The sequence below is a fragment of the Marisediminitalea lipolytica genome, assembly GCF_001758465.1.
Classification (GTDB): domain Bacteria; phylum Pseudomonadota; class Gammaproteobacteria; order Enterobacterales; family Alteromonadaceae; genus Alteromonas; species Alteromonas lipolytica.
Genome location: NZ_MJIC01000015.1, coordinates 57,672 through 115,342, shown reverse-complemented (window position 1 = coordinate 115,342; position 57,671 = coordinate 57,672). Strand labels below are relative to the sequence as shown.

Below are 57,671 nucleotides of genomic sequence, written 5' to 3'. Positions count from 1 at the left end.
AAGGTAGAAGAAGCCTTTGGGCTTTTCATCACGCACCATAAAGCCGCTGTCAGGGTCAGTACGGCTAACCTTCGTGGGCTTAGTGCAAGGCGTTTCCGCCTTACACTTCAGGGGCTTTTTTCCCTCTATCTCCCTGTCTTTAATAACGGCTTCATTAAGCTGTTCAACGTACGCTGATGGCGTGACCTTCAAGTCCTTTATATCGAAGCGTTTCTTATTGGCGTTAGCTTTCAAGTGCGTGCTATCCGCAAACAAACTCTTTCCCCCAATGAGTCCTTGCTTCATAGCCTGACGAACAATGTTGTCGAAGATAACCTGATAGATATCGCTATCTTTAAAGCGCTTAATCCGGTTTTGGCTCAGCGTAGAATGATGAATAACCTCTTCGGTCAGGCCCATACCTAAGAACCAGCGATATGCAACGTTTACCTGTATCTCTTTGATTAGGCGACGCTCGCTACTAATACCAAAAAGATAACCGAGAAACAGGATTTTAAAGAATCGTACGGGGTCAACGGCTGGTCTTCCATTATTCTGACAATAAAGATGAGCAACTTCATCGCGGATGAACTCGAAATCTATCGCCATATCAATTAAACGAACCAAGTGGTCTTCTGGCACTAGTTCATTGATATAAACGGTTTCAAACTCGTATTGTTGTGGGGACTTTGGGGTAAGCATGGTGAACACTCCGAATTTCACTATGCCTATTAGATCAAAGCCCCAGACTTCCGTCTAGGGCTTTTTCAACAGTCTGTGGCCGCTTTATTAAGCGGCTTTTTTATTGTTAAGCCATTTTACGACATGCTGACCAGTAATTCCCGGTCCCGCCCATGTTAATCCTAAGCTTCCCACACGAGAGGAAAGAACGGCGGACATGAAGTGATTTTTTGCCCCTGGTCCAATTCGGGGTAGGGTAGGTTATCCCGTTTACACATCGCCTTCATAAAGTTGGGTCGACTGACATCCCAACGGGCGTCATCACCAAACCATCGCAACGCAAGGGCTCTGCGACGCTGGTTTGTAGACTGGTTGCCCGGCGCGCCATGTACAATCAGAGGATGGTGCAAAATTACATCACCCGGCTCTACCGACCACGATAAGAATTCATAATGTTCGGGATGGTCACGAACGTCTTTTAGCGTCATCTTGCCAGGCCCGTCCGGTCTGTCGAACGATGAGCCAGGCTGCCAACTCTTAGCCAGGTCATCATCAGGGCCGGCAGTAAATGGCTGGGTAGGGAAAAACTTATTCCAACGGTGAGAGCCCTTTACATAGGTCACCACTCCCGATTCAGGTGTTGCTGGATCCATAGGAACCCAGGTCGAAATAATATTCTCACCCGAAGCCGGCCAGTAAGGCAGATCCTGATGCCAGGGCGTGGCTGCCGGCGTCGAAGGCTCTTTCACTAAGAGCTGATCATAGAAAAAGTGAACTTGCTGTGAGCGCATTACGCTGCCGGCAATTGCCGCCAGTCCTGAGGACGTCACAAAGTGATTAAACTCCGGGCTATAGAGTGTTGTGTAAATATCGCGAAAAAATCTGCCCCCGCTGGAGCGATCATCATTACCTTTTTCACCTTTATTCATCATGGCATCAACCGCACTTCCTAAACGATCCACCTCCGCCAGGGGGATTACCTGCCGTAAAACGGTTGCACCATACTCTGCATATTCCTGAGCTGCCTTTGCCAATATTTCAGTCGTAATGTCAGTCACGAAAAGCTCCTTAATGAATTGTGTTAGTAATATTTTTTATCGGACTAATGTGGTCTCGGACGAACTGCAGGCGTCGTTACCGGGTTGTGATATGTCTTCCGGGAGCGTGGCGATTTCCTGTTGTTCACACCTGACCCGAATTTTGTCCAGCATGGTGGCGAACTGAGTCTGCTCAGCCTGGGTAAAATCCCCAAGAATCTCCCCTGATAGCTCCTGTTCAATCGTCAGTGATCGATTAAAGTTAGTTTCCCCCATCGCGGTGATATACACCGCTTTGCTGCGTTTATCATCGCCTTCAACGCGCTTTACGAACCCCGCCGCCTGCAGTTTATTTATCACTGCCATAACAGATGCCTGATTCACCCCCAGTGCTTCAGCGAGACTTTTCTGAACAAGACCGGGGTTTTCATAGATAATGGATAAAGCCAGCACGCGGCTTGGCGTAAGGTTTATCTGGCGCAGACGCTGCCGGTAAAGATCAACATAGACGCTAGCTGTTGAGGCAAGCTTCACGCCGATATGACTCATCAACCCGGATATAGCGTTATCATCAGGAAAGCCTGACTTTGATTTTGTGGAAAAGGCTTTAGCATTTGATTGCATATGACGTACTCCGTTGTTAACTGTCATCGGAGCTATAACGCTGTTGCTTACTTTTAAGATGCTCCATCATCCGCCTGAACCGGGTTAGTGCCCGGTCGTGGGGGATAAACGATCTGTCCATATCATCCGGAGTGGATTCGATTATCTTCTGCTGAGCTTCAATAATCGTCTTATCCTCAGCAAAGGCATCCATCACAATCTTAAAAATACCCTCGAGTAATTTCTCAGGCATTCTCGAATCAAAACCCGTCGCGTAAAAATAACGAGTTTCGTTCTCGGAGATGGGAGTTACCGCCTGTTGCTCTACCCGGTATGTCTGTGGCTCACCCGTTGGCTCTTTAAAATCACAGGCGGCAGCCGTGCCCTGTTTATAGGATTTGCTTTCCATAACAAATACACCCGGTGCGAGGAAATCATAAGCGTTCCAGGTGTCCACCGGCGTAGGATTGGTAGGACTGGTAGGCTGTGAAACAAACCAGCGCTGAATTCTGATCCCTCTGTCAATCTTGCTGATATCAGGATTGGTCGTTGACCAGCCGCCGCCCGTTGCCCACCCCAACGTTTTGGCATGAACAAAGTCCACATGCGATAAATCACAAAGATTGTCATTGATCAGCATATAGTTGGCTGCGTAATCAAGTTGTGCAGATCGCATGTAAAAAGCCGGGTTATCGAGACCGAAAGCACTGGGTACCAGCGCTTTATCCGCTAATTCAGGCAAGCCCATCCATACCCATATCCAGCCATCCTGTTCTGTTACCGGATACACGCGCGCTGGTTTTATTGCATGTAAGGGGCCACCACCGGGAATTTCCTGACAATTACCCTGACTGTCAAATTTAAGGCCATGGTACATACATCTGATCGACTGGCCTTCCACACACCCCATTGATAAAGGCGCAAAACGGTGTGGGCAGCGGTCTGCAATAGCCCTTAGCGTGCCATCAGCTAACCGATAGAGTGCTACTGGCTGATTTAGGATCTTCACCCCGACAATTTTTTCGTTCTTTACTTCGTGACTCCAGGCTCCAACGTACCAGCAATCTTCCAGAAACATATAACTACCTGCCGAAAACAATTTAATATGGTAACCATACTATACGCCAGGCATATTAACCAACTGAAATTTAGCCTTAGAGTGGACAGTTTAATCGGTGCGGAAAATTAGCAGGGAAGCGATTGCTGATGTGGTGGAACAGAAAAATTAAAAATGCACGGCCTCATTACAAAGTATCCAGTGCATACACAACAAAAAACCCCGGGCATGCCCGGGGTTGTCGCTACTATTAGTTACACACGCAGTGATTTAATAATAGTCATAGGAGAAGCGCAGACCCATGGTACGCGGACGGTTGGTAACAACCTTAGGCGTAAACTGCTGGGTATCCACGTTCAGGATAGCGGATTCGTCGAACAGGTTGTCGATGAACAGCTCTACTTTCCAGCTGTCGTCAGACATACCTACAGACACGTTGCTGATAAAGTAGCTTTCCTGCACGTAACGGCCACCGCGGAAGGCGTTGCCATCGGCGTCGGTGAAGGTTGCGCCTTCGTATACCGCGGCTTCATCTTCAATCTTAAGGCCAGAGCCCATACCGTAGATGTGACGGGTCGCGTCTTCCATTACGTAGGCATCCATGGTCATGCCGGCTAAACGGTCGCCGGTGTACGCCACAGAGGCGTTAACAAAACCTTGTTGGCCGCCTTCCAGCTCGAAGAAGTAACGGGCACTGATGTTACCTGAGAAGGTCGCGGTGTATGGCAGTTCACTGCCTACGCCTGATGCGATGCCTTGCAGCTCAGGGTTGATGCGCGTCAGCTCGGTATCAATCAGACTGAACGCCGCGTTAACCACTAAGTCGTCGGTGGCCAGCCAGGTGATGTCTGCATCCAGACCGGTAATCTCCGCGTCACCTACGTTGTCGGTGAATACCAGGAAGCTGATGTTGGTCGGGTCAAAACGTGAGGTTTGCAGGTCAGTGATTTCTGAGTAGTACGCGGTGGCGTTAATGCGCACGATACCGTCCAGGAAATCCCCTTTCATACCCAGTTCGTAGTTATCCAGGGTATCGGTAGTCGAGTACACCGGAATACGGAAGCCTTCGAAGGCACCAGACTGGTTAGAGGCTAAACCACCGCCAACACGGTTAGTTACCGGCGGACGGAAACCTTCTGAGTAGTTAGCAAATAACAGTACGTCTTCGCTGAGTTTCCAGTCGAGGCCAAATTTAAAGATGGTGTCATCAACGGTCAGTACGCCGTCTGAGCCCAGTTTGTCTACTTCCAGCTGGCCGCTGGCAATGGCCGCATTAATGTCATCGGCGTTCAGGCCAACCGCAGCCAGCGCAGCCGGGTCCATCGAGCCAAAGGCTTTCACACGGGCAGACACATCAACGGTGGTGGTCGCGCCTTTGTAGATATCGTCAATCTGATACCAACGGGCACCAAAGCTGGCGGTTAAGCTGTCGGTGATATCGTATTCTAACTGACCAAATACGGCGATTTGTTCAATCTTGTGCGTGATATCGTTAGCAAAGCTGATTTCTGACGGGAACGGACCGCCGTCGCTGTTGATGCCATCAGTACCGGCCAGACGACGCTGCAGGTTATCAAAACCAAAGGTGGTCATTTCGGTGTTAGCAATCTTAAACTGACCAACGGTTGCCACTTCCTGCTCGTCGTAGAACAAGCCCGCGGTAATACGGAATGGCGCATCAAACTTGGTGTCGATACGGAATTCGTGGGTCATACGGGTACTGGTGGTGTCTTCTTTGTAGTACTTCACCGGGTCCAGACAGCGAATATCCGCAGGATTGTCGGTGGTATCGTAGTGGTTACACAGGTAGTAAGCAGAGAACAAACCACCGTTGGTGTAACCGGTGTAGTCGGTCAGGGTGTCAATTTCACGGTCCAGGTAACCACCGGTGTACACCACGTCCAGTTTGTCTAAACGACCATCTACCGTCCAGGTGGTTAAACCAAACTCATCTGAGTTTTCATCTGGCTGGAAACGAATCGCCTGGTCTTCACCGACAGTTGGGTCATAAGCAAATACGCCCTCGGTGTCCAGCGTTTGCTGAGTGTGTTGAACCAGTAAATCCCAGTCTGAATTGATGTGGTAAGACAAACCAAAACGGGCACCGGCATACACCGCGTCGTTAAAGTCGTCTTCGACCAGCTGGCTGTTGCGCGGTGATACCACGGCAGCCGTCGCTGGCGTAATACCGTTATTTACGATACGACGTGAGTCCATCTCAGCCGGGTCGGCACCGTAACCAGACAGCGCACCACCAGAGATACGGTCTACCACTACGGCACTGCCGATATAGCCGCCCTGACCCGGCACGTTCTCGATGTTATCAATCCAGCCGCCTTGCTTATCGTTGTAAGCCACAACGCGTAACGCTAAATCGTCGGTCGGCGTTAAGTTAATGTACGCCTCTACCGTGTTGCTCATCTCACCGCCTTTGGTGGTGGCAATGGCAGTATCAAACCCCGCAGAGAAGCCCGCGTGGTCTGGCTTTTTGGTAATTAAACGCACGGTACCCGCCTGCGAGCTGGCACCAAACAGGGTGCCTTGTGGCCCCGGTAATACTTCTACACGTTCAACGTCGGTGGCAAAGATATCCAGGTTACGACCAGCCATAGATACCGGCATTTCGTCCTGATAGAAGGCCACTGACGGTTGCAGCGCCTGCACCGATGACAGCGTGATGCTTGACTGCGTCGTCGCCGCACCACGGATGTAAATTTCATTCTGACCAGGGCCGGTGCCCTGGAACACCACGTTAGGTAAAAATTCAACGTAATCCTGGAAGTTGTCGATACCCAGGTTTTCCAGCGCGTCACCACTTAGGGCTGACACGGCAACCGGCACATCCTGAATGGATTCGGTACGTTTGGTGGCGGTAACTTCGATGGTTTCGAACTGCGCCTTACTCTGCGTTTCTTGCGCGTATAGGGGTGATGAAGCCAGTGCCGCTAATATGGCACAGCTTATTCTTGTTTTTTGCATTAATGTGTTCCTCTGTTTACTTTTTTTACGTTGATCAGCACATAGTTTTACCGCCCTATGGACTCATCATTTATTCAGCATCAGCGTACGTACCTGTTAACAACAGACCCATACCAAGGCAAACGTTACCGTTGCCGGGCCAATCACAGCCCCATACGGACTTGCTGGCATGTCCCGATAACCTTATGCCTGCGATCTCGGACTGTGAGCTCCTAAATCGCTTCTACACTAATTAATGTCACGCTATTTCAATCACTTTCTTAGTGATCGGTCGCAGGTTTTCGCTTATGATTTGCGAAATTTATGAGCTGTAGTCCCTGCAGTTGATGGATATATACTCACCATGAAAAAAATCAAAATCAAGGGAAAACAAGGCCAAAAGCGTTGACAAAGCCTAACAGGGCGCAATCGAACATGAATAAGACGCAATTGAATATTTAGCGAGCACATTACCGTCCAATATAAGTTTTCATCACAACGTAATGATTTGAGCTAATAGGAATCGGAAGTGTCAAGAACCCCCAAAACGACGGCGAGCTTAAATAAACCGGTCTTTGTATCGTCATCGTTAGCCATTCTCGTGCTACTCATTTACACCGTATTAAACCCCGAGCGGGCCAGCGTTGTATTTGAGTCATTGCAAAATACCGTGGCCCAAAATGGCGGATGGTTTTATATCCTGACAGTGGCAATTATTCTGATCACGGTGATCGTTCTCGGCTTTTCGCGCTATGGCGATATTCGCCTGGGGCCGGATCACGCCACCCCGGAATTTTCCAAACTCACCTGGTTGTCCATGTTATTTGCTGCAGGGATGGGGATCGGCCTGATGTTCTTTGGCGTCGCCGAGCCAATCATGCACTTTTTGTCGCCGCCCAGTGAGGACCCAAGAACCATTGCGGCCGTGAAAGAGGCCATGAAAACCACGTTTTTCCACTGGGGCGTTCACCCGTGGGCAATCTATGCTGCGGTTGCGCTGGTGCTGGGTTATTTTGCTTATCGTCATCAGTTACCGCTTACTTTACGCTCGGCGCTGTATCCTATGATTGGCGAAAAGATTTACGGTTGGCCGGGCCATCTGGTGGATATTTTTGCGGTGACTTCAACCATTTTTGGAGTGTCGACCTCACTCGGATTTGGCGCTTCACAAATCAACGCTGGTCTGTCTTACGTATTTGGTATTCCTACCAGCACCGGCGTACAAATGGCCCTGATGGCCGGCGTTGTGGCAATTGCCATTGTGTCTGTCACCACCGGTCTGGATAAAGGCATTCGCCGCCTGTCTGAAACCAATATGATTCTGGCTGTGGCGCTCCTGTTATTTATTCTGGTGCTTGGCCCTACGGTATTTTTATTACAGGCATATCTGCAAAATATGGGGGCCTATGTCTCTGATATTGTTCGTAATACATTTAACCTTTATGCCTACGCAAAATCAGACTGGATTGGCGGCTGGACCATTTTTTACTGGGGTTGGTGGTTAGCCTGGGCGCCTTTTGTGGGCCTGTTTATCGCACGTATTTCTTATGGCCGAACGATTCGTGAATTCGTTATTGGCGTACTGCTTATTCCTACCGCGTTTACGTTACTTTGGATGACTGTATTTGGTGATACGGCTATCGATATGGTGCTCACACACGGCAAGGAAGTGCTTGCCGATATGGTACAGAAAGATACTTCAGTAGCGTTATTTGTATTTCTGGAAAACTTCCCGTTTAGCACTGTTCTGACCATGCTGGCGGTACTGATGGTGGTGATTTTCTTTGTGACCTCCTGTGACTCCGGCGCCATGGTCGTGGATATGCTGTGCTCTAACGGTCGCAACGATACGCCTATCTGGCAGCGTATTTACTGGACAGTCAGTGTGGGGGTGGTAGCCGCTATTTTGCTTTATGCAGGAGGCCTGAGTGCGCTACAGACCATGACTATCGTTGCAGCCTTACCGTTTTCCATGATTCTGTTAATCTCGCTCTACGGGCTGTTAAAGGCCTTACGCGTGGAAGATCATAAACGCGAGTGTATGAATGCGGGCGGTTTTCACAGCACCCCGGGCGACAGCGACAAAAACTGGCGCTCAAAGCTCAGCAATATCGTATCGTTCCCTAATAAAAAAGTGGTGCGGGCCTTTATGGAAAACTCGGTAATGGCCGCCTTTGAGGAAGCTAAGGCCGAATTTGAACAGCTCCAGTTTGAAGTTGAAATCACCAAAGCGAAAAGCTTCTTAGTCTTCACGGTAGTGCTCAACGAGCAACCTGACTTTATCTACGCAGTTTATCTGACACCAGCTGTGCAGCCTCATCTGCACGAGACTGTCGATCCAGATTGTGAAGATACCTACTACCGCGCCGAGGTCCACCTCACCGAAGGCGGCCAGGATTATGACATTATGGGTTGGTCCACTCTGGCGGTAATCAACGATGTGATAGACCAATACCACAAGCATCAGCACTTCTTACACCGCTTAGTGTAAAGCGTTTTCCCCTGATGCCATAAAGGCGCATTAGCACCTTTGTGGCATTGTTCAAACTATACCCCGTACGAAAACCTCTCTACATAAACTGTTACAAAACTACCGGCGTACTCCTGCTGATTTTTGATTACTGTTAAGAAGACCTTCAGCCCTATGCATGGCAGCCGTTCGACGCGCATGATTAACGCTAACTTTATGTGTTTCTACAGGGATACCCGATGAATGACATTACGCTATTCAGATTGTATTTAGTACGCGCCACTTACTGCTTCATGGCAATCGGCCTGTTGGCAGCCATATGGCCGGATATTCTTTCGCCACCAAACTAGCTGGCTAATGAGGATTCGGTGATCCGTTCGCTGTTAGGCGCGTTGGCATTATTATTCCTGGCGGGTGTCAGATACCCGTTAAAACTGCTGCCGGTGTGTTTTTTGAGCTGCTGTGGAAAGTATCTGGGTATTAAGTGCAGCGCTTCCTATGTACCAGCAACACGGTCTTGATACCTATGCGGCAGAAACCCTGTTTGCCTGCCTGATAGGAATTGTACTGGTACTGATAGCCATGCCCTGGCGTTATTTCTGGCAACAGTTCGTAATGGCTAAGGGCGAACGCTGGCGCGATGCTAATGACGGATAGTGGATAGGTTTAATAAGTAAATTAAACAGTTATTGAGTTAGTAAAACTGTTCGGGAGGTCCCGGTCTTCGCAAAAGCGAAACCGGGAAGATGAGTAGATGTGGCGAAACCGGGTGGACGAATAGAGAATTCGAAACCGGGCATACGGATAGACAACGCGAAGCCCGGATAACCAGAGGCTGGGTTAACACTCGATAATATTAACGGCCAGACCACCGCGTGCGGTTTCTTTGTATTTGGATTTCATGTCAGCGCCGGTTTCGCGCATGGTCTTAATCACTTTATCCAAAGTCACCTTTTGCTCACCGTCGCCACGCAGCGCTAATCGCGATGCATTAATGGCTTTTACTGCGCCCATGGCATTGCGTTCAATACAGGGCACCTGTACTAAACCGCCAACCGGGTCACAGGTAAGCCCCAGATTGTGCTCCATGCCAATTTCAGCGGCATTTTCCACTTCTTCCACCGTGCCGCCCATAATCGCAGTGAGTGCGCCAGCGGCCATTGAGCACGCTACGCCAACTTCACCCTGACAACCCACTTCGGCACCCGAAATAGAGGCGTTTTCTTTATATAAAATACCGATCGCGCCTGCAGTTAATAAGTAGCGCACCACCACTTCTTTCGTCACCGGGCGGACGAACTTATCATAATAATGCAGTACCGCCGGGATAATACCTGCAGCACCATTTGTAGGGGCTGTTACCACGCGGCCACCAGCGGCGTTTTCTTCATTTACCGCCAGTGCAAATAAGTTTACCCAGTCCATAGCTTGCATGGGGTCAGCACTTTTTTCACACTGCAGGCGATAAAACAGTTTAGGGGCCCGACGCGCAACTTTAAGACCGCCTGGCAAAATGCCTTCGCTGTTCATGCCGTTGGCCACACACTCTTTCATTACCAGCCAGATTTGCCAGAGTTTTTCGGTAATCTCAGCTTCCGATTGAAACACCGCTTCGTTCTTTAAGATCAGTGAGCTAATGCTGATGCCGTTATTTTTACATTGCGCCAACAGCTCCGCGGCCGATGAAAATCGATAGGGGATAGGTTGCTGGGTGCGGGCAAACAGGCGGTCCGACTGATTCTGGAACTGATCTTCCTTAACAATGAAACCACCGCCTACAGAGTAGTAGGTTTCACTGAATACTACTTCGCCGCCAGATAAGGCAAAAAATGTCATGCCATTAGCGTGTAAGGGCAGGGTTTTACGGCGGTGAAACACTATCGCGCCCTGACGTGGGAACGCCACCAACTTTTCACCCGCCAGATTCAGCTGCTGTTGCTGGTCAACGGTAGCTAACATGGCATCAATTCGCGCCACATCAACGTCTTCCGGGCTGTTACCTTCAAGGCCCAGGATCACTGCTTTACCGGTTCCGTGACCTTTGCCTGTCTGGCCTAATGAGCCATACAGTTCTACCTTTACTTCGTCAGTGTTGTCAAAGTAACCGCTCTCTTTCAAAGACTGACAAAATTCAATCCCTGCTCGCATCGGCCCTACCGTATGAGAACTTGAAGGCCCAATGCCAATACTAAACATATCAAATACGCTAATCATCGCTGTCTCTTTAAACGGTTAGGGAAAATCAGTACAGCAGACTGAGTAACCGGTGTTGCCCCGGCTATTCAGCGCTGTGTGGTAATGCTGTTACTTGGTAAAGACGACGGTCTTTTCACCATGTAAGAAAATGCGATTTTCTATATGGTTTTGCACCGCCCGCGCCAGGGTTAAACATTCAATGTCACGCCCTTTTGCCGCCAAATCTTCCGGCAGGTAGCCGTGGTCTACGGTTTCGACGCCCTGGGTAATAATCGGGCCTTCGTCCAGGTCTTCACTCACATAGTGTGCCGTGGCACCCACCAGCTTAATGCCTTTCTGGTACGCCTGATGATAAGGGCGTGCGCCTTTAAAGCCTGGCAGTAAGGAGTGGTGAATGTTAATGGCTTTACCCGACAGCTTTTTACACATGTCGTTAGACAGCACCTGCATATAACGGGCAAGCACCACTAAATCCGCATCCTGTTCCTGCACCACATTCCATACCTGCGCTTCCTGTTGCGGTTTGGTTTCCGCGGTAATCGGGAAGTGGTAGTAAGGGATGTTGTGCCACTTAGCCAGTCCTTCGCAATCAGGGTGATTAGAGATAATCGCCTTGATATCTATGGCCAGGCTGCCAATGCGCCAGCGATACAACAGGTCGTTCAGACAGTGGTCCTGCTTTGACACCATAATCACCACTTTCGGGCGATAGGACTCTGCCACCAGTTGCCAGTCCATCTCAAACTTATCCGCCGCCGGCGTAAAGCTGTCGATAAACTGCTGGCGATCAAACTCGCCAGCTTCATTGGGTCTGAACGCCACACGGATAAAAAAGCGACCACTTTGCGTATCGTCGAATGAGTGAATCTCGGTAATGTAGTACGCGTTGTCGTACAGAAAGCGCGTTAAAACATCTACCGTGCCCAGTCGACTCGGACAACTGGCGGTAATAATTTGTGTTTGCGAATCAGACATAACCAGCTCCCGCTACGCGATGACTTTTAAGCCATACTCTTTGCTGGCTTGTTGTAGCCACAGCCACATGTAATCAGCAAAGCTGCGACGAACCACCATCAAAAACTCAGTTTCGGCGGTACGCAGCATATGACAAGAGGTTTTCGAAAACGCTGTACCGATCACCTTACCTACCGGGAAGTTGTCGATGTGCGTGTCGTAACCCATGGATTTTTTCAGCACATTAATGCTGTCGCTGCCGGCCAGACGCACGATAGTCTGGCCGCCGCTGACATCAGACACGGCAAAGTGGCCGGTCAGATTCGCGCGCAGTGCCGCTTCGGTTTCATGCTCTTTGCCACCATCGACGATGATTAACCATTCGTCTGGCGATAACCATAAAATCGTCACAGCATCACTTTGAGCTGACGTACAAGGCGCTGTTGGCAGTGCTACGCCCAGGGCTTTTTCAACGCCTGAGGTAAAAGCTTCGTCGCTGGCATTACCACGCAGGTTGAGGTGGCCTAAAAAGGCTTTCTCTTCCAGCTCTACCCCTGCATCCAGGCTTTTAGTTACTTCAGCTAACTTAGCAAAGTCAGCATGAAATAAAGGAGATTCCGGCGTAATTACATTAGACATTCTGACGTTCTCCTTTTGGATCATAAAAAACAGAGCTACAAATTTCGGCTTCCAGGGTCGTACCGTCGGCTAATGGCACAAATACGGATTGTCCCATGCGATCAAGGCCGCCCTTCACAAGCGCAAGCGCAAATGAGTAACCCAAACAGGCACTGTAATAACTGGAAGTTACATGACCCACCATGGTCATCGGGATTGGCTGGTCTTTATCAAATACCAACTGCGCCCCTTCCGGTAATACGGCTTTCGGATCCTTGGGTTTTAACCCAACGAATTGTTTACGGTCGTCGCGGACGTTGTCTTCACGGGTCCATGAACGTTTACCCAGGTAACTTTGGGTCTTCTTCTTACCCACAACCCAGTCCATGTTGAGATCCTGTGGCGTAACTGAGCCATCAGTATCCTGACCAACGATAATGAAGCCTTTTTCTGCACGCAGAATGTGCATGGTCTCAGTACCGTACGGCGTGATATCAAATTCTTCACCTGCGGCTACCACTGATTTCCACACGTGCATGCCGTAGTTGGCCTGAACGTTAATCTCGAAAGACAGTTCACCGGTAAATGAAATCCGGAAAATACGCGCTTTCACGCCTGCCACTTCGGCTTCTATCCAGCTCATGTACGGGAACGCTTCATTGCTCACATCAGAATCAGTCAGCTTTTCCAGTACCTTACGGCTGTTAGGCCCGGAAATGGTCATGGTAGACCAGTGATCGGTCACTGAGCTGAAGTACACCTCAAGCTCTGGCCACTCGGTCTGATGATACAGTTCCAACCAGTTCAGTACGCCTGCTGCGCCACCGGTGGTGGTAGTCATAATGAAGCGGTTTTCGTCGATGCACGAGGTAACACCGTCGTCGAACACCATGCCGTCTTCTTTACACATGACGCCGTAGCGACACTTACCAACGGCCAGCTGTGACCACGGGTTAGTGTAAATACGGTTTAAGAATTCGCGGGCATCTTTACCCTGGATATCAATTTTACCCAGCGTTGATGCATCCAGCAGGCCTACACTGTTACGGGTAGCCTTACATTCACGTTGCAGCGCCTGCTCCATGGTTTCGCCCGGCTTAGGGAAATACCAGGGGCGTTTCCACTGACCCACATCCTCAAACTCAGCGCCATTCTCTACGTGCCACTGATGCATAGCAGTAAAGCGGGCAGGGTCGAATAAACCTTTCACATCGCTACCGGCAAAGGTACCAAAGGTAACTGGCGTGTACATCGGGCGGAAAATCGTAGTGCCGGTATCCGGAATCGACTTACCTAATGACTTCGCAGTAATCGCAATACCGTTGATGTTACCCAGCTTGCCCTGGTCGGTACCAAAGCCCATTGCGGTATAACGCTTAACGTGTTCGATTGACTCAAAACCTTCGCGGTTAGCCAGTTCGATACCAGCTGCTGTTACGTCGTTCTGATAGTCAACAAACTGCTTAGGCGCACGAGAAGTTGGCTTAGTGTGAGGCACATGGAACAGCGCCATTGCCGCGCTTTCTGATACCTCAGCAACGTCTGCTTTCGGGATCTCAACACCTTCAATAGATTTTTTCATGCTGCAAACGGCATTTAAGGCTACCGCAGCACCATCACCCAGTACATCAGCCAGTGGGTAAACGCCGTTCACGCCACCACACACATGCTGTGCCTGTACGGTTTTTCCTGGCACAAAGCCAAGAATATCTTCACGCCATACTGGTTTGGCACCGGTGTGCGAAGACAAGTGCAGTACCGGGCTCCAGCCGCCTGAACTGGCTACCGTGTCACAAGACACCTGGTAAACCGAACCGGTCACACTTGAACCGTCAGCTGAGATGCTGGCCACTTCCACGCCTTTTACGCGCTTGCTGCCTTTAACGTTGATGATCGCCTGACCAAATTTAACGTTAATGCCCAGCGACAGGGCTTCTTTAACCAGATCGCCATTAGCAGTCTGGCGGGTATCAGCAATCAGTGCCACGCGCTTACCGGCTTTATGCCAGTCGATCGCCGCACGATAGCCGTTATCATTGGTGGTCATCAGCGCCAGAGAATTACCCGGCACTACGGCATAACGGTTAATGTAGGTAGAAACTGCTGATGCCAGCATACAACCGGGCACATCGTTGTTACCGTATACCAGCGGACGCTCGTGGGCGCCGGTGGCCAGAATAACCTGCTTAGCGCGTACCTTATGTAAACGCTCACGCACTGCGCCATTACCGGTTTCACCCAGGTGATCGGTACGACGTTCTGCAATGCTCAAGTAGTTGTGATCGAAGTAACCAAACACGGTACTTCTTGGCAGCAGCGTCACGTTCTCGTTAGCACTCAGTTCTGCCAGTACGTCACTCACCCATTTCGCTGGCGCTTCGCCATTGATTTGCTGGGTTGAACATAGCAGACTGCCGCCCATTTCTTCCTGTTCATCTGCGATGATTACGCGGCATCCGGCGCGTGCAGCTGTTACCGCAGCAGATAAGCCTGCAGGGCCTGCACCTACGATCATGATGTCGCAGTGATGGTTAAACTTGTCGTAAATGTCCGGGTCGTTTTGCGTTGGACTCGCACCTAAGCCTGCACCCTTACGAATTAATTTTTCATAAGACATCCACATGGATTGCGGGTACATAAAGGTTTTGTAGTAAAAACCAGGAGGCATTGCTGCGCCGCCTACTTTACCTACCAGCCCCATCATGTCGGTATCCACGTTCGGCCAGCCGTTGGTTGAACGGCAGATCATGTTTGGATGCAACGCGGCCTGAGTCGCTTTTGGGTTTGGAACAGTAGACGCATCGTTAGAACCGGTCTGCAAAATTGCATTTGGTTCCTGGGCATCCGCCGTTACGATACCTCTCGGACGGCTGTACTTAAAGCTACGGCCGACCACATCAACACCATTAGCCAGCAGGGCAGAAGCTACGGTATCGCCTTCGTAGCCGGTGTAATGTTTGTCGTTAAAGGTAAAACGAATGGGCTTGTCGCGGTTGATTCGACCACCCGTATTTAAACGGTTACTTTGCGTCATCTTTGGCCCCTTCAGTTACACTTGGCTGCTCACCCATTTTGTATGTTTCCATAATCTGGTAGGTGACGGTGTGACGTGTCATATTGAAAAACTTACGGCAACCCGTGGCATGTACCCACATCTCATGGTGCAGGCCGCGCGGGTTTTTGCGGTAAAACAGGTAATGAGCCCATTCTTCATCGCTCAGCGCTTCAGGATCGACCGGGCGCTGGATATGCGCTTCACCGACCGGGTGAAACTCTTCTTCTTCGCGATGCTCTTCACAATAGGGGCAATAAATCTCAAACATAATTAGCTCCCAACCTTAGTGCGCAACACCGGCAGCGCCGTGTTCGTCAATGAGTTTTCCAGAAATAAAGCGATCAACGCTGAACGGTTTCGCCAGTGGGTGCGGCTCATCGTTAGCCACAGTGTGGGCAAACACATGACCCGACCCAGGAGTTGCTTTAAAGCCACCAGTACCCCAGCCACAGTTAAAGTACAGGCCTTTAACAGAGGTCTTGGAGATAATCGGACACGCATCCGGGCACGTATCCACGATGCCGCCCCAGGCACGGTTTAAGCGCACGCGGCTGAAGATCGGGAACATTTCCAGAATCGCAGCAATAGTGTGTTCAACCACGTGGAATGAACCACGCTGACCGTAACCTAAGTAGCCGTCGATACCGGCACCGATAACCAGGTCGCCTTTATCTGACTGGCTCACGTAACCGTGCACCTGGTTAGACATGACCACCGTATCGATAATTGGCTTAAGCGGCTCAGATACCATGGCTTGCAGTGGGTGTGATTCCAGCGGCAGCGTGATACCGACCATCTTGGCCAGCACACCTGAGTTACCAGCGGCCACACAGGCGACCTTGTCACAAGAGATGAAACCTTTGGTGGTTTCAACACCGCATACAGCGCCATCTTTACGGCGGATACCGGTCACTTCAGTTTGCTGGATAAGGTCAACACCGAGTGCATCGGCGGCACGGGCATAACCCCAGGCCACAGCATCGTGACGAGCAGTACCACCACGAGGCTGCCAGGAAGCGCCTAATACCGGATAACGGGCATTCTTGGAGCAATCCAGAATCGGTACGATGTCCTGTACTTCTTTGGTGTTTAATAGCTGCGAGTCGATGCCGTTTAAGCGGTTAGCGCTTACGCGACGCTCAATATCACGCATATCTTGCAGGGTGTGACCTAAGTTAAGTACACCACGCTGACTGAACATCAGGTTGTAGTTCAGTTCCTGCGCCAGGCCTTCCCATAATTGCAGGGCATGCTCGTATAAATGTGCCGCTTCGTCCCACAAATAGTTAGAACGAATAATGGTAGTGTTACGCGCGGTGTTACCACCACCCAGGTAGCCTTTTTCGATCACGGCGATATTAGTTAAACCATGCTCTTTTGCCAGGTAATAGGCTGTTGCAAGTCCGTGACCACCGCCACCAACCACAACAACGTCGTAATGCTTTTTCGGGGTAGGGTTACGCCAAACACGCTGCCAGTTTTCATGATGGCTGAGTGCATGTTTTAGCAATCCGAAACCGGAATATTTTTGCATGGTTTCACCTTATTAAGTTTGCTGTGCCGGTCGGTTTAAGTCGCGACCGGCGGAATTAAATCTGTCTGTTTGTGTTTATCGGTAAACCGGGAACTCAGCACACAGGGCGGTTACTTTTGCTTTCACTTCGTCGATAACGGCCTGATTAGACAGGTCATCCAGTACGTCGCAGATCCAGTTAGCCAAATCGGTAACCTGCTCAGTACCAAAACCACGGCTGGTAACCGCTGGCGTACCGATGCGTAGGCCACTGGTGACAAACGGTGATTGCGGATCGTTTGGTACCGAGTTTTTATTTACCGTGATGTGCGCACTGCCAAGTACAGCGTCTGCTTCTTTACCGGTAATGCCTTTGTCGATTAAATCCAGCAGGAACAGGTGGTTATCGGTACCGCCAGAAACCACTTTGTAACCGCGACCCTGAAAGGTTTCGGCCATGGCTTTGGCATTAGCAACAACTTGCTTCTGATACTCAGTAAAGCTGTCTTCCAGTGCTTCTTTAAACGACACAGCTTTAGCCGCAATAACGTGCATTAACGGGCCACCCTGACCACCAGGGAATACCGCTGAGTTGAATTTCTTTTCCAGCGCTTCGTTGTGTTTCGCCAGAATCAGACCACCACGCGGGCCGCGCAGAGTTTTATGTGTAGTGGTGGTTACCACGTCTGCAATAGGTACCGGGTTTGGATAAACGCCTGCGGCAACCAGACCAGCAACGTGTGCCATATCAACAAAGAACCATGCGCCCACTTCGTCAGCGATGTCGCGGAAACGCTGCCAGTCCACTACGCGAGAATAAGCAGAAAAACCCGCAATGATCATTTTAGGTTTATGCTCTCTGGCAAGTTCTGCAACCTGCTCGTAGTCGATTTCGCCGGTCTCTTCGTTCAGGCCATACTGCACTGAATTATAAATTTTGCCCGAGAAGCTGACTTTAGCACCGTGGGTTAAGTGACCACCGTGGGCAAGACTCATACCCAGTACGGTGTCGCCTGGCTCAAGCAGCGCCATAAACACAGCCGCGTTAGCCTGCGAACCAGAGTGAGGTTGTACGTTAGCGTAATCAGCACCGAACAGTTGCTTAGCGCGATCGATAGCAATTTGCTCAACCACGTCAACATGTTCACAACCACCGTAGTAACGTTTACCCGGATAGCCTTCAGCATATTTGTTAGTCAGCTGGGTACCCTGCGCTTCCATTACACGAGCACTGGTATAGTTTTCTGAAGCGATTAACTCAACGTGGTCATCCTGACGCTTTTGTTCATCTAAAATGGCTTGCCAGATATCTTCATCGTAATTGGCAATCTGGTCGTTTTTGTAAAACATCGAGATGTCTCCACTGAGTCGTATGGGCTAACTTAGAAAAGGCCTCCAGGCCAAATCACACGGGTATTCAAAGCTATTAAACGCTTTATTTTGAAGCATAGTAGCCGCCGTACCTGCGGCTAATAGTTCCGCATGCGCCACCATCAGGACTAAAAACGACATAGCCTGAACAACCCGTTATCCCGGAAGGGACGAAGGCCCTGTCCGGTATCTTCTGACATGATATTGAGGTGTTTAATCACCCTTTAATGCCGCTTTTTGTCGAAGTGTCGCCCTCACCGAAAGGTGTTGTTTTGCGTGAGTCAGAATGTTCAGTGAGTCCGCGCAGAAACATTTAAAATCACTGTCATCCCGGGAGGCCCGAAGGGACTACCCGGGATCTCATGAGATGATCTTGATGTTTTTGTGCCGCCTTTCGGCGGCGTTCCGACGGCACGAACTCGAAGAAAGATGCTCTTAAAGTGGTTCTGTTGTGCCGAAGTATTGCGCATCAAATAAATCAGGAAAAACGTGGCCGAGTCAGGATGACGAGGCAGGGTCGGGCGGACACGACGTCCGCTCTGACCCGTTAGTTTTTACTTATTTGGTAAGTAATATGCTTTTCGGCACATAGAACTGAGCGGGGTCCAGGGGTGGCCTCACTGCCACCCCTGGTCGTTGTCGGCGACCCGACAAGATGCTGATAATACAACTGGAGCAAAAGTACAAATTCAGTAGTAAAGTTCAGAGTAACAAACATCCTTGTGAGTCATACCAGCCACGCCATCCATGGCGTGTCGTTCCTCATACTGCGGAGTGCCACCGGCACTCCGGTTATTCGTCACCCCCGCCTTCGCGGGGATGACGGGTTATTTTCGCTCTCGGGGTGTTTAACTAACGATTAATACTCTACTGCCACATCCGTTAACGGCACGCTGCAGCAACTTAATACGTATCCGTCTTCCAGATCCTCATCGGTAATACCACCGTTGTGGGCCATCTCCACGTCGCCCTTGGTTTTCTTCACCAGGCAGGTACCGCACATCCCCATACCACAGCCTTTTGGAATGTGCAGGCCAACCATGGCGGCTGCGGTGTGGATGGTTTGTCCGGGTTGAATCTTGATAGACTTACCGGTTTCGAGGAACTCAACGTTAAGCAGATCGTCGGTATCGATATCGATAGCGGCATTGTCTTCGGCTTGTTGCTGAGCATCCTGTATGGCCTCAACAGCAACCGGCGGCATACCAAAGCTTTCTTCATGGTAGTTAGCCATGTCAAAGCCTGCTTCCTGCAGCATGTTTCTTACTGCTTCCATATACACCGCAGGACCACAACAGAATACGGTGCGTTGCAGGAAGTCCGGCGCCATAATGCGTAGCTTTTCAATGTCTAAAAAGCCGCTGTAGCCGTTCCAGCTTTCGCCGTTTTCGTAGCGCTGACAAATGATGTTGAGGTTAAAGTTATCCAACCGCGCATCCATCATTTTCAGTTCGCGGTAGTAAATGATGTCACGAGGCGTGCGGGCACTATGGATAAAGTTAATATCTACCGCTGCACTGGTATCATTCCACCAGCGCACCATAGACATAATTGGCGTGATACCCACACCGCCGGATAACATCAGCACTTTTTCGCTAACAATATCAAAGCAGTTAAAGTTACCCGTTGGGCCGTGGATCACCAGAATGTCACCAACCTTAACATTGTCGTGCATCCAGTTAGATACCTCACCACCCGGGATACGCTTGATGGTAACCGAGAAACTATAAGGCACCGATGGTGACGAGGAAATAGTGTAACTGCGGAACACCTGATTGCTGCCAATCTCCAGCTCGAACGTGACAAACTGACCAGGTTTATAAAAGTGCATCACCGGCGCAGTCGATTTAAAACAAAAGGTATAAACGTCCGACGTTTCGTAAATCACGTTTACGCATTGCACTTCGTGCCGTCCGTTGGCCCAGCTTTGGGTATTTACATCAGTTAAAAAATTCTCAGTCATGCTAGAGCCTGCTTTTGTTCAAATTGAAGAACGGTGTCGTAATTGACCCAATATCCAACAGCAATCCAATTCTGACTTAACCAAAAACGACAAACCCATAGCCAAAACAGTCACTAGGGGCCTCGGTTGAATATGCGCCAGATCAAAGAAATTCGGTATCCGCTACACTACGTCGGATTTGCGTTACAACACTGTCGCTTTTGGTTATGTGGTAAAAGCGGAGTTCTGCAAAATCAAACGACCGTAGCACATGTGCCACGACACCTTATATAACAACAATTACATTAATTCTATTTAGAGAACACGTATACGTAACGGCAACGTTGGAGACAAACATGGCCAATTTAGACATTATTGAAAGCGAAATGCTACCCGCTACCCTTGAGGAAGAAATTGCTGTTACGCTGAAAAACCACCCGGTAACTTATTCGCTGCCTCGTGACTTCTACACCAGCGAAGAATACTTCAACGTTGAAATGAAGCAGATTTTCGAGAAGGAGTGGTTATTCGTTGGATTGACTTGCGAAATCCCAAGAAAAGGTAATTACATTACCCAGCAAATCGCGGGCAACCCGGTAGTTATTGTTCGCGATCAGAATAATGAAGTAAAAGCTTTCCACAACGTTTGTCGTCACCGTGGTTCAAAAATCTGTTTAGCCTCAAAGGGCAAGGCAGCAAAACTGGTATGCCCTTATCACCAGTGGACTTACGAACTGGACGGTGATTTGTTGTTTGCCGGTACCGAAATGGGCGAAGACTTCGACCTGAAGAAGTTTCACTTAAAGCCGGTTAATTGCAAAACGGCGGGCGGCTATATCTTTATCAGCCTCAGCAAAAACCCGCCAAACATTGACGATTTCTTTGAGACCCTGGCTCATTACCTGGAGCCATACGATTTAGAAAACGCCAAAGTTGCCAGTGAAAAAACCATCATGGAAGACGCTAACTGGAAACTGGTTATCGAAAACAACCGTGAGTGTTACCACTGTAACGGCTCTCACCCTGAACTGTTAGGTTCATTGCTGGAGTGGGATGACACCGACGACCCACGCGCAACTGACGAATTTAAGCAACACGTTGCCAGCAAGCAGGCCAAGTGGGATGAAGAAGGTATTCCTCACGAGCACAAATCATTCGGCCACGCCAAGCGCAACCGTATCGTTCGCATGCCGTTAAAAGAAGGCATCATGGTAATGACCATGGACGGCAAACTGGCGTGCGACAAATTAATGGGCCGTATTAAGAATCCGGATCTGGGTTCAATGCGTATCCTGCATTTACCTAACTCGTGGAACCATGCGCAAAGCGATCACCTGATTGCCTTCCAGGTACGCCCAATCAGCGCTACCAAAACGGAAGTCACCACCAAGTGGATCGTGCATAAAGACGCGGTAGAAGGTAAGGATTACGACGTGGATAACCTGACAGTGGTTTGGGATCAAACTAACCTGCAGGACCGTACACTGGCCGAAAACAATCAGCGAGGCATCAATTCCTCTGCTTATGAGCCGGGTCCTTACTCACCGACTTACGAGTTTGGTGTAATTAACTTTATTGACTGGTTTAGCCATACCATGCAGGCAAACCTTAACGCTGGCGGGAAGTAAGACTATCGAATGATGTAAACACGACCAAGGTACTAACACGTTCTGACTGGTTATTATTTGCACGATGACATTATTTGTGTCATCGTGCAGCCATTGTCGTTTTTAGACAAACTGCCGTCGCTTTTTTTACAATGCGATCGCGGACGATCAAACAATAATCAGACCGTTGCCTCAATGCTTGATAGACAAATATAAAAACACAACGTCATCGAAGCATTAACAAAAGTCAAAATTGTCAGAATATACCGAGGCGTGTTGCATGGAACTAGTCACTGCGATATCCAATGCAAAAACCAAAGACATCCGTCATATTGGTTTTGTGTTATTACCACATTTTACGATGATGGCTTTAACGTCAGCCATCGAGCCATTACGCATGGCAAATCAGCTTTCCGGCAGAGAGCTGTACAGATGGTCACTCATCAGCAGAGACGGAAATCCGGTTACTGCCAGTGACCACATGACAGTGAATGTTGATCACAGTTACGCCACTGATCACGCGTTTGATGCGGTTGTGGTGTGCGGCGGTGTGGCTATTAAAGAAACCGTCTCCAAAGCAGATACCAACTGGCTAATGTCACTGGATCGCAAGCGTATTACGCTCGGCGGCATTTGCACGGGTGCTTATGCACTGGCCAAAGCAGGCTTACTAGACAACGTAACCTGTACCATCCATTGGGAGCTACTGGCCAGCTGGCAGGAAGACTTCCCAAAAATTAAAAGTACTAATCAGCTTTACACTATCGAAAGTCATCGCTGGTGCAGCGCGGGCGGTACTGCGCCGATGGATTTGTTCTTGTCGCTGATTGGACGCTCTTTCGGCAAACAACTACAAATGTCGATTTGCGAAATGTTCTCCCACAAAGAACTGCGCGACGAATCGGAAATGCAGCGCATTCCTCTGCAACATCTGGTTGGAGCCAACCAGTCCAAGCTGCAGGATATCGTGCGCTTAATGGAAGCAAACATCGAAGAGCCACTGAGCCTGGACGAACTGGCCACCCTGGTTGGGTTGTCCCGTCGTCAGCTGGAGCGGTTATTCCAGAAATACCTGCACTGCTCGCCGCACCGCTACTACTTACAGATCCGCTTAACCCGGGCAAGGCAGTTAATTAAGCAAACCAATATTTCTATTATAGAGGTGGCGATCTGCTGTGGCTTTGTCTCAACACCGCACTTTAGTAAGTGCTATCGCAAAGCATTTAATATTCCACCGCGGGAAGAGCGACTCAACCGTGGTCTTGAAGCAGGTAACCGTTCTACCGACGAAGCGACCTTTGGTTCGGTGAACATTTCTGAATTCATGCCACCAAGCCAGATGGAAGCGGTCAGGGCAAGTTAACCGAGCGTACATTTCAGTTTTTATCCAAAGGGCAGTCAGCTAACAGCGACTGCCCTTTTTCGTTGTCGTAGCTTTACATGCCAGGTAAAGGGTTTACGTCTTTCACCGGGCTCAGGCAGAGGCTATTTACGACACAATTTAGCGCCCGATGCTGACGCATTTGGAAAACAACGAGTCGTATTGATTCTAATTGCCGCTTTTCCCGGTGCTAGACTGGCTCTTCGATAGACCTTTTATTTGATCACACTTGTAGAGGAAGCCCCCCATGCTAGACGCTAAAGCGCTGCACGATAACGCCATCATTTTTGATGGTCTGGTTATCGCAAAATGGAACCGCGATCTGTTTTTAGATATGAAGAAAGGCGGCCTGACGGCTGCGAATTGCACGGTTTCCGTGTGGGAAGGCTTTAAAGGAACCATCGACAACATTGTCGAAATGAACCAGTTCTTTGAAGAAAACAACGACCTGATCATCCCGGTAACCAAAACCTCAGATATCGCCAAGGCAAAAGCCGAAGGTAAAACCGGCATCATTCTGGGTTTCCAGAACGCCAACGCTTTTGAAGACCAGATTGGCTATGTCGAAATCTTTAAAAAGCTCGGTGTCGGTATTGTGCAAATGGCCTACAACACGCAAAACCTCGTCGGCACCGGTTGCTACGAGCGTGACGGCGGCTTATCCGGCTTTGGTCGCGAAATCGTTGCCGAGATGAACCGTGTTGGCATTATGTGTGATCTCAGCCACGTTGGCCCGCAAACCTCTATCGAAGTTATCGAAGCCTCTACCGCACCGGTGTGCTACTCACACTGCCTGCCGTCAGGCCTGAAAGAACACCCGCGCAATAAATCTGACGAAGAACTCAAGTTTATTGCCGATCGCAACGGCTTTATCGGCGTCACTATGTTTGCGCCGTTCCTGAAGAAAGGCATCGACTCAACGGTTGATGATTATGTGGAAGCCATTGACTACGTTATCGATATCGCCGGCGAAGACTGCGTAGGTATCGGTACCGACTTTACGCAGGGTCACGACAAAGCGTTCTTTGACATGCTGACGCACGACAAAGGCTATGCCCGCAACCTGACCAACTTTGGAAAAATTGTAAACCCACTGGGTATTCGCACCATTGGTGAATTCCCCAACCTTACCGCCTGCATGGTTAAACATGGCTGGTCTGAAGAAAAAATCAGAAAGGTAATGGGTGAGAACTGGGTAAATGTACTGAAAACCGTGTGGGGAGAATAATCATGTCATATCACAGCCCTGAAATGCCAATCCAGGTCGACGACGAAACCGGCGTCTGGACTACCGATGCACTGCCCATGCTGTACGTGCCGCGCCACTTCTTTGTAAACAACCACATGGCGGTTGAAGAAGCTCTGGGTGCCGAGAAATACGCCGAGATTCTATATAAAGCCGGCTACAAGTCTGCTTATTACTGGTGTGAAAAAGAAGCCGAAGAACACGGCATCAGCGGCGTTGCCGTATTTGAACACTACATGAAGCGTTTGTCACAGCGCGGCTGGGGTTTCTTCATTATTGAAGAACTGGATATCGAAGCCGGTACTGCCCGCGTACGCCTTGAACATTCTGCGTTTGTTTACCAGTACGGTCAGGTTAACCGCAAAGTGGATTACATGTTCACTGGCTGGTTTGCCGGTGCCATGGACCAGGTTGCTGAAAGCCTTGGCTACAGCGTTAAAACCAAAGCCGAACAAACTCAGTGCGCTGCCGAAGAAGGCTGCGACTACGGCATTTTCGAAGTCACCCCGCTGTAACGCGGGTGACACCTTAATTAATTTGAATACCCGGATCTATTGAGAGAACACCATGGCGCAGTTTGACGCATTATTTAAGCCTTTAAAGATTAACAATCTCACCATCAGAAACCGGGTAGTCAGTACTGCCCATGCTGAGGTGTACGCCACCGAAGGTGGGATGACCACAGAGCGCTATGTAAAATATTACGAAGAGAAAGCCAAAGGTGGCTGTGGGCTTTGTATTTGTGGCGGCTCGAGCGTGGTCTCTATCGACAGCCCCCAAGGCTGGTGGAAATCGGTTAACTTATCTACCGATCGCATTATCCCGCATTTTCAGAATTTAGCCGATGCTGTCCACAAGCATGGTGGCAAGATCATGATTCAGATTACCCACATGGGTCGTCGCTCACGGTGGGATGGTGACAACTGGACAACTTTATTAAGCCCGAGCGGTATTCGCGAGCCGGTTCACCGTGCTACCTGTAAAACCATTGAAGTGGAAGAAATTACCCGCATCATTGACGACTTTGCCAAAGCTGCCGGACGCGCTAAAGCCGGTGGTCTGGACGGCGTAGAACTGTCTTGTGTCCACCAGCACTTAATCGATCAGTTTTGGAGCCCGCGCGTAAACAAACGTACCGACGAGTGGGGCGGCAGCTTTGAAAACCGTATGCGTTTTGGTATGGAAGTGCTCAAAGCCGTGCGCGAAGAAGTGGGTCCTGACTTTGTTGTGGGTATGCGTATTACCGGCGATGAATTCCACGCTGATGGTCTGAACCACGAAGATATGAAAGCCATTGCGGCCTATTACAACGAAACCGGCCTGGTCGACTTTTTCTCTGTAGTTGGCTCCGGCTGCGACACCCACAACACCCTGGCTAACGTTATTCCTAACATGAGCTATCCGCCAGAGCCTTTCCTGCACTTAGCGGCGGGTATCAAGGAAGTGGTTAGCGTGCCAGTAATGCACGCGCAGAATATCAAGGATCCTAACCAGGCTCAGCGTATTCTGGAAAGCGGCTATGTAGACTTTGTGGGGATGACCCGCGCACACATTGCCGACCCCCATTTAATTGCCAAAATTAAGTTGGGCCAGACTGACCAGATCCGTCAGTGTGTGGGCGCTAACTACTGCATCGACCGCCAGTATCAGGGCCTTGACGTACTGTGTATCCAAAATGCTGCGACCTCGCGTGAATCCACCATGCCGCACATTATCGAGAAAACCACCGGCGTTATTCGCAACGTGGTGATCATTGGTGGTGGCCCGGCAGGGATGGAATCAGCACGCGTCTGTGCCGAGCGCGGTCATAACGTTACCCTGATTGAAAAGAACAGTGAGCTTGGCGGCCAGATTACCATTGCCGCTAAAGCACCTCAGCGCGACCAGATTGCCGGGATTACCCGTTGGTACGCACTGGAACTGGCCCGTCTGGAAGTGGATATTAAATTCAACACCGAGGCCGACGAGGCCATGATCCGAGGCTTAAACCCGGATGTTGTTATCCTGGCCACCGGCGCTAAGCCGTTTATTTCGCAAAATCCTGAGTGGGGTGCTGATGACGGCCTGGTCGTCAGTTCCTGGGACGTCCTCAATGGTGAAGTTGCACCGGGTAAAAACGTACTGGTTTACGACACTATTTGCGAATTCAGCGGTTTATCCGTGGCCGACTTCCTTGCCCAAACCGGTGCCAAGGTCGAAATCGTCACTGACGATATCAAGCCGGGTGCAGCCGTAGGCGGAACCACATTCCCTACTTACTACCGTAGCCTGTATGAGCAGGAAGTCATCATGACCTCCGATCTGATGCTGGAAAAAGTGTATCGCGAAGACAGCAACCTGATTGCCGTACTGGAAAACGAGTACACCGGCCAGAAAGAAGAGCGTGTGGTGGATCAGATCGTTATCGAGAACGGTACACGCCCTGATGAAGTGCTGTATTACCAGCTTAAGAGCGATTCGAAAAATAAAGGTCAGATCGATATTGAAGCCCTTTACGATGCGAAACCGCAACCAGCGCTTAGCGATAACGAAGGCGGCTATCTGCTGTATCGCATCGGCGACTGCGTAGCTCAACGCAACACACATGCAGCCATCTATGATGCCCTGCGTTTATGTAAAGACTTTTAAGTAGAACCTCTCTGCTTGCTGTAACGGAATGGCTGTGAACATGGCTGATTATTTATCGCAAATCATCTTTTGGCTGGGTATCACGCTTATTACACTGGGTGTAATAGGCGCGATGCGCCGCATTCGTCTGTGGCGTCAGGGTCAGTCATCGACTGTACACTGGAAGGGCTTACTGCAAATTCCCAAGCGCTATCTGGTGGACTTGCACCATGTAGTAGCCAGAGACAAATATATCTCCAATACCCACGTTGCCACAGCGGGCGGCTTTGTGCTGACCTCGGTGCTGGTGATTATTGTGTATTTGTTTGGCATTAAGGGCGCGGTGCTTAACTGGTTAATGCTATTTTCCAGCGCGCTGATGCTGGTGGGTGCGGTATTTGTATTTAAACGCCGAATCAATCCGCCGGCGAACCTGTCAAAAGGCAAGTGGTCACGCCTGCCTTACAGCCTGCTAATTTACTCCACCACCTTTTTACTGCTGGCGCTGCCGGCCACCGGGTTATTGCCGGATTACACTGGTAGTTACCTGATGATTGCGCTGTTATCTGTCGGCGTGTTCTGGGGCTTCAGTGAAATGTATTTCGGTATCACCTGGGGCGGCCCGATGAAGCACGCCTTTGCTGGCGCGCTGCATCTTGGCTTACACCGTCGGCAGGAACGTTTTGGTGGTGGTCGTTCTACCGGTTTAAAAGCGCTGGATCTGGACAAAGATTCTCTGGGCGTGGAAAAGCCCGAAGACTTTAAATGGAACCAGCTGTTAAGTTTTGATGCCTGCGTAGAATGCGGTCGCTGCGAAAAAGCCTGTCCGGCCTTTGCTGCAGGACAACCGCTGAACCCGAAAAAGCTGATTCAGGATATGGTTGTGGGCATGGCTGGTGGTGATACCGCTAAGTTTGCCGGTAGTCCGTACCCTGGCGTTACCGGCACCTACAAGGGCGGAGCGATTATTCCTATCGTCGATACCCTGGTACCGGCCAATACTATCTGGTCGTGCACCACCTGCCGCGCCTGTGTGGAAGAATGCCCGATGATGATTGAGCACGTGGATGCCATTGTTGATATGCGCCGTCATCAAACCCTCGAAAAAGGCAATACCCCGGGTAAGAGCGCGGAGTTACTGGAAAACCTTAAAACCACCGACAACCCTAATGGTTATGCGCCTGACAGCCGTATGGACTGGGCTGCCGACCAAAACTTAAAAGTATTTGGTGAAGATACCCAGCAGGCTGACGTGCTGTTATGGATGGGTGATGCCGCCTTTGATTTACGCAACCAGCGCACGCTGCGTGCTACCGTAGCGTTATTACGCGCAGCCAGTGTGGATTTTGCGGTCATTGGTAATCAGGAATGCGATGTGGGTGATGCGGCGCGCCGTCTGGGCGACGAAGCGACCTTCCAGCGTTTAACAAAGGACAATATCGCTACCCTGTCGAAATACCAGTTTAAACATATTGTGACCACGGACCCCCACGTGTTCCACAGCCTGAAAAACGAATATCCGGACTTTGGTGGCCACTACAGTGTGTACCATCACACCCAGTTCCTGGCCGAACTAGTGCAGCAAAGCAAACTGAAACTGAATAGTACCAGCCTGGGTGATGTGACCTATCACGACCCGTGTTACCTGGGCCGCTATAACGGCGAGTTTGATGCACCGCGCTACTTGCTGGAATCAATGGGCATCAGTGTAAAAGAAATGGAACGCAGTCAACGTCGTTCACGCTGCTGCGGCGGTGGTGGCGGCGCGCCAATCACCGATATCCCCGGCGAACAGCGTATCCCGGATATGCGTATTGCCGACGCAAAAGAGATTAACGCGGGTACCGTAGCAGTTGCCTGTCCACAATGTAACGCCATGTTTGAAGGTGTTGTGGCGCCACGGCCAGACATTAAGGATGTGGCAGAGCTTATGCTCGACGCCACTGTGTTTGAGGAGGCCCATTAAGATGGTTATTCGACGTAATCGCCGTTTAGAGTGGATCGCCCGTAACCGCCTTCACCCGGAGCACAGTGCAGTGCTGATGGGTGTAAATGGTGGTGATGAGATTGGTCCATCAGGATTAGTACGTAAACGCCCTCACGATATCGGCTTTATTGGCCCCAATGGCATAAAACGTATCGACCGGCTGGGCAACAGCCTGGCCACGATGGCGGGCGCTGGCGCGCACAAAGGCCAGGCTGAAGTTTCGCTGCCGCTGTATGTGGTAGAAAATGCCAGCCAGTATGTGGCCGTAGTGCTTGATGCGCCGGAAGGGCGCTTAAGCGAACACGATAAAGACTTACTGGGCCTGGCCCAGCAGTTAAAGGCAGCAGCAGACAACGCAGCCAGCACTGCAGTAGCAGCCATTATATTTAGCAGCGCAGCGCCGGAAGCAGCCCGTATTGAAAGTTATCAGCTAGCCGGAGTGGATCGCCTGATCGTTCTGCCTGCTGAAAGTGATGACTACCAGCCGGAACAACGGGCAGCGCAGATTTGCGCCCTGACCGCACAGTATGACTTTATTCATCTGTGCTTTCCGGACACAGTGCTGGGCGGTGCAGACACCGGTCGTCGCGTTGCTGCAAACCTGGCAGAACGTCCTGCCACCAGCGTATGGAAGCTGGATGGTACGCAGTTGATCTGCCGCGGCGCGGCGGGCAAAACCGACATTACGCGACCGCTGTCTAAAGTCATTATTGCCCTGGAGCAATGCGCCGATCAGATTGATGAGAGCAAACACGAGTGCTTAGCACTAAGCGCTGATGCCATCACTCTCAGTGCTTCCCGCATTGAAGATCTCGGTAAGGCGCAGGTTAACCCCAACGACATAGACCTCACCGAAGCTAACTTTATCCTGTCTGGCGGCAACGGCATCGAAGACTGGGATCGCTTCCACGAAGCAGCACGCTTGCTTGGTGCCACCGAAGGTGCCAGCCGGGTTGCGGTGGATGACGGTTTTATGCCCCGCGAACGTCAGGTGGGCGCAACCGGTAAATGGGTAACCGCCCGGGTTTATATTGCCGTTGGCATCTCCGGCGCTATCCAGCATATGCAGGGCATCGGGCAATGCGACAAAGTTATCGCTATAAACACCGACGACAGCTGTGACATGGTGAAACGCGCAGACTTAAGCATTATTGCCGACAGTGATGCCATCCTGACTGCACTCATTGAAACGCTTAGCAACCAGAGCAGCGCCGAATTTCACCCACAGGAAGCCGTAGCATGACCGCCAACTCATCTAAAGACATAGCGATTACCACGTTACTTTCTGTAGGTCAGCACCCGCTTTCAGCACGCCCACGCCGCGCCGAAGAGGACGCCCGGGCGCTGGAAGTGATGCTACAGTTTGCCCCGGCTTCGATGAAAGCGCTGCACGCCGGCGATACCGCTGACGCGCAAAACCTCACCGTGCTGAAAGACTATCTGGGTATGGGCATTCCCTCTATTGATGTGATCCCTACCTCAGCCGACAGTGATGCAGCCGAAGCACTGGCCAGTTACCTTGCCAATGCTGGCGATGGGCAACCGCACATACTGCTTACCGGTACTCGTAGTGAAGTAGGCGAATCCTCTGGTTTTCTGCCTTACCTGCTGGCCGAGAAGTTAGCCATACCATTCGTGCCCAACATCTGTGACATTCTGAGCATTGATATGGCGGCGGGAGTGGCTGAAGTGATGCAAAGCTTACCACGAGGTCAGCGCCGCAAAATCAAAACCCAGCTGCCATTTGTAGCTTCGGTAGGTATGGCAGCGGCAATACCAAGACAATCTTCTTTTGGCGCGGCCAGACGCGGTGTGATTAATACGGTTTCATCAATTGACACTGTCGCTGACGAGGCCCAAACAGCATGGAAAACCGAGCCGGCCCGCAAGCGTCCGAAGCGTTTAAAAGTGGTTAAAGCCAAAACCGCGGCAGAGCGTTTTAAAGCCGCTACGGCAAAAGTACAAAGCAGTGGCGGCGAGAAAATCTACGAAGTGGATAAAGCCGCTGAAGCCATTCTAAAGCTGCTTAAAGAAGAAAAAGTACTCTAAGCGATTAAGCTGCCAGACTTGCTGGCAGCTTAGCTCTGGTGTTCAGGAGCTGGTAATCAGAAGTGATAACGCGCTGTTACTGAGGCCAAAGCGTAGTCTGATGTTCCTGAGTAACTAGCATTTACCGAAAATTCCGGCGTGACAAAGTAACCGGCTTCCAGACCATACATAAATTCGGTGTCGCTATCCGAATCATCGCCGCGCTCAGCTCCTGCCGTCGCTTTTAGCACAAAATCATCCATAGCGATGGTATAGCGAGCCAAAACCCTGTAGTAATTAGCGTCAGCGGAGTCTGATGAGCTGTCATTGTAGTTTTCGTTAACCACACTGCCATCAAATTCAATGTAAGTCACATCAACAAAAGCATCAACTTCTGCTTCTAAATCCAGATTGCCTACCCCAAGAAAGATATCTAGCGTGGCGTTATCCGCAACATCCCAGATATAACCAGCACCCAGCTCGTACTGAGTAGCTGTAACCTCAAGGTCACTAGTCACAATGAGGTCGAAATTGCTGCCATGTTCAGAATAGTATTCGGAAGTGTCGTCGGTTGCGCGCAAATATGAAGCCGCAATATACACCTCATCAAACTGTTTAGCCGCCTTAACAATCAATCCGGCGGGTTTAATGTCGTCGATACCGTCAATATCGTACTGCGTATAGCCCGCTTCAACGTAGTTAAACTGCGGATTCAATGCTTGTTCCTGAGCAACAACCTGACTCGCAGAAAGTAAAACAACAGAGGCCAGAACTGTTTTTTTCATGTTGGTGTTTTCCTTACAACCAATTAAAAGAATCCATATTCTTTGACGAATACGGCGAGGCAAAATCACAGCGGAGTATAATCGAGAGAAATGATAAGATTATGATTTATATTGTAATTTATTATTACAAACGCAATAAGTTAGCAACATAACCCGATAAGCGGTAAGTAACGCAAACGCTGGTGGCATAAAAAAGGCCGGTTATCTCAATAACCAGCCTTTTTGTTTGCTCTGCACGACCCGGGATTTTAACCCCGTGCTGCAGTTAAAGGATTACATGGAGTAATTTACACCCACGAAGAAGGTGCGACCACGTGGTCCCACAGGCCATGCAGTTTCAGTTGCAAACGGCGATTCATCCGCAATATTGTTGATACCACCAAAGACCGACAGTGTTTCGTCGATTTCGTAGTTGGCATTGATATCGTGGATAACGGTAGTGCCGTAGAAACCACCATCTGCAAACAGTTTTGAGTAACCGTTAATACCCAGCGACTCTTCTACCTCACGGTAGGCCTGTCGGCTTTGGTAAGTGGTTTGCAGCGCTACGCTGATAGCATCGCGGCTCCAGCTTAACTCTAAACTACCCGCTGTTTTTGGCACGCGAATTTCTTCCAGTACCACGTCAACATCGGTTGGATCATTAGGGTTATAGTAGCGGTCCAGCGTTTTCTGACGGGTGCCTACCAGACTGATACCAAAGTCGTTTTCGGCCACATTAAAGGTGTAATTAACCGACACGTCGAAACCTTCGGCTTCGGTTTTGGCGAAGTTAGTTTCAATAGTCGACAAGTCGCTTAAGCCACCATCGGCACGACGTTCAAACTCTCCACAGAAAGGCACATCAGGATAAGACGCAGAATCTAAACAACCGTTAAGTACGTTGGTACCAGAAACACCAGAAATCGCATCTTCGATTTCCACGCTCCAGTAATCCACACTCACGATTAAGCCTTCAATAAAGCTGGAACGATAAACCGCCCCAAGGGTAACCGTTTTGGCTGTTTCCACATCCAGTTTCGGGTTACCCCCGGTGGTACCACTAAAGCGCGCGGTAAGCGGGTTAATCCAGATATAGTTACCGCTTTCATCAACAATATCTTCCAGTGGCACGCCAGCGCCTTGTAAGTTAGCAATACAGTTATCTACGCGGTTTTCTGAGCCTGAGAAAACGTTTGTCTGATCACAAGAGTCAATACTCAGGTTATAGGTTTGCGGTAACTGCGGGTCAAACAGCTCTGAAATATTCGGCGCACGAACCGCTTCAGACAAGGTTCCGCGGAAGTTAATTTCTTCAATAGGGCTGTAGTTAAAACCGACTTTCCAGGTTGTGGTTGTACCCAGAGTAGAGTATTTAGCCAACCGTACCGCACCATCCAGCGTAAATTCGTAGGCGAACTCACGGTCCATGAAGATAGGTAAACGAACTTCTAAGAAGGTATCGGTTACGTCGTATTCACCGCCGGTGTTAAACTGCTGGGCGTTATCGATGCCCGTCAGGAAATTAAGCCACGGCGATACTTCGCTCACCAGCACACCAGGAGTATAGGAAGTGCCTTCTGGTAAAATACCTAATGCCAGCGGATCCAGGTAATTGTCACTGGATTCTTCACGATATTCCACACCGGCAGCGTAGCCCAGCGGGCCATCCAAAAAGCCTTCGAGGAATTCAAACTGGCCTACTGCGGTTAATGACACAACGGTTTGTTCGATTTCAAGCTTGTCCTGCATACGGGCAGTAATAAAGTCTTTCGCTTCATCACTCAGTGCATCCAGACCAAACGGATTTAACGGCGCACACTGGCCATCACCCGGCGTAAAGGTGTAATAACGATCGCTGTAGAAATTGCCGTTGGCGTAATTTTCGTTAAAGGCAAAGTAATCGATCTCATAAGCTGCGGTAGGATCCAGATCAGAACGACAAACGGTGTTACCGTTGGCATCAGTTGTGGCATCCATGGCAGCGAAGATTCTGTCGATATACTGCTCAGAATAGGTGGTTTCGTTTGAGAATGAACCATGGTTAATGGCAAATTCTAAGGAGTGGTCATAGGCATAATCCCAGGTAAATCCACCTACAAAACGCTTGGTTTCACGAACATAGTTGGTGTAGTCATCATCCCAGGCAATGGCATCCTGAGTAATTAGCAGACCACCGGTTTGATCTACTACCGGCAGCAATTGCTCAGGGATATAAGGGTTGTCCGGCAAGATAAACAGCGTGTCGTAGTACGAGTCATATTCTGAATAATATTCGGTATCGGCTCTGACATATTTAGCTTCAAAAAATACGTTTAATTCATCGGTAATTTGATAGTTACCATTGAGGTTCACGATAAATTTATCGGTATTCGGCATCAGGGTGTCATTGTCAAAATTAAACTTGGCACCGTCGCCGCCACTACTTAACAGCGTGCTGTAAAGCGGACCGTCACTGTTTACTCTGACAGAACCGTCCGGGTTGGTGATCCAGCAACCGGCCAGGTAACCGGTACGTCCACCTTCAGACTCCTGACAGTCAGGAATACCATTACCGTTAATATCGACATACAGCACATCACGGCCACCAAATGTTGGCGCAATAGAGCCCTCGTTAGACGTTAACCAGTAGCGTACATCACTGGCCAGCATACGGGTTGATTCGCCTGGTGCAGTAGGAACAACTGTAGACAAGCCATTATTACGGGACCAGTCACGATCGCCCTGCAGCAGTTCTTGTTCGGTTTCGTAAGACAGGGTGAGTACGATATTGCCTTTGTCGTCGTCAAAGTTTTGACCAAAGGCACCGTCAACAGCAAAAGAATCACCGCCTGAATCCTGTGGCAATGCGCCTGTGGCGTTAATCTCAACGCCTTCAAAATCGTCTTTTAAGATAAAGTTAACCACACCGGTTACCGCGTCGGCACCGTAAACCGCTGACGCACCACCTGTGGTTACTTCAACTCGCTCAACCAGTGCACGGGGAATAGTGCCCACATCCACGGCTGAAGAGCCTCGAAAACCTGCCACATGGCGACGACCGTTAACCAGAGTTAAGGTTCTTTCTGTGCCCAAACCACGCAGGTTCAGGGCATTAGCACCGGTAGTGGTATTTTCTGCGGTGGTCGATGAAATCAGCGCCGGAATGTCGGCAACGATGTCTGCCAGGTTAAGCTCACCAGACATTGAAATGTCTTTACTGTCCAGTGACTGAACCGGTACAGATGACAATACGTTGGGGTCAGTCGGAATTCTCGAACCAGTGATGTTGATGACTTCAACATCGGCTAATTTTTCTTCTGTCTCCTGGGCCTGCAAATTCCCTGCATAACCTAACCCCAATGCCGCAGCAATGCATATTGATACGGCTGAGCGTTTATTGCTCAACTCGAATTTTTTTGTACCCATAGTGTTTCCTCATCGGATTATTATTATGTTTGTTAGTCTAAAAAATATGATTTTTCTCAGGTGTTACAGCAGATATTGTACCAACGTAACATGCTTGGTCAGACAGGTTTTTTTTGGGCAACCCGACCATTACCGTAAAAATATAGCACCAAAATAGCGCAAGGATGCACCAGGTAGAGTCAATTGATTAGCGCGCCAGCGAATTTTTGCGCGTTACGTGAGGAGCGAGAATAGCCACTATTGCTTTGACATCAGGCTCTGCTGTAAAGGCTGCAATTCAGCTTCGACGGGCCGCCAGATATCAATTCCTTTGTCATTAACCGGTTGACGAACCTGCTCACTGCTGGCGGTATGAATAGCTCGTTGGTTGCGGTGAAAATTCAGGCACTCAGGGTCAAATTGCAGTCCGATATGGTGCAGGATGCGCCGGATTTGCGCCTCTGGTTGCGCTACCAGGGCTTCATAGTCAACCTGCAGCACCTTGCCTGACAGCACGCTATGCCAGTGATCCATAAGAGAAGCGTAGGCTTTGTAGGCCTGGCCGATATGGTCAAGCTGGTAGCTAAACTCAACCCCGGCATGAAAATACTGTTTATAAAGACTAACACCGCAATCCATGGGGTTGCGGCGAACATCGATGATCACCGCACGGGGCAGGATTTTATGAATAAAGCCGATATGGCGAAAGTTAAAAGGCTGTTTATCGGTAAACCAGGCACATCCTTCAGGGCGAAATAACGCGCCGTTATCCAGATAAGCCTGACCCAATAAACCCAGTTCTGCAGACGTAAGTGATGCCAGGTTTGGCAATAATCCACCGCCAAACCGGCGACGACAATAACGCTGAGCTGCCCGTTCAACCGCGGCAAGTGTTGGTTGTTCCAGAGTGCCTTCTATCTGAGCATGACTGGCCAGCATCTGCTCTACCAATGTAGAACCTGAACGCGGCAAGCCAACAATAAATACCGGGACATTCTGGCTGCTAGTGGTGTCGGCCTGCACAGCCAGGGCTTGTTGAGTGTAAGATTGTTTAAGCGACTCACATTCCCTGACCATGGCATCAATAGAGTAATGCTGTGTCTCTTTAAGCTGATTAGCCTTATGATACAGCGCTATGGAAGCTAGCGGCTCATTGCCAGCTTCACTGAATTTTGCCAGCGCAAAGGCTGCCGGACACCGCGAGCGAGCCGCTACGTTACTGTGTAGCAAACGCTCAAGCTGTTGCTGTTCTGTTCGGGTAACCTCATAGTCTTTAAAGTCAGCCAGTGCCCACCAGGCATCGCCATTGGTTGGGTCGGCCTTAAGTGAAGCTTGCAGGCAGCTGACGCTCTGTTCACGCCGCCCCAGTATACGCAGGGCCTGCCCGCGCATTAAAGCCACCTGACTCAGTTTTGCCTGGTCGCCACCAGCCAGAGCCTCAGCCTGCTCACAACGCTCCAGCAATGGCTCATACTGGCCATATCTGAATAACATGCCAATTAACCACCACAGAGTATCAAAGCATTCATCGAGACGGGCCAGCCAGGTGGCATGGCTAATAGCCTCGGCGTATTGCCCGCAAGCTAGATAACTGTCGCAGAGTAGTTTACGCAGGGTGACATTGGCCGGCAGCTGGGTTATCGCCGGAGCCAGTACAGAAATACTTTGTTCAGGATCGTCATTGGCAAGTGCTACGCTGGCCAGCGTAAACATCGCTTTGGGGTGCGCAGTAAACTGCTTCAGAATGTTTGTCGCCAATCCGGCTGCATCTTTGTACTGACGCTGCTGCATACAACGCTGAATACGTTGGAAATCGGCTTTGGCAGGATCGATCTTATCGGCATGTTGTGCTATCTGCACCGCTTCGCGCAGATGTCCGGTTTCGAATAAACAGCGACTAAATAGCAACCAGCCCTGAAAAAAATCCGGAAATTGCTTAACCGCCGGGTATAACAGTTTAATCGCCTCGGCAAACTGACCCACCGCGACCAGCTGATTTGCTTGTGATAATACCTGCCGGGGAGAAGATAGCTGCATCAAACAATCACCTTCAGTTATTTTTTGTAAGCATCATATCAACATGAGGAATGCCGTCTTCGAGATAGTCTTGCGAATGCCGGACAAATCCAAACTGCTGATATACCTTTTCAAGATAGACCTGTGCGCCGATCTGAATATCAGCATCCGGCCATAGTCGCTGACATTCTTCTAGCGCTTTGCTGATAAGCAGCTGCCCGTATCCTTTACCTCTGGAGTGTCCGGCTACTGCGACCCGGCCAATACTAACCTGTGTAAAGCTGACGCCTGGAGGCAATAACCTGGCATAGGCGACAAGCTTTTTGCTACTGGTTCCCAACAGGTGATAAACCCCATCGATACGATCTTTGTCATCCAGTTCAGGATAAGGGCAGTTCTGCTCCACAACAAATACGTCGGTGCGTAACTTGAGTAATTCGTATAGCTGGTCGGTGGTGAGTTGGGAGAAAGGTAAGGAACACCAGTTAAGCATAAAGACCTCCGCGACAATACTGGCAGAGATGATTGCTGATCCCCGGACTCATTGCAATGAGCAGCTGTTAATAAAGGCCTTAATCAGCGCTGTGACAACAGAAAAATCACACAAATTCTAAAGTTTCAATCGCTAGGTGTCTGCTACAGAATGTAATCAGACGTTCCCCTGTTCTACTGATAAAACTGCTCTTCTGTGTTTTTTTAATTTGCAGGCTCTGATATTCCTTGATTGCTTGTTTAAAAACAGTCACCTGGCCTGCCATAGTACAAAAGTACTGTAGCCCGCCACGCGTAATTCAGGTTGACTGTCACAAAATGGCGTCTGCACAAGACCATTGATAAAACTAACAAAAAGTAGTTGCTATGCAGTTAACAATAAAAAACAAACTTCGTGCGCTGGCAATTCTTCCGGTTCTGTTTCTCAGTGTTTTTCTACTGTTTTTAAACAACTATGAAGCGGAATCACTGGTTGAATCGCAACTGAAGGAAACCCGCGAGCAACTACTGGATGTTAAACACCAGGAACTCAGGCACTACATCGACCTGGCCCTCTCATCGGTAAGCGACCTAACGACAGATCCCGCCAACCGTGCAGAGGGGCTGGCTCGTTTACGCCAACAGCAATTTGGCGACAACGGCTACTTTTTTGGTTACGACAGTCAGGGCATACGACACCTGCTGGGTAGTAGTGACACCGGCCTGGGAGAGAACTTCTGGGATCTTCAGGATAAAAAGTCTCAGTACATTGTGCGCGACCTGGTTGCCACCGGTAAACAAGCCAATGGTGGCTATTACGTTTATTATTTCCCCCGTCTGGGCGAGAGTACGCCACTGCCCAAACTGTCCTATGTTCGCTACATTCCGGCCTGGGATCTTGTCATTGGTGCCGGCTTTTACATTGATGATATCGATAATTACATCAGTACCTTAAGAGAAGAAGCCAGCGAAGCGCGCCAGGACACTTTTATTCTGACCCTGGTGATTACGGTAGCGGTATTACTGATTGCGGTTGGTACATCGTTTCTAATTTCCCGTGGGATCCTGCAGCGTCTGCTATCGTTGAGTAATTCATTTCACGAACTCACCCAGGGTGATGGTGATCTGACCCAGCGTGTTAACGACGGTGGTAACGACGAAGTCAGCGGGCTGGCGCGTAACTTTAACGGCTTTGCTTCACGCATCCATCAGTTAATCAGTCAGGTAGCGTCACAAAGCGAATCCGCCTATCAGTCAACCACAGCCATCAGTAGCGACACCAAGCACGCCGGTGCACAACTGCGAAAGGGCCAGCAAAGCAGCCACACGGTGTCAGGCTTTGTTGGCGATTTGGTCACCTCAGCCAGAGAAATTGCGACCAATGCCACACAAACCGCTAATGCGGCAAGCCAGGTGAAAAGCCATTGCGATGAAGCCAATCGCTCTATCGATGAAACCGTCCAGGTGATGAGTGGCCTGGAGTCTGAAATATCCGTGTCTGCCGAGCAAATTGCCACGCTACAAAAAGACGTAGTGGAAATCGGTAAAGTACTGGCGGTGATAAACGGTATTGCCGATCAGACCAATCTGTTGGCCTTAAATGCTGCGATTGAAGCGGCCCGCGCCGGCGAACAGGGCAGGGGTTTTGCGGTGGTAGCCGATGAAGTCCGCGAACTGGCGCAACGAACCCAGGGCAGCACCGAAGTCATTAGTCAAACCATCACGCGCCTTGAGCAATCGGCGGCCAATGCGGTAGAAACGATGACCGTAAGCAGCGCCAAAAGTGTGCAGGCCAGTCAGGTGACCCAACAAACACAACAAGCCCTTAGCCAGGTAAATACCGCATTGGCAACCATTAACGCTATGAGTGATTCCACAGCAGCAGAAACGGCGAGTCAGGTAGCGTTAGGCGACCAGTTACAACTCCATGTACGTGACTTGGTAGCAACGCTACAGAATATAGTTGAACGTTCAGAAGAGAGTCAGCAGACTGCTGATAAGCTGGCCGACCAGATGCAGGCCTTGCGTAACCTGATGAATCAGTTTGTTATTTAATCTACTCTTCGAAACGCGGTGCAAATATAATTTTGCCCGGCACGATGTCCAGTTTTAAAGGGACGTTACTGAGCCATGCCAGACCGCCTTTGGCGTTATCCACCTCATAAACCGGTTGGGTAGCCAGATAACTGTTAAACAATCCCATATAATGGTCTGCCAGCGGAGTAAGGTTGCCTTTAAAACCCGCCGCATCAATTTCACTGCGGGTCAGGGTGAGCGAGCGTACATACAGGGCTTTTTCCTGCTGGTTGTAATACGGCTCACCTTCCATCCCCAGTTTGACCTTAGCCGGGTAACGCAATCCAAACACTGACACACTGGCAATAGCGTCGGCCTGCAGCGCAACCACTGAACGATTATCCGGTCCTACCACCACCTTCAGCGATGACACACTCAGCATAACCGGTATGCCCGCGACGGAGGTTTTCTGACTTAGCTGGTCGAGGTGTTCTAACAAACCTTGCTCAATGTCATGCTCGGTGACTGTATAGGAGGCAATGGAAGAAAGGGTGCTACAGGCGCAGATTAGGCCAAGCAGCGTAGCAAGAATAAAGCGTCTTAATAACATGCAGGTACCGGATGAGTTTCAACCCGGTTAATCCTATACCAAAACAACGAAACAAAGCGCTTTTTATGGTTAAAGGCCCGCTCGTTGGCGGGCCTTTTCCTTCTATCTGTCAATTCTCCGGACTACAGGGTAAATAGCACCTTCACCGAATCATTAACCGCTGCCGCATCGACAAAACCAATGGCATCAGCACTTCCGCTTACGGTGCTTATGACCTCGGCATCGTTGCCCAGCTCTTTAGGCGGACGACCGCCACCAGTGAAAGCCAACTTGGCCCAGTAAGCTTTATACTGAGAAGCATTACGTGAAAGTACTTTATCTACAAATTCACCTGCAGCACTGCCTTTTTGCATGTATGGCGTTAAGGATTTGTTTTTACCCAGATAAATTTGCGCTACCGCATCCTTATCCAGTGAACCACTAAACCCTGAATTCACCACAACAGCAACTTCTGCCTGACTCGAAAAAGCAAATACTGAAAGAATGCATACCAAAATCGACCATGTTTTTACGTTAAATTTCATGGTTGTCTCCTAGAAAACAGTGACTACAGCTAGTTGAAAAACGCCACCTTTCTGGCCACTGGGATCTTCTGAATGAGTATATTCTGCTTTAAATGCCGCGGATGGGTGAAAATCATAGCGCAAACCTACACTGTAAAAAGGAATATCGTAGTCCCTGCCATCCAGAGCTCCCTGAGTAGCATCAATCAATGCATCCAATCCAGGATCGAGCCCATAAGGAACCTGGTCCAGTGATGAATAAGGTTGGTTGGTTTCTTCACCCACTGTAGCATGAACCATGTACTTCCCGTCAGCGAAACGTTTACCTGCTGATACCATCCATGAGCCGTAATCGCCAATAATAGTGTGATCAATTTTTGAAGGAATATATTCGGCGATAAACAGCCAGTCCTGATCATCATAGCGAATACCCACTTCAAACCCGTGATGGGCATCATCTTCAATATTTAAATCATCACCCACAAATGGAAACGGGGTCTGATACCAGGCTTCTACCAAAGGCTCAAGGCCTAAGGTACCGCTAAAATTAAAATACAAATAACTGGTTCTGAAGGTCCACCAGCCATAGTTTACACTGGCAACAGCGCTAACAATATCATCCAGTTCAAATGCAAAGCCACCTGACTCAAAGTCTTCCTTACCATAATACAGCCTCAGGTTCACGTCTGCGTTACCCAGGCTGAAGTCATGTATGGTGGATATCCCATCTATAGAATCAAACGGTGCACGGTAGACTTCAGTCGGTGGCGCTATCCAATGATAGGCATAGGACACATCGAGATAATCTGAATAGAGGTACATTGGAATACGCTGACGGCCCATTTGCACACGCCAGCCCGGCTTAACCTCATAAGCCAGATAGGCCCAGGTAAATTCTGGCTCCCAGTCGTCCCGGCCACGTGCCCGGATTTGTACTGTTGCACTCAACCCCTCGGTTAAGTCTGAATACGCCTGTAACGCAAAGAATGAGCCTTCTTTAAAATCGAAGTTGTCTTCATAATTTCGAATCACAACATCGCTATCAGTCGCCATGCCGCCGGCGATAGTAGCAAATCCACTAAAATTGATATCAGCGCTAACACTAAAAGGCAAGGTTGCCAGCGCCGTAGCCGCTGCAAGAATTGGTTTATTCATAGTTTTTTCCGGATTAATAGTAACTCAGTAAGCCGCCTGCCGGCGGCGCTTCGTTTTTATCTGCCCCCGTTATCCCCGGGGTTTAAAGTCGCTTAAACCTCATCAGACCCTGAACTGTCTGGCGATACTTTCGAGGTTTTTAGCTAGTCCAGCCAGTTCCGTGCTGGCTGAGGCGAGTCGGTCTGAATTCTGAGAGGTTTCATCCGTGCGGGCATATATCTCATCCACAAAACCAACGATTTGCCGTGCAACTGCCTGCTGATCGTCCGTCGAGCTGGCAATCTGGCCATTCATGGCACTAATTCGGCTAATGGTGTCGGCAATGACCACCAGGCTGTCACCGGCCTTGTTGGCCTCGGTCACGCTACCTTCAGCCTGCGACGTGCCGCTGGACATCACCGAAACAGCCTGATGAGCAGCGGTTTGTAAACGTTCGATAGTTTGTTGAATTTGTTCTGTTGATTGTTGGGTTCTGGAGGCCAGGGTACGCACTTCATCGGCCACAACCGCAAAGCCGCGGCCCTGCTCACCGGCCCGCGCCGCCTCGATGGCCGCATTAAGTGCCAGTAAGTTTGTTTGTTCAGCAATGCCTTTAATAACATCGAGCACCACGCCTACCTGATTAGAGTCATTTTCGAGCTTTCTGATCACTTCGGCCGTTTCTTCCACATTCTGGGCTAAGGCCTGAATATTAGTGACCGTACTGTTTACCACCTGCTGACCGTTATTAGACGCAGATGAAGCTTCATCTGCCGCTCTGGCAGCTTCTGCAGCACTCTCGGCCACGGCAATCACCGAGTGATTCATGTTATCAACAGCCTGCTTGGCATGGACGGCCGCCCCCTGTTGCTGACTAATATTCTGATTGGTCGTGTCGGTGAGCTGATTCAGGTTCTGAGCAAGATCAGACAGGGGCAGGGTGGTATCAACAATGTCTTTAACCACGCGTTGGAGTTTTTCCATAAAGCGGTTGAAGTATTTAACCAAATCGCCCACTTCATCCTGCGCGTTAGTCTGAATACGAATGGTCAGATCGCCGTCTTCCTCAGCAATGTCGCGCAAGGATTTAACCACCCGGGTTAAATTGCCGGTAATGGTTTTAGTAACCGGGATAGCCGTACCAAATAACACCAGCGTGGTTAACACACCCATTAAAAGCCCCAGCCAAAACAGGAAATCCTGGGCGTTGTTGTATTGTTCAAAGGCTTTTTCAAAAGTTTGCTGCCGGCTACTTTTAAATCCGTTGAGCTGATTTATCGCCTCACCGTAGCGGCTATTCATGGTTTCAAGCTGGCCACCAAGGGTGGCAAAGTCGGCAGTATTGTCCAGGATTGAACTGGTCAGCGATAATGCCATTTCACTGTAGGCATTAAAGGTATTAAGAATCGTATTTATATTGCCGGATAATTCCGGTGCAATCCGGCTTATGGAGGTTAGGTCGGCTCTCACCACGTCGGCTTTCTGTCTGGCTGTGTCTACCGCATCAATGTCACCGGTAGTCACCGAAGAGGCCAGAATGTCACGGACTTTTTCCATATTGGTTAACGCTGAGGTACTTAATTGCAGAGCGGGAAAATCAACGTTTTGGGCGGTCTCAAGCTCAGTGGCATTTTGTGCAGAAACAACACTGTTGATAATCACAAAAATAGCAAAACTGAGGGTACCAATAATCGGGATAAGGAGAATTTTTTGCCCGACAGTCAGCCGCAAAAGTAAGTTCATCAACGCTATAGCTCCAGAGAATTAAATACAACAAGACAGCCAAAATCGCCGCATCTATACAATGAAAAGTAGTCGACATCCCCTTATTTGCAAGTAAACAACACGGCGTTTATATTGAAAACAGCACGGCGTTTATATTGAAAACAGCGTCTTATATGATCTTGCTCAAAGAGGTCATGATTGTGAGCAAAAACACAACAAAGGAGACATTATGCGTTGGTTAATTTGTCTAGTAGGGCTGCTTTGCCATTCAGCATTAGCCACAGAGAAAGAAGCTGTTGATAATGTAATCAGTAACTTACACAAGTTTGCTGCACAGGCAAACTATGCCAGTTATTTTGCGCAGTATGACGAGGAAGCCATATTTATTGGCACCGATGCGTCTGAAACCTGGACACTGGAAGAATTTAAGAACTATGCAAAACCGGTTTTTGATCGAGGTTCTGGCTGGACGTATAAATCCAGGGAGCGTCACATTTACTTTTCGCCCAACAAGGATGTCGCGTGGTTTGATGAGCTGCTCGATAACGCCTCACTGGGTCTGACCCGGGGTACCGGGGTACTGATTAAAACTGAAGGTGGCTGGAAGTTTACGCAGTATCACCTGACTATTCCTATTCCCAACGAACTGGCAAAAACGCTTACCAGCCAGATAAAAACCTTTAGTGCAGGCAATAAAAAGCCCGTTGAATAACGGGCCTGGTTGACCAGCTCAGTTGGAAATGGGCTGAATCGAAAGTTCTACCCGGCGATTTTGCTGGCGGTTCTCCGCTGAGGTGTTTGCCACTTTTGGTTCGTATTCACCTAACCCCACAGTGGTAATACGCTGGCTGTTAACATTAAACGAAACCAGCAAATTTTTAACCGCATTGGCCCGTCGTTCAGATAGCGTCTGGTTGTAATCTTCAGCCCCGGTATCGTCGGTATGACCTTTGATCATCAGTACGGTTTTTTCGTATTCGTTTAACACCAGCGCGACATCCTGCAGCACCGGATTAAAATTAGGACTAATCGCGGCAGAATTAGTAGCAAACGTAATATCACCAGGCATAATCAGATGCAGCGTATCGCCTTCGCGAACCACATCAACACCGGTATCCGCAAGCTCTTCGCGCAGGGCTTCTTCCTGCTTGTCCATGTAGTTACCAATAGCGCCCCCGGCGATTGCGCCAACCACAGCGCCCCAGGCGTAACGGCTTTTGTCGTGGTCACCGGTCGCTTTACCTAAAATGGCACCAGCCACAGCACCAATAGCGGCACCTCGCTGGGTATTATTGCTATTGGCACAACCTGTCAGGCCAATGGCGGCGGAAACGGCGCATACTAATAACAGCTTTTTCATATTATCCTCGAATAATCTACAAATACTATTTCATTATCATTGGAGCAAAACCTATTCCAACCATAATCCCGGATACATGAATAGAAGGTGAACATACCATTGTATAAGGCTTGTAGCGGTGTTTAACCAGACAAACAGAGCAAGGAATTAGCAAGGGCTGTTTGGGGTATTTGCAATGTTTACACAGTAAAGTGTTTCTCAATTGCAACAGCGCTACGCCATGATCGATTCTTTGAAAAAGCGATTAATGTCGATGTTGTATTCTGCTGGCGTGACCGCCCTGAGAATTTTTAACTGGGTATCTTTACTTAGATCTACGTCCCTGGGGGGGATGTAATGGCCGCCGCTGATAGAGTAAAAGGTTTTAACCAGAGGCCGAAGAGGTTGCTGCTCGTTCTGATGCATCACCATTGCTACCCGCTGATTGGATAGTTCCACCAAAGAGCCCATGGGATAGATACCCATGCACTTTATAAACTGCCGAAGCAACGTGGCATCGAGTTTGGTTTCGCTGTCTTTCATCAGAATTTGTAAAGCCTTCTGACTGGGCATACCGGCTTTGTAACAGCGATCAGCGGTAAGCGCATCATACATGTCTGTAATTGCGAGGATCCGGCCATTATAGGAGATCTCATCGTCTTTAAGCTGATAGGGATAACCTAATCCATCCAGTCGCTCGTGGTGTTCGCTAACCACTTTGATGAGTGCACTGTCGATCTTCATCGCCGCCAGAAAATCAACGCCATGCTGCACATGTTGTTTCATCACGTTCATTTCGTTATCGGTTAGTCGACCGGGCTTATGCAAAATCTCGTCGGGTATTTTTATCTTACCCAAGTCGTGTAACAGCCCGGTGTAGGCTGTTGCTTCTATTTCTGGTTGGGACATGCCAAGGAAACGCGCAAAGTGCGCAGACAGGATGCCCACGTTTAACGAATGCTCCAGAAGATAAGTATCTTTTTCTCTGATGCGAGACAGCAACAGCAGTGCATCGGGGTTTCTGTCCAGCGAACTTACCAGCGCCCGGGCAAATTCTGCCGGGACAAAATCGTCAAAAGGGGTGCCGGCATGAACAGCATCATAGAGGCTTTTTTGTAGCGTAATTCCTTGCTGGTACAGGTTTTCGGCCTTTACCAGTTCGGCTTCAAGGCTGACTTGTGGCCCTGAGGTCTCGGTTTGACTCTCGGTTTGCTCAGTCTGGGTGGTCGCAGAAACCAGATCAGTATCGATTACCAGTTTTTTAACCCCTTTGCGTTTTAACTCATCGATGATTGCCTGACTGCTTACCCGACCACGGCTTTTTATCTGCACAGTACCGGCTTTTTGGTCAACTATTTGCAGGACATACATGCCCACTGCTAATTGTTCAATTCCAATCGTTAACGATGCCATAGGTTCCTTGCCTATTTAAGGATGTCGATTAAAAGACTAATTCATGCAACAGCACATCAAGGGAAGGTTGCCAGCCAAATTCCGTTAAGTTAACCCTGTTATTGCTAACTCTGACATGCTCATTTTCCAACAAAGCTTGTTGTCTTATGGCTTGCGGTGTGCCCGCCTTGAAGGCTATCTGACCACTGCTAAGTAACACCCTGTGCCAGGGTAAGGTAAGGGAATCAGGCAAATTGCGCAAACAATAGCCTACGTATCGCGCCCGCCCGGGCAACCCGGCCAAATCAGCAATTTTACCGTAAGCCGCTACCTTGCCGGGCGGAATCAGCCTCACTGTGTGCCAAATCCGTTCAGCTGGGGTAAGCTTGTCAGTCTCTGATAAAGATTCAACGTGTTTAATCATGCGCCAGCAATGCTCAACCTGTCACTATCCTGTTAAAACCTGTATCTGTCACGCCGTACAGCCGGTGTCCAATCTCACCGAAGTCATTGTGTTGCAGCATCCAAAAGAATCGCTCCATGCTAAAAACACCGTCAGACTGTTGCAGCTGGCACTTACGAAAATCTCGACATACGTTGGTAAATCGGCTGATGATTTTTCTCCCTTACGGCATAAGCTTAGTACAGATCCCAAACCGACAGCAGTTTTTTATCCGTCACCAGACAGTTCGGCAATTTCTGCCGTCACCTCTCGCGATACAACCAGGATCACCAGGGTCATTTTTATAGATTCGAGCTGGAAACAAGCATTTGGTATCTGGCAGAACAATCCCTGGCTAAATCAATTTACTTTTTATCAGCTGCCAGCAGAAACCACCGGGCAATACCACATCAGACAGTCAAAACTGCAACACAGTCTGTCAACACTGGAAGCAGTAGCTTATGGTCTTTACTACGTTGAACAACTGGACCCAAAACCGTTAGTAGACTTACTCTGCGCATTCACCCAACGTTGGCAAACCTATATTCCTGTGCGATAAGCTAGCTTTTTACCTGCATTGGCATATAGCCGCGCTGATCAGCCACCATAGATAACCAGCGCTTGATGGCCGGATACCCGTCCAGTGAGATACCAGCTTCGTGAGCGACATGGGTGTAGGCGTACAATGAAATATCGGCCAGCGTCATTTGATTACCCACCAGATATAATGTTTGCAGTAGCTGGTGTTCCATAACTGCCAGTGCTTTATGTCCGGCTTCCTGCTTTTGTTGGTATTCCTGTTTACGGTCTGCGGGTAGACCAAGGTACACATTGATAAATCGGGCAACGGCGATAGCGGGTTCGTGACTGTATTGTTCAAAAAACTGCCATTGCAGCATTTTGGCCAGTTCAAATTCGGTATTGGGTATCAGCGAACTGCCCGCAGCAAGATAATTTAAGATGGCGTTGGACTCGCTCAGGCAGCGGCCATCGCTTAATTCCAGCAATGGAATTTTGCCAACAGGATTACGCGCTTTAAATGCCTCTGTCTGCGTTTCACCAGCAAGAATATCAATTTCTATCCATTCGCATTGTTTACCTAATAAACCCAACAACAGCTGAATTTTGTAGCAGTTTCCCGATCGACTATCACCGTACACTTTCATGTTAAGCAGCTCCTTATTGTAAAAACCAGGTCAGAAACAAACAACCGCAAGGCAGACCGGTTGATATGGCAAATACTTTCGTGTTGGCAGTAACATCCTTTGGCCAACAGTGATGCTGGCGAAGGTCTTCCAGCTGTTGATTTAGTCTGTTTAATTCCTGTGCCACCAGGGTGCTGTCCCCATCGCTTTTATTAACTATTAAGTCAGCAATTTCAGTTTCAGTACTAATGATGCTCCTTATACGATGTCTACGCATTAAGTGCAGCGTTTTAAATACTGGCAAAAACAGTACGCTAAACATAAAAACCATGACAACAAAAAGCATGAGTATATCGATTACAGGTATCTCTTTTCCTAACCAAAACAATGGCATAAGTAAGAACATAAAAGTAGAAAAAATCACATTGCTACAGCCCAAATCACAAATTGGTTTACACTCGCAAAAATGATGTTCTATATTTGGCAAGACCAAGCGTTTATACAGATAACGGGTAAACGATGCTGATTGCATGACAAACAAAAACAGAAAAAACCAGAAAGGCACCGCAATCGCATTGAGCAGAACAATGGCAATTTCCTGGTCCAGCGCGAGTAAATTTTCGATTGACAGATAACCAATGGTTATCGATATCGCCAGCGAAGCTGAGACTACGACATGTCTGACTAGCTTCATCTCCAATGCCCGCATGTGGTTTTCATACTGACTTAATTGATTTATCTGAACAAGGAAGTCTGCGATTAGCTGTCCTGAACGGCGATGCAAAATGCGTAGCGCTAACCACAAAAAGCCGATGACTAGTGGCATACCAAGCGCAGCATTAAAGTCACGCTGAGATCGTTCATCGACAATATTACGATAGTCCAGGGTACCGGCCATATAATTGGCCGCAAAACAACCTAAGACAAACAGCAACGGCAACAACCAGGTATGCAGCACTGTGTATTTGTTATTTTCCATCTGCTTTCTTTACAAAATAAGTATTACGTCGCAATGAATCTGCGACGCATTACATTACCTTAAGCAGCACACTGATGGTAGCAATTCTGTAGGCGTTTACTTATCGCTCCACACCGCAAATTCATTGCCACTGGGCTCGGTAAAATGAAAACGTCTGCCACCCGGAAATTCAAACACAGGTTTGATAATAGTACCGCCATTGCGTTCGATTTTTGTCTGTAACGATTCCAGTTCCGGAGTGTAAAAAACTAACAATGTTGCACCGGAGGCGGTAAGCGAGGCGTTATCTGATTCATAAAAGCCGCCAACGATACCTTTATCGTGAAATTCCACATAGGATGGGCCATAGTCAGTGAAGGTCCAGCCAAATACTTCGCTAAAGAACTGCTTGGTTGCCGTCAGGTTGCGACATGGCAATTCTGCATAATTGATGAGTGTTTCGTTGCTCATTCTTATTCTCCGGCAATCGACGCAAAGACTTCTGCGCCAGTCATACACACTGTTTGCTCAGCAAAATTGTAGTAGGTTGGTTTACTGTCGATAAATAACTGATGGGTCATTGCCATACTATTGATTTCAGCAAATAAACCAACGGGCACATAGTAGCTGTCAGCGCCTTTTAGTTTATAGAAGAGGTGAGTACCACATTGCTTACAAAAACCGCGCTCAGCCCATTCTGAGGACTCATACGTTGCTATTGTGTCACCGGAAAAGTCGGCCTTTTCTGATTCTATGGCGAGATAGGGGCTACCAGACCACTGTCGGCACGTTTCGCAATGGCATGCACCAATTTCCAATGATTTAGGGGTCAACTCAATATTAACGCTCTGGCACAGGCATTTTGCTTGCATTACAGGTTGGTCACTCATTTGATTAGTCCTTCCGACTGGTTAACGGGATTTGCTATTCAACACCGGTTTAGTGCAACAACTAACCTAACCGTATGACAACCTATGAATGTAGCTTTTAATATATCTATACAGAGCACTGTATATACATACAATGCTATTTGCAATATCTTTAATCAAACGCCTGTTGCAGGCATAAAAAAACCCAGGACAATGCCTGGGTTTTTAATAATGCTTTTTACGATTTACTTGCGCAGTTTCTGAATCAAGCGTAACTGGGCAATTGCTTCGGCTAACTCTAATGCAGCTTCGGCGTAATCAAAATCGGCACCTGGATTGGCGATGTGCTCTTCAGCACGTCGTTTAGCTTCTTCAGCAGCCTGTTCATCCAAGTCTTCTGCTCGTACGGCCGTGTCGGCCAGAACAGTTACACTGCCAGGTTGTACTTCAAGTACGCCACCAGCAACATAAATAACTTCTTCTGCACCGTGCTGTTTAACCAAACGCACCATGCCAGGCTTAATTGCAGTGATCAGAGGCGCGTGGCCAGGGTAAATACCCAGTTCACCTTCGCTACCTGTCACCTGCATAGTTTCAACGAGACCAGAAAAGATAGACTTCTCTGCGCTTACTACATCCAGATGAACTGTCATTGCCATAATAACCTCCTGATAGGTACGTAAAGCCTTTACTGAGCCGCTAACGATGTCGCTGGCGGCTAGTATTATAAAGACTTATTTCTTGGCTTTTTCCAGCGCTTCGTCGATTGAACCAACCATGTAGAAGGCTTGCTCTGGCAGGTGGTCAAACTCACCTTCCAGGATGCCTTTAAAGCCACTGATGGTATCTTTCAGAGAAACGTATTTACCTGGAGAACCAGTGAATACTTCTGCTACGAAGAAAGGCTGTGATAAGAAACGCTGAATTTTACGAGCGCGGGTTACCACCAGTTTATCTTCGTCAGACAGTTCGTCCATACCCAGAATCGCGATGATATCTTTCAGCTCTTTATAGCGCTGCAGTACAGTTTGAACGCCACGAGCAGTCTCGTAGTGTTCCTGACCGATCACCAGTGGATCCAGCTGACGTGAAGTTGAATCCAGTGGGTCTACCGCAGGGTAGATACCAAGAGACGCGATATCACGAGACAGTACTACCGTTGCATCCAAGTGAGCAAAGGTGGTAGCTGGAGACGGGTCAGTCAAGTCATCGGCTGGTACGTATACCGCCTGGATTGACGTGATTGAACCAGTCTTAGTAGAGGCGATACGTTCCTGCAGAACACCCATCTCTTCAGCCAGTGTAGGCTGATAACCTACTGCTGATGGCATACGACCTAACAGTGCAGATACCTCAGTACCGGCCAGGGTATAACGGTAGATGTTATCCACGAAGAACAGTACGTCACGACCTTCGTCACGGAATTTCTCTGCCATCGTCAGACCAGTCAGAGCAACACGTAAACGGTTACCTGGTGGTTCATTCATCTGACCGTAAACCAGCGATACTTTATCCAGTACGTTAGAATCGTTCATTTCGTGATAGAAGTCGTTACCCTCACGAGTACGCTCACCAACACCAGCGAATACTGAGTAACCGCTGTGCTCGATGGCGATGTTACGGATAAGCTCCATCATGTTTACAGTTTTACCTACACCGGCACCACCGAACAGACCAACTTTACCACCCTTAGCGAATGGGCAAACCAGGTCGATTACCTTGATACCAGTTTCAAGCAGTTCAACTGAGCTTGATTGTTCTTCGTAGCTAGGTGCTGCACGGTGAATAGACATACGCTCTTCTTCACCAATTGGACCTGCTTCGTCGATTGGGTTACCCAGAACGTCCATGATGCGGCCCAGAGTAGCAGTACCTACTGGTACCGAAATTGGTGCACCAGAGTTTTCAACCGCTAAACCACGACGCAGACCGTCAGTAGTACCCAGAGCGATACCACGAACGACACCGCCACCTAATTGTTGTTGCACTTCCAGGGTTAACCCAGACAAGTCACCTTCGGTAACTTTAAGCGCGTCATATACCTTTGGAACCGCATCTTGTGGAAACTCAATGTCCACAACGGCGCCAATGACTTGGACGACCTTACCTTGACTCATAATTTGTCCTCATTAACTTTTATAAACCTTTGCCTACACCGCTGCGGCGCCGCCAACAATCTCACTGATTTCTTGTGTGATTGCAGCCTGACGTGCTTTGTTGTACACCAATTGAAGTTCATCAATCAGGTTGCCTGCGTTATCGGTTGCGGCTTTCATTGCAACCATTCGAGCAGCTTGCTCTGACGCGGCATTTTCAACAACGCCCTGATATACCTGAGATTCAATATAACGAACCATTAAGGCTTCCAAAATTGGTTTTGGATCCGGCTCGTAAATATAATCCCAGCGATGCTTTAATGTTTCGTCTTCAGACTTTGGCAAAGGCAGTAATTGATTGCTCACAGGCTGTTGTGTCATCGTGTTAACGAAGTCGTTGTAAACCAGGAATACTTTATCCAGCTTGCCTTCGTCGAATGCTTTAAGCATTACACGAACAATACCCACAATATCGCTTACACTAGGTGCATCACCAATACCCGACTCAGCAGCAAGTACGTTGCCACCAAACCGACCAAAGAATGCACAGGCTTTAGAGCCCAGCGCTGCAAAATCCACTTCTACGTCTTTGGCTCGCCACGCTTTAACTTCGTTAGCGACCAATTTAAACTCGTTGGTGTTTAAGCCACCACACAAGCCACGATCGGTGGATATCACAATATAACCAACACGCTTGACTTCACGCTCTTCCAAGTAAGGGTGGCGATATTCAAGGTTACCGTTAGCAATGTGACCAATCACTTTAAGCATGCTTTGTGCGTATGGACGTCCATGGGACATACGTTCCTGCGCCTTTTTCATTTTAGACGCAGCCACCATTTCCATCGCACTGGTAATTTTTTGAGTATTTTTAATACTCCCAATCTTACCTTTTATCTCTTTACCGCTGGCCATGACTATCTCTCCGATTACTCAACGTTTTGCTGGTGGTTTTCACCACCAGCCATTGATTACCAAGTTTGTGTCGCTTTAAATTTAGTTAAAGCGTCATTCAACTGAGACTCAATGTCGTCGTTGTAGTTACCTGTTTCGTTGATAGTCTTCATCAGATCAGCTTGTTCGCTGTTCATGTATGAATGCAGGGCCGCTTCGAAATCCAGGATCTTGTTCAGTTCCACGTCTTTCAGATAGCCTTTTTCTACCGCAAACAGGGAAACACCAGTTTCCGCCACAGAAAGTGGAGTGTACTGTTTCTGTTTCATTAGTTCGGTAACACGCTCACCGTGTTCCAGCTGGGCACGTGTTGCTTCGTCAAGGTCAGAAGCAAACTGCGAGAACGCCGCCAGTTCACGATACTGAGCCAGTGCTAAACGGATACCACCGCCCAGCTTCTTAACGATTTTAGTCTGTGCAGCACCACCAACACGAGATACCGAGATACCAGCGTTAACCGCCGGACGGATACCTGCGTTGAACAGGTCAGTTTCAAGGAAGATCTGACCGTCAGTAATCGAGATTACGTTAGTTGGTACGAACGCAGATACGTCACCCGCTTGCGTTTCGATAATTGGCAGTGCAGTTAATGAACCAGTCTGGCCTTTAACTTCGCCGTTAGTGAAACGCTCAACATACTGCTCGTTAACACGTGCAGCACGCTCAAGTAAGCGTGAGTGAAGATAGAATACGTCACCCGGGTATGCTTCACGACCAGGAGGACGCTTCAGCAGCAGTGAGATTTGACGATAAGCAACAGCTTGCTTAGACAAATCATCGTATACGATAAGGGCGTCTTCACCGCGGTCGCGGAAGTATTCACCCATAGTACAACCAGAGTATGGTGCCAGGTATTGCAGGGCAGCAGACTCAGAAGCAGAAGCGGCAACAACAATGGTGTGCGCCAGTGCGCCGTGCTCTTCCAGCTTACGTACTACGTTTGCGATAGTAGAGGCTTTTTGACCAACCGCTACGTATACACATTTAACGCCAGTACCTTTCTGGTTGATGATGGCATCAATTGCCATCGCAGTTTTACCAGTCTGACGGTCACCGATGATAAGCTCACGCTGACCTCGACCGATTGGAATCATAGAGTCAACAGACTTATAACCAGTTTGTACTGGTTGATCAACTGACTGACGCTCGATTACACCCGGCGCGATTTTTTCAACCGGCTCAAAGCTTTCTGCTTCGATTGCACCTTTACCATCAATCGCTTCACCCAGGGTGTTAACAACACGACCTAACAGTGAACGACCAACCGGTACTTCAAGGATACGACCAGTAGACTGGACTTTTAGTCCTTCTTGCAGGTCCGCGTAAGGACCCATAACAACTGCACCAACTGAGTCTCGCTCAAGGTTTAGTGCAATCGCGTAACGACCACCAGGAAGCTCAATCATCTCACCTTGCATTACATCGGCCAGGCCGTGAATGCGGATGATACCGTCGGTTACTGCGACGATAGTACCTTCATTGCGTGCTTCACTGGTTACATCGAACTGTTCAATTCTTTTCTTGATCAGTTCTGCAATTTCAGTGGAATTAAGTTGCATTGCTCTTATCCCCGTTATGCTTGCAACGCGTCTGCGAGACGGTTCAATTTAGATTTCACGGAACCATCGATAACTGTATCGCCTGCTTTAATTACTAAGCCGGCTACCAGGGCAGGATCCACGTTACAAATAAGCTTCACTTTACGTGCCAAACGTTTTTCCAACGATGAGCTGAGTTCGGTTTGCTGTGCTTCAGTCAGCGCAGCAGCAGAAGTGACGTTTACTTCAACTTCTTTTTCGTAATCTGCTTTAAGTAAGTCAAATAAAGCAGAAATCTCAGGCAACACGGTTAAACGTTTATTCTCAGCCAGTACTTTTACCAAGTTCTGACCATGTTCATCGAGCGAATCGCCACAGACCTTAATGTACAGGTCAGCCAGCTTGTCCGCAGCCATCGCACCAGTCGACAGCTCATGAACGGTTTCATTTGCGGAAACCTGTGCGGCAAAAGCTAGCATTTCCTGCCATTTTGCAATGGCGTTATGCTCAACAGCAAAATCGAAAGCGGCTTTAGCATAGGGACGAGCTACGGTTGTCAATTCAGACATGGCTCATCTCCTATCTCAAAGCTCGGCGACAAGTTTTTCAACAATGTCGCTTTGCGCGCTGGCGTCGATTTCACGTTCAAGGATTTGCTGTGCGCCGGCAATAGCTAATGCTGCTACCTGCTTACGCAGTTCCTCTTTGGCACGATTGCGTTCAGCTTCAATTTCGGCATAACCTTGCGAGATAATTTTTTCACGCTCAGCATGGCCGCGCTGCGTTTCTTCATCAACAAGTTGAGTTCCACGCTTTTTAGCCTGCTCGATAATTTCAGCTGCTTGTGCTTTCGCTTCTTTCAATTGCTCAGAGACTTTAGCCTGAGCAAGCTCCAGGTCTTTCTCAGCGCGTTCAGAAGCCGCTAAGCCGTCGGCAATCTTCTTCTGACGCTCTTCAATCGCAGCCATTAATGGTGGCCATACATAGCTTTTGCAAAACCACACAAAAACGATGAATGCGATTAACTGACCAATTAGAGTGGCGTTAATATTCACAACCGCTCCTCCTCATAAATGTTCGCTAATAGACTTGAGTTAATAAAAATTAAGCACCAACAGCGAACAAGAGGTATAAAGCGATACCAACACCGATCATAGCGATCGCATCGATAAGGCCTGCTACAACAAACATCTTAACTTGCAGTTGAGGTGCCAGTTCAGGTTGGCGTGCAGCAGATTCAAGGAATTTACCACCCAGCAGACCAAAACCAATAGCAGTCCCAAGGGCACCCATACCGATCAGTAGTGCAACAGCGATGTATAACATGTACGTCTCCGATTTTATTTAAAGTTAAAGTTAAAAAGTAAAGTTAAAACACGTTTCAATTTGGTTGCCGTGAACTTCCAGGTTACTCACGACAACCGATTGTTTGTTTCTAGTGATCTTCGCTTGCCAGACTCAGGTAAACGATGGTCAGCATCATGAAAATGAAGGCTTGCAGAGGCAGAACCAGAATGTGGAACACGGCCCAGGCAAAGTGCAACGGCAGCTGGAAGTAGCCGATAGTTGCGATCAGGATGAAGATAAGCTCACTGGCGTAAAGGTTACCGAACAAACGCAGCGCAAGTGATAATGGACGCGCCAGCAGGGTAACGGTTTCCAGAATAAAGTTAACTGGAATAAACGCCGGGTGATTAAACGGCTGCATAGTCAGTTCTTTAATAAAACCGCCAACACCTTTAATCTTGATGGAGTAGAAAATGATAAGTACAAACACACCCAGTGCTAACGCGAAGGTCAGGTTTAGGTCAGTGGTTGGTACTGCTTTATTGTATACATGGTGAGCATCAACACCTACCGACTCACCAATCAGGCCGGAAATGGTAGGGATAACGTCTACCGGAACCAGGTCCATCAGGTTCATCAGCAGTACCCATACAAAGATGGTCAGTGCTAATGGAGCGATTAAATCACTTTTACCGTGGAAGGTACTTTTAACGTTGTCATCGACAAACTCGATAACCATTTCGACAAATGCCTGCCACTTGGTTGGAACACCTGTGGTTGCTTTTTTTGCCGCAGAGCGGAACAAAAACAAAAACAGGAAACCTAAACCAATAGACCAAGCCAGTGTATCGATGTGCCATACCCAAAAACCAGCGTCAGCACAGTTCGCATTGAACGCGATGCCGCTGTCAGTGGTGCACATGGAGGCATTGGTCAAGTGGTGCTTGATATATTCTGAGGTAGTGTATTCAGATGCCATTGTTCAACCTAAAAAATTAAAGTTTAAAATTCTTTAACGGTTTCGTCTCTACGACCTTCGCCTTAGTTTCGTTAACACTAAGGACGACTCGTTTTATTTTTATCGTTAGTACTATCGTTGACGAAACAACGCCAGCCAGTAGCTGACGGTTGCTATTGCGAATCCGGCAAACACCGGAAGCGGTTCTAATTTGAATCCTGCGAAAGCAATAGCAAACAAAATTACTGTCGTTGCCAGTTTTAATTTCGATCCCTGGCTAAAACTTTTCGTGACCAGTCTTAACTGACTCGCCCCGGCATATCTGAACGCAAACAATGCGAAAATCTGATTGGGTAAGATACTGATGATTGTACCCGCCGCAAAAGCTAAGGCTTTATCAACGGTACTCAACAACCCTGTTATGAGAATGAAAACCAGCGCGAAAACAATCTGAAAAAGCGCCGCCTTTTTGGCCACTGATTTTCCTTTGTCGGCCAAGTTTTTTGTCACATGTATTCTCTGGTTGTGAAACCCAACAAAAAGCGACAGAAGTATACTGTTTTAGCGATAGAATTCAACCGTTATAGATTTTTTGTATGTTATTGTGAAAATTTTCTGGGTCTATAACAGAAGGTCTGATGAGTTGACCAATAAATAGCCGTTCAAACGGCTATTTAATACGCGATAATATGCCGTCTAATTGATCAAGATCATTGAAATTGATAACCAACTTCCCTTTACCTTTTGCGTTATGATCAATAGACACTTTAGCGCCAA

The 57,671-nt window shown here is 48.8% G+C and carries 51 protein-coding genes (2 of these 51 cut by a window edge); 13 read left to right on the top strand and 38 right to left on the bottom strand.

What is annotated here, in order from left to right; all coding sequences use genetic code 11:
• The 5 genes from BFC17_RS15000 to BFC17_RS14980 form a co-directional block, all read right to left on the bottom strand.
• On the bottom strand, window positions 1-681 hold the 5' portion of the coding sequence (locus tag BFC17_RS15000; RefSeq protein WP_139142097.1) for an IS1182 family transposase. It extends 666 nt beyond the left edge of the window; the window shows 681 of its 1,347 coding nt (coding positions 1-681); its start codon is at window positions 679-681; its stop codon lies beyond the left edge, outside the window.
• Between the two features lie 161 nt (window positions 682-842).
• Window positions 843-1,718, bottom strand: a complete 876-nt coding sequence (locus BFC17_RS14995; RefSeq protein WP_070177313.1) for a phytanoyl-CoA dioxygenase family protein — start codon at window positions 1,716-1,718, stop codon at window positions 843-845.
• A gap of 36 nt (window positions 1,719-1,754) precedes the next feature.
• Entirely contained in the window at window positions 1,755-2,321 is a 567-nt protein-coding gene (locus BFC17_RS14990; RefSeq protein ID WP_070177312.1) for a MarR family winged helix-turn-helix transcriptional regulator, read from the bottom strand.
• 16 nt (window positions 2,322-2,337) lie between these two features.
• A complete protein-coding gene (locus tag BFC17_RS14985; protein ID WP_070177311.1) occupies window positions 2,338-3,378 on the bottom strand; it encodes an aromatic ring-hydroxylating oxygenase subunit alpha in 1,041 nt (346 codons plus the stop codon).
• 249 nt (window positions 3,379-3,627) lie between these two features.
• Window positions 3,628-6,336, bottom strand: coding sequence for a TonB-dependent receptor (locus BFC17_RS14980; protein WP_070177310.1), 2,709 nt, complete (start codon window positions 6,334-6,336; stop codon window positions 3,628-3,630).
• A gap of 508 nt (window positions 6,337-6,844) precedes the next feature.
• On the opposite strand from BFC17_RS14980, the gene BFC17_RS14975 reads away from it, so the two are divergent.
• Window positions 6,845-8,806: a BCCT family transporter gene (locus BFC17_RS14975; RefSeq protein WP_070177309.1), complete on the top strand. Its 1,962-nt coding sequence runs from the start codon at window positions 6,845-6,847 to the stop codon at window positions 8,804-8,806.
• 441 nt (window positions 8,807-9,247) lie between these two features.
• Window positions 9,248-9,442, top strand: a complete 195-nt coding sequence (locus tag BFC17_RS22440; protein WP_139142096.1) for a hypothetical protein — start codon at window positions 9,248-9,250, stop codon at window positions 9,440-9,442.
• A gap of 183 nt (window positions 9,443-9,625) precedes the next feature.
• Here BFC17_RS22440 and BFC17_RS14970 read toward each other — a convergent pair whose 3' ends face one another.
• The 8 genes from BFC17_RS14970 to BFC17_RS14935 all read right to left on the bottom strand — a co-directional run bounded on the left by BFC17_RS14970 (window position 9,626) and on the right by BFC17_RS14935 (window position 20,455).
• Complete coding sequence (locus BFC17_RS14970) at window positions 9,626-10,999, bottom strand: L-serine ammonia-lyase (RefSeq protein ID WP_070177308.1); 1,374 nt, start codon at window positions 10,997-10,999, stop codon at window positions 9,626-9,628.
• 90 nt (window positions 11,000-11,089) lie between these two features.
• On the bottom strand, window positions 11,090-11,956 hold the full coding sequence (gene purU, locus BFC17_RS14965) for a formyltetrahydrofolate deformylase (RefSeq protein WP_070177307.1): 867 nt from the start codon (window positions 11,954-11,956) through the stop codon (window positions 11,090-11,092).
• 12 nt (window positions 11,957-11,968) lie between these two features.
• On the bottom strand, window positions 11,969-12,574 hold the full coding sequence (locus BFC17_RS14960) for a sarcosine oxidase subunit gamma (RefSeq protein WP_139142095.1): 606 nt from the start codon (window positions 12,572-12,574) through the stop codon (window positions 11,969-11,971).
• Window positions 12,567-15,587 (bottom strand): sarcosine oxidase subunit alpha, encoded by a 3,021-nt coding sequence (locus BFC17_RS14955; protein ID WP_070177305.1) that lies wholly within the window; start codon window positions 15,585-15,587, stop codon window positions 12,567-12,569. The genes BFC17_RS14960 and BFC17_RS14955 overlap by 8 nt, the downstream gene beginning before the upstream one ends.
• Window positions 15,574-15,876, bottom strand: coding sequence for a sarcosine oxidase subunit delta (locus BFC17_RS14950; protein ID WP_070177304.1), 303 nt, complete (start codon window positions 15,874-15,876; stop codon window positions 15,574-15,576). The genes BFC17_RS14955 and BFC17_RS14950 overlap by 14 nt, the downstream gene beginning before the upstream one ends.
• Before the next feature lie 15 nt (window positions 15,877-15,891).
• The gene (locus BFC17_RS14945) at window positions 15,892-17,142 is read right to left on the bottom strand and encodes a sarcosine oxidase subunit beta family protein (protein WP_070177303.1); all 1,251 of its coding nucleotides are present in this window, start codon (window positions 17,140-17,142) and stop codon (window positions 15,892-15,894) included.
• A gap of 75 nt (window positions 17,143-17,217) precedes the next feature.
• Window positions 17,218-18,471, bottom strand: coding sequence for a serine hydroxymethyltransferase (gene glyA, locus BFC17_RS14940; RefSeq protein WP_070177302.1), 1,254 nt, complete (start codon window positions 18,469-18,471; stop codon window positions 17,218-17,220).
• Between the two features lie 880 nt (window positions 18,472-19,351).
• A complete protein-coding gene (locus BFC17_RS14935) occupies window positions 19,352-20,455 on the bottom strand; it encodes an FAD-binding oxidoreductase (protein WP_070177301.1) in 1,104 nt (367 codons plus the stop codon).
• A 335-nt stretch (window positions 20,456-20,790) separates the two neighbouring features.
• Between BFC17_RS14935 and BFC17_RS14930 the strand changes: the two genes are divergently transcribed.
• The 8 genes from BFC17_RS14930 (at window position 20,791) to BFC17_RS14895 (ending at window position 31,311) form a co-directional block, all read left to right on the top strand.
• Window positions 20,791-22,062, top strand: a complete 1,272-nt coding sequence (locus BFC17_RS14930) for an aromatic ring-hydroxylating oxygenase subunit alpha (protein WP_083271763.1) — start codon at window positions 20,791-20,793, stop codon at window positions 22,060-22,062.
• 259 nt (window positions 22,063-22,321) lie between these two features.
• Window positions 22,322-23,404 carry a choline metabolism transcriptional regulator GbdR gene (gene gbdR, locus BFC17_RS14925; protein WP_070177299.1) on the top strand — a complete coding sequence of 361 codons (1,083 nt, stop codon included), beginning with the start codon at window positions 22,322-22,324 and terminating at the stop codon, window positions 23,402-23,404.
• Window positions 23,405-23,669: 265 nt separating this feature from the next.
• Window positions 23,670-24,650 carry a dipeptidase gene (locus BFC17_RS14920; RefSeq protein ID WP_070177298.1) on the top strand — a complete coding sequence of 327 codons (981 nt, stop codon included), beginning with the start codon at window positions 23,670-23,672 and terminating at the stop codon, window positions 24,648-24,650.
• 2 nt (window positions 24,651-24,652) lie between these two features.
• A complete protein-coding gene (locus BFC17_RS14915) occupies window positions 24,653-25,183 on the top strand; it encodes a 4-vinyl reductase (protein ID WP_070177297.1) in 531 nt (176 codons plus the stop codon).
• 52 nt (window positions 25,184-25,235) lie between these two features.
• The gene (locus tag BFC17_RS14910) at window positions 25,236-27,296 is read left to right on the top strand and encodes an NADH:flavin oxidoreductase (RefSeq protein ID WP_070177296.1); all 2,061 of its coding nucleotides are present in this window, start codon (window positions 25,236-25,238) and stop codon (window positions 27,294-27,296) included.
• Window positions 27,297-27,336: 40 nt separating this feature from the next.
• On the top strand, window positions 27,337-29,241 hold the full coding sequence (locus tag BFC17_RS14905; RefSeq protein WP_070177295.1) for a (Fe-S)-binding protein: 1,905 nt from the start codon (window positions 27,337-27,339) through the stop codon (window positions 29,239-29,241).
• A 1-nt stretch (window position 29,242) separates the two neighbouring features.
• On the top strand, window positions 29,243-30,505 hold the full coding sequence (locus BFC17_RS14900) for an electron transfer flavoprotein subunit alpha/FixB family protein (RefSeq protein ID WP_070177294.1): 1,263 nt from the start codon (window positions 29,243-29,245) through the stop codon (window positions 30,503-30,505).
• Window positions 30,502-31,311 carry an adenine nucleotide alpha hydrolase family protein gene (locus BFC17_RS14895; RefSeq protein ID WP_070177293.1) on the top strand — a complete coding sequence of 270 codons (810 nt, stop codon included), beginning with the start codon at window positions 30,502-30,504 and terminating at the stop codon, window positions 31,309-31,311. Before BFC17_RS14900 ends, BFC17_RS14895 begins: the two co-directional genes overlap by 4 nt.
• A gap of 56 nt (window positions 31,312-31,367) precedes the next feature.
• Here BFC17_RS14895 and BFC17_RS14890 read toward each other — a convergent pair whose 3' ends face one another.
• The 4 genes from BFC17_RS14890 to BFC17_RS14875 all read right to left on the bottom strand — a co-directional run bounded on the left by BFC17_RS14890 (window position 31,368) and on the right by BFC17_RS14875 (window position 37,950).
• Window positions 31,368-32,075, bottom strand: a complete 708-nt coding sequence (locus BFC17_RS14890) for an outer membrane beta-barrel protein (protein WP_070177292.1) — start codon at window positions 32,073-32,075, stop codon at window positions 31,368-31,370.
• A 273-nt stretch (window positions 32,076-32,348) separates the two neighbouring features.
• Window positions 32,349-35,462 (bottom strand): TonB-dependent receptor domain-containing protein, encoded by a 3,114-nt coding sequence (locus BFC17_RS14885; RefSeq protein WP_070177291.1) that lies wholly within the window; start codon window positions 35,460-35,462, stop codon window positions 32,349-32,351.
• Window positions 35,463-35,699: 237 nt separating this feature from the next.
• Window positions 35,700-37,478, bottom strand: coding sequence for a tetratricopeptide repeat-containing sulfotransferase family protein (locus tag BFC17_RS14880; RefSeq protein WP_070177290.1), 1,779 nt, complete (start codon window positions 37,476-37,478; stop codon window positions 35,700-35,702).
• Window positions 37,479-37,491: 13 nt separating this feature from the next.
• A complete protein-coding gene (locus BFC17_RS14875; RefSeq protein ID WP_070177289.1) occupies window positions 37,492-37,950 on the bottom strand; it encodes a GNAT family N-acetyltransferase in 459 nt (152 codons plus the stop codon).
• A gap of 365 nt (window positions 37,951-38,315) precedes the next feature.
• On the opposite strand from BFC17_RS14875, the gene BFC17_RS14870 reads away from it, so the two are divergent.
• Entirely contained in the window at window positions 38,316-39,983 is a 1,668-nt protein-coding gene (locus BFC17_RS14870; RefSeq protein WP_070177288.1) for a methyl-accepting chemotaxis protein, read from the top strand.
• Between the two features lies 1 nt (window position 39,984).
• Here BFC17_RS14870 and BFC17_RS14865 read toward each other — a convergent pair whose 3' ends face one another.
• From BFC17_RS14865 to BFC17_RS14850, 4 genes are all read right to left on the bottom strand, one after another.
• A complete protein-coding gene (locus tag BFC17_RS14865; RefSeq protein WP_070177287.1) occupies window positions 39,985-40,554 on the bottom strand; it encodes a YceB family lipoprotein in 570 nt (189 codons plus the stop codon).
• 122 nt (window positions 40,555-40,676) lie between these two features.
• Complete coding sequence (locus BFC17_RS14860; protein WP_070177286.1) at window positions 40,677-41,078, bottom strand: type 2 periplasmic-binding domain-containing protein; 402 nt, start codon at window positions 41,076-41,078, stop codon at window positions 40,677-40,679.
• 9 nt (window positions 41,079-41,087) lie between these two features.
• Entirely contained in the window at window positions 41,088-42,212 is a 1,125-nt protein-coding gene (locus BFC17_RS14855) for a hypothetical protein (RefSeq protein ID WP_070177285.1), read from the bottom strand.
• 102 nt (window positions 42,213-42,314) lie between these two features.
• Window positions 42,315-43,934: a methyl-accepting chemotaxis protein gene (locus tag BFC17_RS14850; RefSeq protein ID WP_070177284.1), complete on the bottom strand. Its 1,620-nt coding sequence runs from the start codon at window positions 43,932-43,934 to the stop codon at window positions 42,315-42,317.
• Window positions 43,935-44,145: 211 nt separating this feature from the next.
• Here BFC17_RS14850 and BFC17_RS14845 point away from each other — a divergent pair, with 211 nt between their 5' ends.
• Entirely contained in the window at window positions 44,146-44,628 is a 483-nt protein-coding gene (locus BFC17_RS14845) for a nuclear transport factor 2 family protein (protein WP_070177283.1), read from the top strand.
• 18 nt (window positions 44,629-44,646) lie between these two features.
• Here the strand turns inward: BFC17_RS14845 and BFC17_RS14840 are convergent, their stop codons facing one another.
• From BFC17_RS14840 to BFC17_RS14830, 3 genes are all read right to left on the bottom strand, one after another.
• A complete protein-coding gene (locus tag BFC17_RS14840) occupies window positions 44,647-45,276 on the bottom strand; it encodes a YiaD family glycine zipper/OmpA-like lipoprotein (protein ID WP_070177282.1) in 630 nt (209 codons plus the stop codon).
• 213 nt (window positions 45,277-45,489) lie between these two features.
• Window positions 45,490-46,668 (bottom strand): cyclic di-GMP phosphodiesterase, encoded by a 1,179-nt coding sequence (locus tag BFC17_RS14835; protein WP_070177281.1) that lies wholly within the window; start codon window positions 46,666-46,668, stop codon window positions 45,490-45,492.
• 28 nt (window positions 46,669-46,696) lie between these two features.
• Window positions 46,697-47,071, bottom strand: coding sequence for an MGMT family protein (locus BFC17_RS14830; protein WP_070177280.1), 375 nt, complete (start codon window positions 47,069-47,071; stop codon window positions 46,697-46,699).
• On the opposite strand from BFC17_RS14830, the gene BFC17_RS14825 reads away from it, so the two are divergent.
• Window positions 47,070-47,648, top strand: coding sequence for a tRNA-uridine aminocarboxypropyltransferase (locus BFC17_RS14825; protein WP_070177279.1), 579 nt, complete (start codon window positions 47,070-47,072; stop codon window positions 47,646-47,648). The two genes, BFC17_RS14830 and BFC17_RS14825, sit on opposite strands and share 2 nt — an antisense overlap.
• Window position 47,649: 1 nt before the next feature.
• On the opposite strand, the gene BFC17_RS14820 is transcribed toward BFC17_RS14825, so the two are convergent.
• The 14 genes from BFC17_RS14820 to BFC17_RS14755 form a co-directional block, all read right to left on the bottom strand.
• Window positions 47,650-48,255, bottom strand: coding sequence for a glutathione S-transferase family protein (locus BFC17_RS14820; protein ID WP_070177278.1), 606 nt, complete (start codon window positions 48,253-48,255; stop codon window positions 47,650-47,652).
• A 13-nt stretch (window positions 48,256-48,268) separates the two neighbouring features.
• Window positions 48,269-49,213: a hypothetical protein gene (locus BFC17_RS14815; protein WP_070177277.1), complete on the bottom strand. Its 945-nt coding sequence runs from the start codon at window positions 49,211-49,213 to the stop codon at window positions 48,269-48,271.
• A 96-nt stretch (window positions 49,214-49,309) separates the two neighbouring features.
• Window positions 49,310-49,663, bottom strand: a complete 354-nt coding sequence (locus BFC17_RS14810) for a VOC family protein (RefSeq protein ID WP_070177276.1) — start codon at window positions 49,661-49,663, stop codon at window positions 49,310-49,312.
• Between the two features lie 2 nt (window positions 49,664-49,665).
• Complete coding sequence (locus BFC17_RS14805; protein ID WP_070177275.1) at window positions 49,666-50,082, bottom strand: GFA family protein; 417 nt, start codon at window positions 50,080-50,082, stop codon at window positions 49,666-49,668.
• A 224-nt stretch (window positions 50,083-50,306) separates the two neighbouring features.
• The gene (locus tag BFC17_RS14800; RefSeq protein WP_070177274.1) at window positions 50,307-50,720 is read right to left on the bottom strand and encodes a F0F1 ATP synthase subunit epsilon; all 414 of its coding nucleotides are present in this window, start codon (window positions 50,718-50,720) and stop codon (window positions 50,307-50,309) included.
• Window positions 50,721-50,795: 75 nt separating this feature from the next.
• Window positions 50,796-52,178 (bottom strand): F0F1 ATP synthase subunit beta, encoded by a 1,383-nt coding sequence (gene atpD / locus BFC17_RS14795; protein ID WP_070177273.1) that lies wholly within the window; start codon window positions 52,176-52,178, stop codon window positions 50,796-50,798.
• A 33-nt stretch (window positions 52,179-52,211) separates the two neighbouring features.
• Window positions 52,212-53,072 carry a F0F1 ATP synthase subunit gamma gene (gene atpG, locus BFC17_RS14790; protein WP_070177272.1) on the bottom strand — a complete coding sequence of 287 codons (861 nt, stop codon included), beginning with the start codon at window positions 53,070-53,072 and terminating at the stop codon, window positions 52,212-52,214.
• Between the two features lie 56 nt (window positions 53,073-53,128).
• Window positions 53,129-54,670 (bottom strand): F0F1 ATP synthase subunit alpha, encoded by a 1,542-nt coding sequence (gene atpA / locus BFC17_RS14785; RefSeq protein WP_070177271.1) that lies wholly within the window; start codon window positions 54,668-54,670, stop codon window positions 53,129-53,131.
• 14 nt (window positions 54,671-54,684) lie between these two features.
• Window positions 54,685-55,218, bottom strand: a complete 534-nt coding sequence (gene atpH / locus BFC17_RS14780; protein WP_070177270.1) for a F0F1 ATP synthase subunit delta — start codon at window positions 55,216-55,218, stop codon at window positions 54,685-54,687.
• 15 nt (window positions 55,219-55,233) lie between these two features.
• Window positions 55,234-55,704, bottom strand: coding sequence for a F0F1 ATP synthase subunit B (gene atpF / locus BFC17_RS14775; protein WP_070177269.1), 471 nt, complete (start codon window positions 55,702-55,704; stop codon window positions 55,234-55,236).
• Between the two features lie 49 nt (window positions 55,705-55,753).
• Window positions 55,754-55,975, bottom strand: a complete 222-nt coding sequence (gene atpE / locus BFC17_RS14770) for a F0F1 ATP synthase subunit C (protein WP_070177268.1) — start codon at window positions 55,973-55,975, stop codon at window positions 55,754-55,756.
• 109 nt (window positions 55,976-56,084) lie between these two features.
• Window positions 56,085-56,915: a F0F1 ATP synthase subunit A gene (gene atpB, locus BFC17_RS14765; RefSeq protein WP_070177267.1), complete on the bottom strand. Its 831-nt coding sequence runs from the start codon at window positions 56,913-56,915 to the stop codon at window positions 56,085-56,087.
• A 111-nt stretch (window positions 56,916-57,026) separates the two neighbouring features.
• The gene (locus BFC17_RS14760) at window positions 57,027-57,404 is read right to left on the bottom strand and encodes an ATP synthase subunit I (RefSeq protein ID WP_070177266.1); all 378 of its coding nucleotides are present in this window, start codon (window positions 57,402-57,404) and stop codon (window positions 57,027-57,029) included.
• A 160-nt stretch (window positions 57,405-57,564) separates the two neighbouring features.
• Window positions 57,565-57,671, bottom strand: partial view of a ParB/RepB/Spo0J family partition protein gene (locus BFC17_RS14755; RefSeq protein WP_070177265.1) — the end only. It continues 769 nt past the right edge of the window; 107 of the gene's 876 nt are visible here — the last part of the coding sequence; the start codon falls outside the window, past its right edge — the gene reads right to left on this strand; the stop codon is at window positions 57,565-57,567.

Coding starts and splice junctions, on each gene's coding strand:
- BFC17_RS14810 (WP_070177276.1), bottom strand. CDS start 49,663: ATGAGCAACGAAACACTCATCAATTATGCAGAATTGCCATGTCGCAAC.
- glyA (WP_070177302.1), bottom strand. CDS start 18,471: ATGTTTTACAAAAACGACCAGATTGCCAATTACGATGAAGATATCTGG.
- BFC17_RS14835 (WP_070177281.1), bottom strand. CDS start 46,668: ATGGCATCGTTAACGATTGGAATTGAACAATTAGCAGTGGGCATGTAT.
- BFC17_RS14945 (WP_070177303.1), bottom strand. CDS start 17,142: ATGCAAAAATATTCCGGTTTCGGATTGCTAAAACATGCACTCAGCCAT.
- BFC17_RS14800 (WP_070177274.1), bottom strand. CDS start 50,720: ATGGCAATGACAGTTCATCTGGATGTAGTAAGCGCAGAGAAGTCTATC.
- BFC17_RS14850 (WP_070177284.1), bottom strand. CDS start 43,934: ATGAACTTACTTTTGCGGCTGACTGTCGGGCAAAAAATTCTCCTTATC.
- atpA (WP_070177271.1), bottom strand. CDS start 54,670: ATGCAACTTAATTCCACTGAAATTGCAGAACTGATCAAGAAAAGAATT.
- purU (WP_070177307.1), bottom strand. CDS start 11,956: ATGTCTGATTCGCAAACACAAATTATTACCGCCAGTTGTCCGAGTCGA.
- BFC17_RS14905 (WP_070177295.1), top strand. CDS start 27,337: ATGGCTGATTATTTATCGCAAATCATCTTTTGGCTGGGTATCACGCTT.
- atpD (WP_070177273.1), bottom strand. CDS start 52,178: ATGAGTCAAGGTAAGGTCGTCCAAGTCATTGGCGCCGTTGTGGACATT.
- BFC17_RS14830 (WP_070177280.1), bottom strand. CDS start 47,071: ATGATTAAACACGTTGAATCTTTATCAGAGACTGACAAGCTTACCCCA.
- atpH (WP_070177270.1), bottom strand. CDS start 55,218: ATGTCTGAATTGACAACCGTAGCTCGTCCCTATGCTAAAGCCGCTTTC.
- BFC17_RS14860 (WP_070177286.1), bottom strand. CDS start 41,078: ATGAAATTTAACGTAAAAACATGGTCGATTTTGGTATGCATTCTTTCA.
- BFC17_RS14885 (WP_070177291.1), bottom strand. CDS start 35,462: ATGGGTACAAAAAAATTCGAGTTGAGCAATAAACGCTCAGCCGTATCA.
- BFC17_RS14875 (WP_070177289.1), bottom strand. CDS start 37,950: ATGCTTAACTGGTGTTCCTTACCTTTCTCCCAACTCACCACCGACCAG.
- BFC17_RS14985 (WP_070177311.1), bottom strand. CDS start 3,378: ATGTTTCTGGAAGATTGCTGGTACGTTGGAGCCTGGAGTCACGAAGTA.
- BFC17_RS14960 (WP_139142095.1), bottom strand. CDS start 12,574: ATGTCTAATGTAATTACGCCGGAATCTCCTTTATTTCATGCTGACTTT.
- BFC17_RS14820 (WP_070177278.1), bottom strand. CDS start 48,255: ATGAAAGTGTACGGTGATAGTCGATCGGGAAACTGCTACAAAATTCAG.
- BFC17_RS14825 (WP_070177279.1), top strand. CDS start 47,070: ATGCGCCAGCAATGCTCAACCTGTCACTATCCTGTTAAAACCTGTATC.
- BFC17_RS14880 (WP_070177290.1), bottom strand. CDS start 37,478: ATGCAGCTATCTTCTCCCCGGCAGGTATTATCACAAGCAAATCAGCTG.
- BFC17_RS14915 (WP_070177297.1), top strand. CDS start 24,653: ATGTCATATCACAGCCCTGAAATGCCAATCCAGGTCGACGACGAAACC.
- BFC17_RS14865 (WP_070177287.1), bottom strand. CDS start 40,554: ATGTTATTAAGACGCTTTATTCTTGCTACGCTGCTTGGCCTAATCTGC.
- BFC17_RS14900 (WP_070177294.1), top strand. CDS start 29,243: ATGGTTATTCGACGTAATCGCCGTTTAGAGTGGATCGCCCGTAACCGC.
- BFC17_RS14955 (WP_070177305.1), bottom strand. CDS start 15,587: ATGACGCAAAGTAACCGTTTAAATACGGGTGGTCGAATCAACCGCGAC.
- atpB (WP_070177267.1), bottom strand. CDS start 56,915: ATGGCATCTGAATACACTACCTCAGAATATATCAAGCACCACTTGACC.
- BFC17_RS14805 (WP_070177275.1), bottom strand. CDS start 50,082: ATGAGTGACCAACCTGTAATGCAAGCAAAATGCCTGTGCCAGAGCGTT.
- BFC17_RS14895 (WP_070177293.1), top strand. CDS start 30,502: ATGACCGCCAACTCATCTAAAGACATAGCGATTACCACGTTACTTTCT.
- BFC17_RS14840 (WP_070177282.1), bottom strand. CDS start 45,276: ATGAAAAAGCTGTTATTAGTATGCGCCGTTTCCGCCGCCATTGGCCTG.
- BFC17_RS14950 (WP_070177304.1), bottom strand. CDS start 15,876: ATGTTTGAGATTTATTGCCCCTATTGTGAAGAGCATCGCGAAGAAGAA.
- BFC17_RS14910 (WP_070177296.1), top strand. CDS start 25,236: ATGGCGCAGTTTGACGCATTATTTAAGCCTTTAAAGATTAACAATCTC.
- atpG (WP_070177272.1), bottom strand. CDS start 53,072: ATGGCCAGCGGTAAAGAGATAAAAGGTAAGATTGGGAGTATTAAAAAT.
- BFC17_RS14920 (WP_070177298.1), top strand. CDS start 23,670: ATGCTAGACGCTAAAGCGCTGCACGATAACGCCATCATTTTTGATGGT.
- BFC17_RS14980 (WP_070177310.1), bottom strand. CDS start 6,336: ATGCAAAAAACAAGAATAAGCTGTGCCATATTAGCGGCACTGGCTTCA.
- BFC17_RS14970 (WP_070177308.1), bottom strand. CDS start 10,999: ATGATTAGCGTATTTGATATGTTTAGTATTGGCATTGGGCCTTCAAGT.
- BFC17_RS14855 (WP_070177285.1), bottom strand. CDS start 42,212: ATGAATAAACCAATTCTTGCAGCGGCTACGGCGCTGGCAACCTTGCCT.
- BFC17_RS14890 (WP_070177292.1), bottom strand. CDS start 32,075: ATGAAAAAAACAGTTCTGGCCTCTGTTGTTTTACTTTCTGCGAGTCAG.
- BFC17_RS14845 (WP_070177283.1), top strand. CDS start 44,146: ATGCGTTGGTTAATTTGTCTAGTAGGGCTGCTTTGCCATTCAGCATTA.
- gbdR (WP_070177299.1), top strand. CDS start 22,322: ATGGAACTAGTCACTGCGATATCCAATGCAAAAACCAAAGACATCCGT.
- atpE (WP_070177268.1), bottom strand. CDS start 55,975: ATGTTATACATCGCTGTTGCACTACTGATCGGTATGGGTGCCCTTGGG.
- BFC17_RS14935 (WP_070177301.1), bottom strand. CDS start 20,455: ATGACTGAGAATTTTTTAACTGATGTAAATACCCAAAGCTGGGCCAAC.
- BFC17_RS14930 (WP_083271763.1), top strand. CDS start 20,791: ATGGCCAATTTAGACATTATTGAAAGCGAAATGCTACCCGCTACCCTT.
- BFC17_RS14870 (WP_070177288.1), top strand. CDS start 38,316: ATGCAGTTAACAATAAAAAACAAACTTCGTGCGCTGGCAATTCTTCCG.
- BFC17_RS14990 (WP_070177312.1), bottom strand. CDS start 2,321: ATGCAATCAAATGCTAAAGCCTTTTCCACAAAATCAAAGTCAGGCTTT.
- BFC17_RS14815 (WP_070177277.1), bottom strand. CDS start 49,213: ATGGAAAATAACAAATACACAGTGCTGCATACCTGGTTGTTGCCGTTG.